The organism is Falsiroseomonas tokyonensis (assembly GCF_019024325.1).
Lineage (GTDB): Bacteria > Pseudomonadota > Alphaproteobacteria > Acetobacterales > Acetobacteraceae > Falsiroseomonas > Falsiroseomonas tokyonensis.
Map to the genome: position 1 here is coordinate 610311 of NZ_JAFNJS010000003.1, position 53500 is coordinate 663810.

At 68.9% G+C, this 53500-nt stretch carries 54 protein-coding genes and 1 pseudogene (1 of these 55 running past the window's edge); 27 read left to right on the top strand and 28 right to left on the bottom strand.

Features of this window, described 5'->3' with window-relative positions; all coding sequences use genetic code 11:
• Positions 1–666 carry the 5' portion of a dihydrodipicolinate synthase family protein gene (locus J3S20_RS13455; protein ID WP_216836978.1) on the bottom strand. Its footprint begins 288 nt before the window's first position, so 666 of the gene's 954 nt are visible here — the first part of the coding sequence; its start codon is at positions 664–666; the stop codon falls past the left edge of the window.
• 97 nt (positions 667–763) lie between these two features.
• Between J3S20_RS13455 and J3S20_RS13460 the strand changes: the two genes are divergently transcribed.
• The 6 genes from J3S20_RS13460 (at position 764) to J3S20_RS13485 (ending at position 4486) form a co-directional block, all read left to right on the top strand.
• Positions 764–1573: an IclR family transcriptional regulator gene (locus J3S20_RS13460; protein WP_216836979.1), complete on the top strand. Its 810-nt coding sequence runs from the start codon at positions 764–766 to the stop codon at positions 1571–1573.
• A gap of 86 nt (positions 1574–1659) precedes the next feature.
• The gene (locus tag J3S20_RS13465; RefSeq protein WP_216836980.1) at positions 1660–1941 is read left to right on the top strand and encodes a hypothetical protein; all 282 of its coding nucleotides are present in this window, start codon (positions 1660–1662) and stop codon (positions 1939–1941) included.
• Complete coding sequence (locus tag J3S20_RS13470; RefSeq protein WP_246602733.1) at positions 1938–2465, top strand: ribose-phosphate pyrophosphokinase-like domain-containing protein; 528 nt, start codon at positions 1938–1940, stop codon at positions 2463–2465. The genes J3S20_RS13465 and J3S20_RS13470 overlap by 4 nt, the downstream gene beginning before the upstream one ends.
• 170 nt (positions 2466–2635) lie before the next feature.
• Positions 2636–3148, top strand: coding sequence for a hypothetical protein (locus J3S20_RS13475; protein WP_216836981.1), 513 nt, complete (start codon positions 2636–2638; stop codon positions 3146–3148).
• Entirely contained in the window at positions 3148–4197 is a 1050-nt protein-coding gene (locus tag J3S20_RS13480) for a fatty acid desaturase family protein (RefSeq protein ID WP_216836982.1), read from the top strand. The genes J3S20_RS13475 and J3S20_RS13480 overlap by 1 nt, the downstream gene beginning before the upstream one ends.
• A gap of 61 nt (positions 4198–4258) precedes the next feature.
• On the top strand, positions 4259–4486 hold the full coding sequence (locus J3S20_RS13485) for a hypothetical protein (RefSeq protein ID WP_216836983.1): 228 nt from the start codon (positions 4259–4261) through the stop codon (positions 4484–4486).
• Positions 4487–4725: 239 nt separating this feature from the next.
• Here J3S20_RS13485 and J3S20_RS13490 read toward each other — a convergent pair whose 3' ends face one another.
• Positions 4726–6381 carry an ATP-binding protein gene (locus J3S20_RS13490; protein ID WP_216836984.1) on the bottom strand — a complete coding sequence of 552 codons (1656 nt, stop codon included), beginning with the start codon at positions 6379–6381 and terminating at the stop codon, positions 4726–4728.
• A 637-nt stretch (positions 6382–7018) separates the two neighbouring features.
• On the opposite strand from J3S20_RS13490, the gene J3S20_RS13495 reads away from it, so the two are divergent.
• Positions 7019–7783, top strand: coding sequence for a Crp/Fnr family transcriptional regulator (locus J3S20_RS13495; RefSeq protein WP_216836985.1), 765 nt, complete (start codon positions 7019–7021; stop codon positions 7781–7783).
• A 529-nt stretch (positions 7784–8312) separates the two neighbouring features.
• Here the strand turns inward: J3S20_RS13495 and J3S20_RS13500 are convergent.
• A complete protein-coding gene (locus J3S20_RS13500; RefSeq protein WP_246602735.1) occupies positions 8313–8795 on the bottom strand; it encodes a DUF4269 domain-containing protein in 483 nt (160 codons plus the stop codon).
• Between the two features lie 183 nt (positions 8796–8978).
• A complete protein-coding gene (locus tag J3S20_RS13505) occupies positions 8979–9929 on the bottom strand; it encodes an AraC family transcriptional regulator (protein WP_216836987.1) in 951 nt (316 codons plus the stop codon).
• 160 nt (positions 9930–10089) lie between these two features.
• Between J3S20_RS13505 and J3S20_RS13510 the strand changes: the two genes are divergently transcribed.
• Genes J3S20_RS13510 through J3S20_RS13520 form a run of 3 tightly spaced genes read left to right on the top strand, consistent with a single transcriptional unit; the run spans position 10090 to position 11576 of the window.
• Complete coding sequence (locus J3S20_RS13510; protein WP_216836988.1) at positions 10090–10809, top strand: SDR family oxidoreductase; 720 nt, start codon at positions 10090–10092, stop codon at positions 10807–10809.
• A gap of 37 nt (positions 10810–10846) precedes the next feature.
• Positions 10847–11146, top strand: a complete 300-nt coding sequence (locus J3S20_RS13515) for a hypothetical protein (RefSeq protein WP_216836989.1) — start codon at positions 10847–10849, stop codon at positions 11144–11146.
• Positions 11139–11576 carry a nuclear transport factor 2 family protein gene (locus J3S20_RS13520; protein ID WP_216836990.1) on the top strand — a complete coding sequence of 146 codons (438 nt, stop codon included), beginning with the start codon at positions 11139–11141 and terminating at the stop codon, positions 11574–11576. The genes J3S20_RS13515 and J3S20_RS13520 overlap by 8 nt, the downstream gene beginning before the upstream one ends.
• A 104-nt stretch (positions 11577–11680) precedes the next feature.
• Here the strand turns inward: J3S20_RS13520 and J3S20_RS13525 are convergent, their stop codons facing one another.
• Positions 11681–12583, bottom strand: coding sequence for a LysR family transcriptional regulator (locus J3S20_RS13525; RefSeq protein WP_216836991.1), 903 nt, complete (start codon positions 12581–12583; stop codon positions 11681–11683).
• A gap of 85 nt (positions 12584–12668) precedes the next feature.
• On the opposite strand from J3S20_RS13525, the gene J3S20_RS13530 reads away from it, so the two are divergent.
• The 7 genes and pseudogenes from J3S20_RS13530 to J3S20_RS13560 all read left to right on the top strand — a co-directional run bounded on the left by J3S20_RS13530 (position 12669) and on the right by J3S20_RS13560 (position 18583).
• Positions 12669–13259 (top strand): NAD(P)H-dependent oxidoreductase, encoded by a 591-nt coding sequence (locus tag J3S20_RS13530; protein ID WP_216836992.1) that lies wholly within the window; start codon positions 12669–12671, stop codon positions 13257–13259.
• A gap of 24 nt (positions 13260–13283) precedes the next feature.
• Entirely contained in the window at positions 13284–13673 is a 390-nt protein-coding gene (locus J3S20_RS13535; protein ID WP_216836993.1) for a DUF6220 domain-containing protein, read from the top strand.
• Positions 13674–13744: 71 nt separating this feature from the next.
• Positions 13745–13975, top strand: a complete 231-nt coding sequence (locus J3S20_RS13540; RefSeq protein ID WP_216836994.1) for a hypothetical protein — start codon at positions 13745–13747, stop codon at positions 13973–13975.
• 65 nt (positions 13976–14040) lie between these two features.
• Complete coding sequence (locus J3S20_RS13545; protein WP_216836995.1) at positions 14041–14439, top strand: RidA family protein; 399 nt, start codon at positions 14041–14043, stop codon at positions 14437–14439.
• Between the two features lie 47 nt (positions 14440–14486).
• Positions 14487–16613, top strand: a complete 2127-nt coding sequence (locus J3S20_RS13550; protein ID WP_216836996.1) for a prolyl oligopeptidase family serine peptidase — start codon at positions 14487–14489, stop codon at positions 16611–16613.
• 112 nt (positions 16614–16725) lie between these two features.
• Positions 16726–17608 (top strand): annotated as a pseudogene (gene bla, locus J3S20_RS13555) (class A beta-lactamase).
• 30 nt (positions 17609–17638) lie between these two features.
• Positions 17639–18583 carry an alpha/beta hydrolase family protein gene (locus tag J3S20_RS13560; protein ID WP_216836997.1) on the top strand — a complete coding sequence of 315 codons (945 nt, stop codon included), beginning with the start codon at positions 17639–17641 and terminating at the stop codon, positions 18581–18583.
• A 244-nt stretch (positions 18584–18827) separates the two neighbouring features.
• On the opposite strand, the gene J3S20_RS13565 is transcribed toward J3S20_RS13560, so the two are convergent.
• Positions 18828–19091, bottom strand: coding sequence for a hypothetical protein (locus J3S20_RS13565; RefSeq protein ID WP_216836998.1), 264 nt, complete (start codon positions 19089–19091; stop codon positions 18828–18830).
• A 247-nt stretch (positions 19092–19338) separates the two neighbouring features.
• Between J3S20_RS13565 and J3S20_RS31380 the strand changes: the two genes are divergently transcribed.
• A complete protein-coding gene (locus J3S20_RS31380) occupies positions 19339–21861 on the top strand; it encodes an alpha/beta fold hydrolase (RefSeq protein ID WP_216836999.1) in 2523 nt (840 codons plus the stop codon).
• 248 nt (positions 21862–22109) lie between these two features.
• On the opposite strand, the gene J3S20_RS30220 is transcribed toward J3S20_RS31380, so the two are convergent.
• The 5 genes from J3S20_RS30220 to J3S20_RS13590 all read right to left on the bottom strand — a co-directional run bounded on the left by J3S20_RS30220 (position 22110) and on the right by J3S20_RS13590 (position 27724).
• Positions 22110–22568: a hypothetical protein gene (locus J3S20_RS30220; protein WP_246602736.1), complete on the bottom strand. Its 459-nt coding sequence runs from the start codon at positions 22566–22568 to the stop codon at positions 22110–22112.
• A gap of 15 nt (positions 22569–22583) precedes the next feature.
• Positions 22584–23951 (bottom strand): glycoside hydrolase family 55 protein, encoded by a 1368-nt coding sequence (locus J3S20_RS13575; RefSeq protein WP_246602737.1) that lies wholly within the window; start codon positions 23949–23951, stop codon positions 22584–22586.
• A gap of 12 nt (positions 23952–23963) precedes the next feature.
• Positions 23964–25550 carry a phage tail protein gene (locus J3S20_RS30825; RefSeq protein WP_281419513.1) on the bottom strand — a complete coding sequence of 529 codons (1587 nt, stop codon included), beginning with the start codon at positions 25548–25550 and terminating at the stop codon, positions 23964–23966.
• 388 nt (positions 25551–25938) lie between these two features.
• On the bottom strand, positions 25939–26652 hold the full coding sequence (locus J3S20_RS13585; protein WP_216837000.1) for an FCD domain-containing protein: 714 nt from the start codon (positions 26650–26652) through the stop codon (positions 25939–25941).
• Positions 26653–26692: 40 nt separating this feature from the next.
• Positions 26693–27724 (bottom strand): Bug family tripartite tricarboxylate transporter substrate binding protein, encoded by a 1032-nt coding sequence (locus J3S20_RS13590; protein WP_216837001.1) that lies wholly within the window; start codon positions 27722–27724, stop codon positions 26693–26695.
• A gap of 82 nt (positions 27725–27806) precedes the next feature.
• Between J3S20_RS13590 and J3S20_RS13595 the strand changes: the two genes are divergently transcribed.
• From J3S20_RS13595 to J3S20_RS13615, 5 genes are read left to right on the top strand one after another with little or no spacing between them, the layout of a single operon-like run.
• Positions 27807–28583, top strand: coding sequence for an HpcH/HpaI aldolase family protein (locus J3S20_RS13595; RefSeq protein WP_216837002.1), 777 nt, complete (start codon positions 27807–27809; stop codon positions 28581–28583).
• A complete protein-coding gene (locus tag J3S20_RS13600; RefSeq protein ID WP_216837003.1) occupies positions 28580–29599 on the top strand; it encodes an NAD(P)-dependent oxidoreductase in 1020 nt (339 codons plus the stop codon). Before J3S20_RS13595 ends, J3S20_RS13600 begins: the two co-directional genes overlap by 4 nt.
• A 29-nt stretch (positions 29600–29628) precedes the next feature.
• Positions 29629–30909 carry an ABC transporter substrate-binding protein gene (locus tag J3S20_RS13605; protein WP_216837004.1) on the top strand — a complete coding sequence of 427 codons (1281 nt, stop codon included), beginning with the start codon at positions 29629–29631 and terminating at the stop codon, positions 30907–30909.
• Entirely contained in the window at positions 30906–31775 is an 870-nt protein-coding gene (locus tag J3S20_RS13610) for a carbohydrate ABC transporter permease (protein ID WP_216837005.1), read from the top strand. Before J3S20_RS13605 ends, J3S20_RS13610 begins: the two co-directional genes overlap by 4 nt.
• 2 nt (positions 31776–31777) lie before the next feature.
• A complete protein-coding gene (locus J3S20_RS13615; protein ID WP_216837006.1) occupies positions 31778–32668 on the top strand; it encodes a carbohydrate ABC transporter permease in 891 nt (296 codons plus the stop codon).
• Positions 32669–32797: 129 nt separating this feature from the next.
• Here J3S20_RS13615 and J3S20_RS13620 read toward each other — a convergent pair whose 3' ends face one another.
• On the bottom strand, positions 32798–33904 hold the full coding sequence (locus J3S20_RS13620; protein ID WP_216837007.1) for a HigA family addiction module antitoxin: 1107 nt from the start codon (positions 33902–33904) through the stop codon (positions 32798–32800).
• 1079 nt (positions 33905–34983) lie between these two features.
• Here J3S20_RS13620 and J3S20_RS13625 point away from each other — a divergent pair.
• The 4 genes from J3S20_RS13625 to J3S20_RS13640 all read left to right on the top strand — a co-directional run bounded on the left by J3S20_RS13625 (position 34984) and on the right by J3S20_RS13640 (position 38735).
• Positions 34984–36513 (top strand): recombinase family protein, encoded by a 1530-nt coding sequence (locus J3S20_RS13625; protein WP_343215221.1) that lies wholly within the window; start codon positions 34984–34986, stop codon positions 36511–36513.
• A complete protein-coding gene (locus J3S20_RS13630) occupies positions 36510–37409 on the top strand; it encodes a ParB/RepB/Spo0J family partition protein (RefSeq protein WP_216837009.1) in 900 nt (299 codons plus the stop codon). Before J3S20_RS13625 ends, J3S20_RS13630 begins: the two co-directional genes overlap by 4 nt.
• Positions 37410–37428: 19 nt before the next feature.
• On the top strand, positions 37429–38322 hold the full coding sequence (locus tag J3S20_RS13635; RefSeq protein ID WP_216837010.1) for a plasmid partitioning protein RepB C-terminal domain-containing protein: 894 nt from the start codon (positions 37429–37431) through the stop codon (positions 38320–38322).
• 275 nt (positions 38323–38597) lie between these two features.
• Positions 38598–38735 (top strand): hypothetical protein, encoded by a 138-nt coding sequence (locus tag J3S20_RS13640; protein ID WP_216837011.1) that lies wholly within the window; start codon positions 38598–38600, stop codon positions 38733–38735.
• A 35-nt stretch (positions 38736–38770) separates the two neighbouring features.
• On the opposite strand, the gene J3S20_RS13645 is transcribed toward J3S20_RS13640, so the two are convergent.
• From J3S20_RS13645 to J3S20_RS13715, 16 genes are all read right to left on the bottom strand, one after another.
• On the bottom strand, positions 38771–40603 hold the full coding sequence (locus J3S20_RS13645; protein WP_216837012.1) for a glycoside hydrolase family 55 protein: 1833 nt from the start codon (positions 40601–40603) through the stop codon (positions 38771–38773).
• A gap of 8 nt (positions 40604–40611) precedes the next feature.
• On the bottom strand, positions 40612–42612 hold the full coding sequence (locus tag J3S20_RS13650; protein ID WP_216837013.1) for a phage tail protein: 2001 nt from the start codon (positions 42610–42612) through the stop codon (positions 40612–40614).
• Position 42613: 1 nt separating this feature from the next.
• Entirely contained in the window at positions 42614–42967 is a 354-nt protein-coding gene (locus J3S20_RS13655; RefSeq protein WP_216837014.1) for a DUF6950 family protein, read from the bottom strand.
• Complete coding sequence (locus tag J3S20_RS13660) at positions 42964–43539, bottom strand: hypothetical protein (RefSeq protein WP_216837015.1); 576 nt, start codon at positions 43537–43539, stop codon at positions 42964–42966. Before J3S20_RS13660 ends, J3S20_RS13655 begins: the two co-directional genes overlap by 4 nt.
• A complete protein-coding gene (locus J3S20_RS13665; RefSeq protein ID WP_216837016.1) occupies positions 43539–44225 on the bottom strand; it encodes a hypothetical protein in 687 nt (228 codons plus the stop codon). The genes J3S20_RS13660 and J3S20_RS13665 overlap by 1 nt, the downstream gene beginning before the upstream one ends.
• Entirely contained in the window at positions 44222–46390 is a 2169-nt protein-coding gene (locus J3S20_RS13670) for a tape measure protein (protein ID WP_216837017.1), read from the bottom strand. Before J3S20_RS13670 ends, J3S20_RS13665 begins: the two co-directional genes overlap by 4 nt.
• Positions 46383–46541 (bottom strand): hypothetical protein, encoded by a 159-nt coding sequence (locus J3S20_RS13675; protein WP_216837018.1) that lies wholly within the window; start codon positions 46539–46541, stop codon positions 46383–46385. Before J3S20_RS13675 ends, J3S20_RS13670 begins: the two co-directional genes overlap by 8 nt.
• 164 nt (positions 46542–46705) lie before the next feature.
• Positions 46706–47083 carry a hypothetical protein gene (locus tag J3S20_RS13680; protein WP_216837019.1) on the bottom strand — a complete coding sequence of 126 codons (378 nt, stop codon included), beginning with the start codon at positions 47081–47083 and terminating at the stop codon, positions 46706–46708.
• 407 nt (positions 47084–47490) lie between these two features.
• Positions 47491–49023, bottom strand: a complete 1533-nt coding sequence (locus tag J3S20_RS30235; protein ID WP_246602738.1) for a tetratricopeptide repeat protein — start codon at positions 49021–49023, stop codon at positions 47491–47493.
• A 27-nt stretch (positions 49024–49050) separates the two neighbouring features.
• Entirely contained in the window at positions 49051–50019 is a 969-nt protein-coding gene (locus J3S20_RS30240; protein ID WP_246602739.1) for a TIR domain-containing protein, read from the bottom strand.
• 159 nt (positions 50020–50178) lie between these two features.
• Positions 50179–51135 (bottom strand): phage tail tube protein, encoded by a 957-nt coding sequence (locus tag J3S20_RS13690; RefSeq protein ID WP_216837020.1) that lies wholly within the window; start codon positions 51133–51135, stop codon positions 50179–50181.
• A gap of 21 nt (positions 51136–51156) precedes the next feature.
• Positions 51157–51585 (bottom strand): hypothetical protein, encoded by a 429-nt coding sequence (locus J3S20_RS13695; protein WP_216837021.1) that lies wholly within the window; start codon positions 51583–51585, stop codon positions 51157–51159.
• Positions 51582–52304, bottom strand: coding sequence for a DUF6441 family protein (locus J3S20_RS13700; RefSeq protein ID WP_216837022.1), 723 nt, complete (start codon positions 52302–52304; stop codon positions 51582–51584). The genes J3S20_RS13695 and J3S20_RS13700 overlap by 4 nt, the downstream gene beginning before the upstream one ends.
• 3 nt (positions 52305–52307) lie before the next feature.
• A complete protein-coding gene (locus tag J3S20_RS13705; RefSeq protein ID WP_216837023.1) occupies positions 52308–52616 on the bottom strand; it encodes a head-tail joining protein in 309 nt (102 codons plus the stop codon).
• Between the two features lie 6 nt (positions 52617–52622).
• The gene (locus J3S20_RS13710; RefSeq protein WP_007005774.1) at positions 52623–52898 is read right to left on the bottom strand and encodes a hypothetical protein; all 276 of its coding nucleotides are present in this window, start codon (positions 52896–52898) and stop codon (positions 52623–52625) included.
• A partial coding sequence (locus J3S20_RS13715; RefSeq protein ID WP_216837024.1) for a structural protein occupies positions 52895–53500 on the bottom strand: 606 nt, incomplete at its 5' end. The genes J3S20_RS13715 and J3S20_RS13710, both read right to left, overlap by 4 nt.

Genomic DNA, 53500 nt, shown 5'->3' on the forward strand with positions numbered 1-53500 from the left:
CCAGATCTCGACCTGCGCATCCACCAGCTCCGGCGCCGGAATCAGGCCCTGGCAGGAGCTGCGCAGATTGGTCGGCCATTCGATGCCGCCATGCCCGGCGAAGACGTCGCAGGTCTTCGCGGCCTCCCGCGCGAAGGCGCCGACGGAAACCGCCGGGCCTTCCGCCTTCATGAAGCGGATGTTCGGGTGGTTGCGATGCAGCGCGAGCAGCGCGTCGTTGGAGACGGAGACCTCCATATTCAGTGGATTGTTCTGCACGCCGACGGGCAGGGGCGATCGATCCGCCACCGCGCCCAGGAAGCGCAGGATCTCGCGCTCCGAAACGCCCTTCACCGGCGGCGGCTGCAGCACCACCCAGTCGGCGCCGCGGCGCTGCGCTTCGGCGATGAAGTCGAGCTGCCCATGGACCGAGACCTCGGCCACGGTCGCCATCAGCGGCACGCGCCCGCCGATGCGCGCCGCGGCCCAGCCGACCAGGTCGAGCCGTTCCTGGGTGGAAAGGCGGAAGACCTCCGTCACCAGTCCGAGCAGGGCAATGCCGTGGCAGCCGGCGGCCAGGCAGACATCGACCTGCCGCTCAAGCGCCGCACGGTCCAGCCGGCCGTCGGGACCGTAGAAGGCATAGAGAATGGGATGCACGCCTGACAGGCGAGGCAGCGGTGACACGCGACGTTCCTCCGATGGCGCGGTTCTTTGCGCCTAGAGCCTTTTGCTTCTTGACAGAAGTTCCATTGAATGGAACTTAGTTCTGATGAATGCGAGCATGCCGCCGAAGCCCCCGGCGCGTCAACGATCTTCCGCGCCCGAACCGCCCAAGGGGGTCTTCGCGCGCCATATCGAGGTGCTGGCCGCCATCGCGGGGGCCGGGGCGCCGCTGCGCTTTGCCGACCTCGCCGCCGCCACCGGCCATTCCAAGGCGACGCTGCACCGCATCCTGGCCGCATTGGCGGAGGAGCGTCTGGTGCGCGCCGATCCGCGCGGCGGCTGGCGGCTTGGCCTGCGGCTGGTGGAATTCGCCAACCACGCCTGGGCGGGGCTCGACCTGCCCAGCGCCGCGGAGGAGGAGATGGCGGCGCTGCGGGACGCGACCGGGGAGACAGTGCGGCTGGCCGTGCTGCAGGGGGCGGAGATGCTCTACCTGGCGCAGGTCGATAGCCGAGAACCGGTCAGCTTCCGCCTGCGCGTCGGCGCACGTGGCCCGGCCTATTGCAGCGGCACCGGCAAGGCCGTGCTGGCCTTCCTGCCAGCCACGCGGCTTCGCGCGGTGCTGGATGGCCTGGTGCTGGAGCGGCACACGCCCCGGACGCTGGTGGACCGCGCCGCGCTGGAGGCGCATCTGGAGGCCGTGCGCGCGCGCGGCTTCGCGCTGGATGATGGCGAGCAGGCGGCGGAAGTGCGGAGCCTCGGCGCGCCGATCCTGGATCGCGGCGGAGAGGCCCTGGGCGCCATCAGCCTCACCGTGCCGGCCTTCCGCCTCTCACGCCAGGCGCTGCTCGCCCTGGCGCCGCAGGTGATCGCCGCCGCACAGCGCATCGCGACACGACTGCCGCCGGCGATGCGCGAGCCCGGGTGAGGCGCGCGGTTCGATCAGGCTCTCCCTGTCGTCAAGCTGCAGCAGGACGCCCGCCTCGCTGCCAGGTGGAGGGATGGATCCTCGGTGTGGCAGGCGCCCTGGGCGCGATTCTCCGGCACGCGGTGGTCACGCCCCATGCCGGGCGTCTGACGAGCATCGACAACCGCCGCCTCGCGCGCGTCGCCAAGCTCGCCGGCGCGCCGGATGACAAGGCCGCGGGCCTCGAACTGCACGCGCGCCTCAACCAGCCAGTCGCCGCCGGTGAGCCGCTGTTCACCGTGCACGCTGACAATGCGGGGGAACTCGACTACGCGCTCGCCTATGTGGCGGCCAATCCCGGTATCGTCACCGTGCGCGAAGACACATGACCACCCAGCCCTTGCTCGTGCCGATGGAGACCGGTGATCCACTGGCGGCGCGCCTGGCCGCTGCGCTGTCGGCCGAACTCGGCACGCTGGAGACCCGGCGCTTTCCGGACGGTGAGACCTGGCTGCGCCACGCGAGCCGCCTCACCGGCCGGCGCGTGATCCTGCTTGCCGCGCTCGACCGGCCGGACGCGAAGGCGCTGCCGCTGCTATTCGCCGCCGATGCGGCGCGAGAGCTTGGCGCTATCGAGGTCGGGCTGGTCGCGCCCTATCTGCCCTACATGCGTCAGGATCGTCGCTTCCGCGACGGCGAGGCCGTGACCTCGACCAGCTTCGCGGCGTTCCTCTCGCGCTGCGCAGTGATGACCTCCATGGCGGGACATGCTCCTTCTGTCTGGGGGAAGATGACCATGCAGATCCACGCAGGACGTCCATACTTGGCGCCATTCACCGGCCTCGCATTGGCGCATCGCTTCCGCCTGCTCATGGCGCTGTGTTTCGTCGTGCTCGCGATCATGCTGGGCTGATCCACGTCACGATCGGCCTCGGCCCGATCTGGACCGTGCGAACGAGGTCGTAGGAGTTTGTCCACGGCAAAGGCCGCCGCCGGCACGAAGTCCATGTCGGTCAGGGGTGATGGAGGTCCAGGACTCCGACGGGTACCGCGATCCAACCCAGAAAAGGAGGAACGCAGTCGATGGGCACCAATGATCCGCGCGCCGCTGATGGGGGGCGGCAGGCAGAGCCGGCATCCGAAGGACCGCGGCCGGTTTTCTCGCTTTTCCTCGAAGACTTGCATGCAGAGCGGGTCGAGCGGGACCGCCGCAGCGAGGCCGCCGCGGTGGACGTCGCGCGACGCGAGCGTGACCAGCGGGCCGGCGACCGCGGACGCTTCGAGGCGCGCCGCCTGACCCACGCCGATCGCAACGCCATGCTCTCGAGGATCCAGGCGGCCTTCGAGAATGAGCAGCGGGAAGTGATGCTGGTCTCCTTCCCGTCCGAATTCTGCACGGATGGCAGGCGGAAGATGAACAACCGGCTTTCGGACTGGCTGGACACGCTGCCGGGCGGCGCACAAGTCTTCGTCGAATTCTGGCGTGACGCCTTGCAGCCTGGCGGCTCCGGTCTCGGCGCACGGATCCTGACATTCCCGGGTGGGATGCCCGGCGACGTCGGCATCGTCGTCACCTGGCCGCAAGGCAGAGGCTGATGCCGTCGGCCGCCGGCACCGACACTGACCAACCCGCGCCGGCGCGGGCCCGGTCCGATTGGCGCGATCTCAGAACGGTCGCCCTGCGCTTCCAGGAGGCATCGCCGCACGCCGCCGTGTTGCAGATCGCGACAACCTTCCCGCCGCTGCTTGCCCTGCTCGCGGGGATGCATGTCGGCCTCCGCCTGGGATGGTGGCCCGTTGTCGTCGTGCTTGCGCTCCCGGCGGCAGGTTTCGTGGTCCGGGTCTTCGCCCTCCAGCATGACTGCGGGCACGGTTCGTTGTTCCACTCCCGCCGCGTGAACGACGCGGTCGGCCGGCTCTGCTCCCTGTTCACCCTCACGCCGTACGGGAACTGGCGGCGGCAGCACGCAGCGCACCACGCGGTCTGGAACGACCTCGACCACCGGGACCGCGGAGCCGACATCTACTCGACCTGCACGACCGTCGCCGATTACCAGGCGTTGGGGCGGTGGCGGCGGCTGGGTTTCCGCACGGTGCGGCATCCGCTGGTTGCGCATTTGCTCCTGCCGCCGCTCGTTTTCCTCTTGCTCTACCGCATCCCCTTCGACACGCCGCCGGTCTGGCGCCGGGAACGGCTCGGCGTGCACCTGACGAACCTCGCGCTCGCCGCCAGCTATGGCGGCCTGTCTCTGATTCTGGGGTTCTGGCCGGTGATGACCGTGCTGCTCGCCGTGATGGTGCCGGCGAGTATCGCTGGCGTCTGGCTGTTCTCGGTGCAACATCGCTTCAAGGGCGTGCGTTGGCTCCGGCACGCGGCGTGGGACCCAGTCACGGCGTCGCTCGAGGGGAGCTCCTATCTGCGCCTGCCTCCGGTCCTGCGATGGTTCACCGGCCGGCTCGGCTTCCACCACGTGCACCACCTGGCGCCGCGCATTCCGAACTACCGGCTGGAGGACTGCCATAACGCGCACCCGGCCTTCGCAGACGTGCACGTCCTCACACTGCGCGATGCTCTCTCCGCGCCGCGCTACGTGCTGTGGGACGAAGCCGCCGGACGCATGGTGACCTTCGCGGAGGTCGACTAGGCGGCACGGCTTCGCCGCGCCGGTCCGGGTCGAGCTGCAGTGTCGCACGCGGCGGCAGGCGATGTTCGCGCAGTTCGGCCGCTTCGCCCTGCGGGAGAACGATATTGCGGCTTTGATGCAGGAGGCGGACGACCTCGGCGCGGCGTTCGCCAGGGCGCTTGAGCACGAGCTCGCCGGAGACAAGCTGGTAGTGCGCGCCGGCATCGGCTGGCGCCCTGGCGTCGTCGGGCATGCCCGCCGCCCGCGAGGCGCATCTCGTGAAGCCATCCCCGATGGCGCGCGTGGCTGAGAAGGTCCGGCAGATGATCCGGTAACTCGACGAGCGTCGCGCAAGGCAGACAGCAGCAGTCCAGAGCATTTCCTTCCTGCGTGGCTACCTCTGCGATAAAGGGATTCGAATGATCGGCCCCAACGCGCCCGCTAAGCGTAAGATTTGGTGGCGGCATTTTTGAAAGTGCTGCCGCTCCCAATGGGCAGCCGTCGGCGACAACTCCGGCGCAATGGCCACAAAGCGAATCCCGGTCAAGCCTAGGAAGCCGCTCCCGCCGCTCCGCTCCGATGCGCCAACAAGCGCGCCTCCACCCGCCGCGCCAGGGTGTCGAGATCGAACGGCTTGTCGATCACCTCCATCCCTGGCGGCAGTGCCGTGCCGGCGTTGCCGGAGATGAACAGCACCGGCAGTCCCGGGACGCGTTCGCGCGCGGCCTCAGCCACCTGCTGCCCGTTCATGCCGTTCGGCAAGCCGACGTCGGTGACCATCAAGTCCGGGCGGGCACTTGCCAGGATGCGCAGCGCCTCCGGCCCATCCCGCGCCTCCAGCACCGTGTGGCCAAGCTCGCGCAGCCGGTCAGCTGCCGGCCCGCGGATTGCGTCCTGGTCTTCCACCAGCAGCACGGTCCCACCCGCGCCGGTCGGAGGGGGAGGCGCCGGCCCCGGCTGTATGTCCTCTGGCGTCGCGCCTTCATGCAGCGGCAGCAGGAGGCGGACCGTGGTGCCCCGCCCGGGCACGCTCTCGATCCGGGCCACTCCACCCAACTGCCGCGCGAAGCCCCAGACCTGGCTCAGCCCCAGCCCGGTGCCCTCGCCATGCGGCTTGGTGGTGAAGAACGGCTCGAACACCCGCGCCCGCACGTCCGAAGCCATACCGATCCCAGTGTCCGCGACCGTTACCACCACGTAGGGTCCCGCCCCAGCCTCACCGTCCGGGACGTCCGCCGCCGAGAGCCAAACGTCCTCCGTGCCAACCGTGAGCCGCCCGCCTTCCGGCATGGCGTCGCGCGCATTTATGCAGAGGTTCAGCAGAGCGCTTTCCAGCTCGCCCGCGTCGCACAGCACTCTCCCGGCGCCATCGCGCAGCCTCAGGTCCAGCATGATCCCGGGGCCGACTGTGCGGCGGATCAGGTCTGCCATCCCCGTGATCGATGCGTCCGCGTCGACCAACCTCGGGTCAAGCGGGCGGCGCCGCGCGAAGGCCAGCAGCCGCTGCGTCAGTCCGGCGGCTCGCGCGGCAGCGTCGCGCCCAGCGTCGATATAACGCGCCGCATCGTCCAGCCGTCCGGCCTGCATGCGTCGTCGCGCCATATCCAGCGCGCCGGTGACGCCCTGGAGCATGTTGTTGAAGTCGTGCGCGATGCCCCCGGTAAGTTGGCCAACCGCCTCCATCTTCTGCGCCTGCCGAAAACCATCCTCGGCCGTCATCATCTGGAACGTCCGCTCGGTGAACCTTGACTCCATCTCCTCACGGCCGCGCGTCAGCACCTCCTGGGTTCGGCGTTCCTCGGAAACGTCGCGTAACAGCACAACGCCACCTGAAATTCGGCCCGCCTCATCACGAATCGGGCTGGCGGCAAACCAGCAGAAGAACCGGCGCCCGCTGGTCTGCACGATTTCAAGGACTTCATCCTCGACCACTTCGCCCTTCAGCACGGCACGCGCGCCAGGCCACTCCTCCGACGCGACCGGCCGGCCGTCGAGATGATATCGCTGATCGTCATCGCTATAGATGCGGGTCGCCTTGTTGTGCGCCTGGTGGCCCCAAAGCTTGTCGAACATGGCGTTGCGAAACAGGATTTCGCCAGCGGTGCCAATGAACACGATGGCAAGCGGCGCTTGCTCGAGCACGGCGCGAAGCGGCGCGTCGCTGCCACCGGTCGGCCAGAGGTGACGATCCGCGAAGTCGTTCACTGCCAGAAGCCCGCAGAGCGGCGGCCCCATGTACGGATGTCGTGGACCGTGTGCCGAAGGTCGCAGTGGCCGGGGTTGTCCTGGGTCGGTTGCAAGTGGTGGCTTCTGTCGGCGAGCGCGAAGCCGCAGCAATGGCGCAGCGTGCGGGGTTGGACAGCGGCCAGACCAACGCCCACCACGGCGTCCGCAACGAGGTGGTTCACCATCTGTCGGGTCAGCAGTTGGCCCCGCTCGTCGGCAGGGTAGGACACTAGCCGGAGCTCCAGCGACAGCGGCGCCTCGGCTCCTGGGCGCCGGTCGGATGCTTCCGGCACTCCAACACATCGACCGACAATTGTACTCAGCATCATCTGGCAGAAGGCCTGCATTAATTGGGCCCACACGGAAGCGTGTTTTGCCGCTGCTGTCTGTTGTTTCTCCAACGGACGGGCGCAACCGATCACGCAACCGCAGCGTTTGCTCGTTGGCCAGCCACAGGCTGGCGGAGAATTCTGCTCGGGGGCGGGGCAGCCGCTGCTGAAGCCGATGCCATCGGCTGGAGTGGCAAAGCCACGACCTCTGATATCAACGCTTTCCAGAATGCTGGCGCGAGAAATCATCTCTAAAGAGATTCATTTACGGCAAGGAATTAAATCTTATGAAGGCGCCGCAGGTCGACAAGCTTTTACACAAAAATCAGCTTCTTGGCGCTTTCGAGCCTGATGTTCGGGCCAGGATCATGCGCCGCATGGAGCCCGTGGAGATGAAGCTCGGAACAACGGTTTGCGAGGCGGGGGGTATATTAAGGCATGCGTATTTTCCAGAAGGGTGCGTTTTGTCGCTCCTGACCGTTTTGGAAAATGGGTCTGAAATCGAGTGCGCGAACATTGGGCGAGAGGGCGCATTTGGGATATTTGCAGCAATGTACAGCCGCGTTTCATTCAATAGATGCACTGTCCAGCTTCAAGGGCCGATGGTGCGATGCGAGATTGAATTGCTGCGGGATGAATTCCAAAAAAGCAAACATTTGCAAGATCTTTTTGTAAGTTTTTCGGAGACGCTATTGTCGCAAGTGATGCAAACTGTGGCGTGCAACTCTCTCCACACCGTGGAGGAGCGACTGTGTCGGTGGCTCCTGATGATGCATGATCGTGCAGAAGGAACCAAGCTGACCTACACGCATGAGTTTCTTGCGCGCATAATGGGAGCGAACCGGACATCGGTCACGCTGGCTGCTCAATCTTTGCAAAATCAAGGTTTCATCAACTATCGGCGCGGTTTGATGCAGGTGGTGAATCGACCCGGCTTGGAGGCGGCGTCCTGCGAATGTTATGCGGTAGTGAAGAAACGGTTCGACGCGTTTCTGACGCCGCCATCAAGTGCTGCTCAGGAAACCAAGACTGGACGAGGCGGTACGCGGTAATCCTCGTATCTCACTCGGCATTGAGTGGCGAACCGTCAATTCCGCGGTGATTTAAAATTTAGGTTCTGGTTGCCTGGCGTATCCGGCTCTGCCAGGCCGAATGGCGGCGCTGTATTCCGGCCCTTCGATCCAGCAACCTGAGGGCCGCCTACCCGTCGCTTGTTCGCCCAGGTTCGCCCCAAACCGCCCACAGCTGCTGAAAAACGGCACCCTAACCCGGCCCCCAGGAACGAGTGTTCCGGGTAGGCGGCCCGGTGAGGGGGGTCATAAATGCCTGAGTTGGCTGGGGAAATTGGAGCAGCGGTGGGAACCCGATTCCAACCTTCTCTGGGCGGTGGGCGCTCAAGCGCCGTTGCCCTGAGGCTGCGCAAGCGCCGGGTCATGACGCGCTGGGCAGAAAGAGAGGCAGGTCTCGATCGCTCGGCTGCGAGCCAAGATGTTGTCCGATCAGCCCGCCTGCCTTGGCGTCCGACCGCCGGCATGATTCGTATCGGGTGCGTCATCGCCGGCCTGGTGCCTGCCCCGCACTTTAGACCAGCCGCCGCAGCGCGTCGTCGTCGAAAGCCTCGCATGCGAGCTGCGCGCGATACGGGTCCCCCTCAAGCCCCAGCACCGCCGCGAAGGCAGGCTCGGTCTTCATACCCTGCCGCCGCCGATCCCTCACGCGGTCTCGAAGCGCCGTGCCGCCAATTCGCAGCAGCCCGGCCTCGATGCGAGCGTGCCGCCAGGCCATCTGCTGTTCGACCGGTTCGCCGGCGGCGAAGATCACGACCTCCCAGCCGCCGGCCTGGAAGCGCGCCACCAGCGGGCGGTACGCGCCGCGCCATTGCCACAACGCGAAGCCCGGCCAGCCGCAGCAGAGCGGCCAGAACACGGCGAGAAACGCATTGGGATCCGGCGCGTGGCAGGGGATGTCGAGGTCGCTGCCGGGCAGGTCGAGCCCGAGCGCCGGCGTGCCGGCGACCCGCGGATCGAAGGGATCGAGCCGCCGCGCCGGATCCAGGTGCCGCAAGACCTCCTGCCATGGCAGTCGCGCGACCATCCGCGCTTGCCTCAGCCGAGCCTCACCTCGCGTCGCATGAGGACGATATACACCCCCTCGAAGGTTTCGCGGTGCGCCGCGACCCAGGCCTAGATGGCCTCCGTCGCGACATCGCGCAAACGGGCAGTGCCACCGCTGACGGCGACCACAGCACTATGCGTCCAAGTGGATGGGTTTCTTGCTCCAGCCGGACGCCAACTCCTGCGATTCGGGCCGGGTTTCTACGATGTTGCGCAGTCGGTCAGCATGTCTGGCCGGAGGCATGCCAAAGATGCGGGTGTAGTCGCGACTGAATTGCGAAGGGCTGCCGTATCCGACGCTGAAGCCCGCGCCTGCGGCGTCCACGGCATCGCCGACCATGAGCCGCTGCGCCTCATGCATGCGGAGATGCGTGCGGAACTCGAGCGGACTCATCGACGTGATCGCCTTGAAATGGGCGTGGAAGGTGGAGCGGCTCATGCCCGCCATCTCGGCCAATTCCCCGATCGGACAGGCCTCCCGAAAATGCGTTTTCAGCCAGACGATCGCGCGGGCAATCTGGTTGAGGCGGCTGTCGGCGCGCGCCATCTGCCGGATCGTGGCGCTGCTGTCCCCGGTCAGAAGGCGATAGAGGATTTCGCGGATAAACAGCGGCGCAAGCGCCTCGATGTCGTCCGGCGTGTCCAGCAGGCCCGCGAGCCGGGTCGCGGCGTCGAGCAGCGCCGGCGTTGTCCGGTTCAGCGCGATCCCAGCAGCAAGGCCCTCAGCCTCGGTGCGGGTTGCGGGATAGCGGATCGCGAACTCTCCGAGCGCCGTCATATCGAGGTCGAGACGCAGGCAGAGATAGGGCCGCTCTGCGCTCGCCTCGATCACCGATCCCATGACCGGCAGGTCCACCGACGCGATCAAATAGCTTGCCGCGTCATAGATGAAGGTGGTCGCACCCAGCACGGCGCGCTTGCGCCCCTGCGCGACGATGCACAGCGTCGGCTCGTAGACGACGGGCATCGGCATCGTCGGCGTCGACGAACGCAACAGGGATACGCCCGGCAATGCGCATGGATAGGTGCCGTCCGCAGGGGCGTGACGGGTCAGTGTCTCCGTGAGCACCGCGAGCTGGTTCATGGCCCCGTATCCCATGAGAGCAGGGCAGGGGAAAGAAGCAATCGGCCTCATTCGGACAATCGTGCAGGGACTCCGGACAATTGGTCTACCGCAGCCGAGCGCCAATCGGCCAAGAACTCCGCGTCGGACGAGCAAGGGAGTTCAGGCCGTGACGGATAGAATGGACAAAGTCGTTCTCATCACTGGCGCCAGCAGCGGCATCGGCGAGAGGACGGCGATCACGATGGCCGCCGCCGGCGCCAGGGTTGTGATCGGCGCGCGCCGCCTCGATCGCTTAGAACGCCTTGCCTCCGAGATCGAGGCCGCGGGCGGCAAGGTGCTGGCACGCGGCCTCGACGTCACGTCGCGCGGGAGTGTGCAAGGCTTTGCGGACGCCGCCGTCGAAGCGTTCGGCCGCATCGACGTCATCATCAACAATGCCGGCATCATGCCGCTGTCGCCCATGGCCTCGCTCAAGGTCGAGGAATGGGACCGCATGGTCGATGTCAATATCAAGGGAGTCCTCTACGGGATCGCCGCGGTCCTGCCGGTGATGAACCGACAGGGTGCCGGGCAGATCATCAACGTCTCTTCGATCGGTGGGCTCTGCGTGGCGCCGACCGCTTCCGTCTACTGCGCAACGAAATACGCCGTGCGGGCGATCTCGGACGGGCTCCGGCAGGAGAACGACAGGATCCGTGTCACCTGCGTCTATCCGGGCGTCGTTGAGTCGGAACTGGCGAACACGATCACCGATCCCGTCGCGGCGGAGGCGATGGTCGCCTACCGCCGGATCGCTCTCAGGCCCGAAGCGATCGCCGACGCCATCGCCCACGTGATCGCCCAGCCGCCCGAGGTCGATACGAGCGAGATCGTCGTCCGGCCCACCGCCAGCGCCTGATCGTAGATCCTGTGTTCACGGTCGAGGCGCCCGCGCGATGCGCACCATCGAGCCTGCTGGTCGTGGCGGGCTGCGACAGGCCGAGCCGGTCCGCCGCGCGGGAGACAAGGGCCTCCTGCAACAGGGCGCCGAGAATGACGCGCAGGTTCAGGTCTTGGTCGCGAAGCTCCACGACATGGATAATGGGATATACAAATCATCTGTTGGAAGGATTTCACCTGGCCTTCCAGTGTCCGATCCGAACAGACGAGGCCGCACTGACCAGAACCTGGTCCAGAGCGCTTCTTTATCGTCGATACGAGATCGTTTCATCCATGCGAGGTTCCACCATGGCTGACAAGTTCGATAGCTTCTCCGACCTCCTTCGTGCCGCACTGGGTGGCCGGCTCGCCTCTTCGGGCAGCTTGCTCGGCCTGTTCACGCACGATGTCATCTTCGAGTTTCCGTATGCGCCGGATGGGCTGCCCAAGCGGCTGGAAGGGAAGGCTGCCCTTGCCGCCCACCTGGAAAGGCTTGGCCCGTTGCTCACCTTCGGGCCCATGGAACTGGGGAAGGTTTATGCCGTAAAAGAAACGGTCGTCTTCGAGTTCTCCTGCACTGGCGAGGGCGTGGCTACGCGTGCTCCCTACGATCAGCTTTACATTTCGGTGGTCACATTGCGGGAAGGGCGGATTGCGCACTACCGCGACTACTGGAACCCGCTCGTCGTACTGACCGCCTTGGGAGGCACCGAGGCCGCGGCCGCTGCGTATGCAGGGGCAGCCTGATGACGGTTGCGCGGGTCCTCATCGCCGGAGGCAGGGGCAAAACAGGCCGTCGCGTGGCGTCCCGCTCGATTGCCAATGGCGAAGTCGCGAACGGCAACGGTTGTTCACGTGGCAGCCCGCGCCACTGCTTGCAGCGTCGCCGCCACGTGGCGCACCGCCGGATCGCCCTCCCGCCGGCGATGCCAGGCCAGGTGGACTGGAAACCCTTCGACAGCGACGGGCGGCTCCAGGACCGCAAGCCCCTCGCGCATCGCGCCCAGAATGGACCCGCCCGGTAGCAGGGCGATGAGGTCCGAGCCCAGCAGCAGCGGCGGCACCAGCAGAAAGTGCGGGACGACGCAGCCCACCCGCCGCGTGCGTCCATGCCGCGCCAGCGCCTCGTCCAGCGCGCCGCGCATATCGCCGCGGGTGGAGACGAGCACATGGGGGTAGGCGAGCCATCGCTCCAGGTCGAAGCCTTCCAGGGCCGGGTGGCCGCGGCGCATGGCCACGACATACTCCTCGCGCAGCAATTCCACGCGGCGCAGATCGGGCCCGGCCGGGGGGATCAGCGAGACAGCGAGGTCGAGCGTGCCCCGCGCCAGCCCATCCAGCGCGGCACCCCCGCCCTGCCAGGGCTGCACGACCACATCAAGGCCGGGTGCGCTGCGCGCCAGCTCCGCCACCAGCGGGCCGAGAAGCAGGGCGGCGAGGCTGTCGGCCATGAGCAGCCGCACCGTTTGGCGCAGCTCCGCCAGTGGCACCTGCGGCAGGTCGAGCACGTCTCCGAGCCCGGCCAGCGCCTCCCGCAGCCTCGGCCGCAGCGCCTCGGCCAGGGGCGTGCGGCGCATGCCCCCGGCCGCACGCTCCAGCAGCCGGTCGCCGAAAAGCTGGCGGCAGCGCTCAAGCGCGCTTGAGGTGGCGGGCTGCGACAGGCCGAGCCGGTCCGCCGCGCGGGAGACATGCGCCTCCTCCAGCAAGGCGTCGAGGATGACGAGCAGGTTCAGGTCTACGCCGCGAAGCTTCATGGAATGGATAATGACATATACAGATTATCTGTTGGAGGGATTTCGCACGGCCTTCCAGTTTCCGGCCCGCACACCGGAGGCCGCGATGACCCGAACCCTGATCCTGTTCTTCCACCCCGATCCTGCGGGCTCCAAGGCGAATGCCGCGCTGCTCGCCGCGGCCCGGCCCTTGCCCGGCGTCGAGGTCGCCGACATGGCCCGCCTCGCGCCCACGGGCGTGTTCGACACGGACGCAGAGGTCCGGCGCCTCCACCGGGCTGACCGGCTGGTCCTGCAATTCCCTGTGCAGTGGTATTCCACGCCGCCGCTACTGAAGGCTTGGCAGGACGCGGTGCTGAGCCGGATGTTTTATGCCCGTCCCGAGGAAGGCGAGCGGCTTCGCGACCTGCCCGTGCTGGTGGCCGCGACGGCGGGCAATGTCCCGGAGGCCTATGGGCCGGCGGGCGTGAACCTCTACCCGCTCGAGGACTTGCTGCGGCCGCTGGAGGCGACTGCCCATCGCTGCGGCCTCGCCTGGTCCCGGCCCCATCTGCTGTTCCGGGCGAACCGGCTTTCCCCCGCGGAGCTTGATGCGGCAGGCGAGGCCTATGCCGCACGGCTGCGCCGCTGGATCGCGGCGACGGCGCAGGCCGTCGCGGCCCACGCGCGCCTGCTGCCGCTTTCGGCGGAGGCCTGAGCGGTGCGGTCCATTCCAGGCGCCTTGCCCCCGCCTGCGCCCTTCGTGCTGGCGGTCCGCGCGCTGCCGCTCGGGCTGCTGGCGCAGTTCCTCATCGCGGGCCAGGCCTTGTTTCGCGAGGGCGGGCTCTGGGGCGCCCATGCCGCGCTTGGCGTTGCGCTGGCTCTGCCGGTGGCCGGGTTGCTGGGCGGGGCGCTGCTGGTGCGGCGGCTGCGCGGCTTCGCGGCACCGGCCTGCCTCGTCGCGGGCCTCTACGCGGCGCAGGTTGCCCTGGGTGCGGCGGACGCCGCGCTGCCCCTCTCGCTCCATCCGCTCAACGGCGCGCTTCTGCTCGCGGCAAGCCTTGTGCTGCTCGCGCGGGTGGAGCGGGGGCGGGATGCCATGGCCGCGGCGCCGGCCGGCGCGACGCCATGAGCGCCCGCCCACCCCGGCCGGACCGCGCCCCAACCGCCCGGACACCGTCAATCCACGAAAGGTCGAACACCATGTCTTCCCATCGCCCCGCCCCTGCCTCCCGCACCTCCCGCCGCGCAGGCCTCGCCCTGCTGATGGGCCTCTTCGTCGCGGGGTGCGGCTCGGCTGGCGGCTCCCTGGAGAACGCCTACCGGGCGAACCTCGCCAGCGAGACCGCCCTCAACGCGCAGATCATCAGCGACCGTGCCCGCGCCCAGCGCTGCGAACGCGATCCGAGCCGCCGGGAATGCGGCCCTCGGTGATGGCCGATGACGCAGCCCGGCCCGCGCGGGCGGGTTCCAACACCAGCATCGAGGGAGCCACCGGCATGACCAGGCCCGAGCCCGTCTTCCCGCCCGGCCGCCACGCCCTCTACGAAACCCACCGCTACTCCGCCGCCATCCGCTCCGGCGACCTGCTCTTCGTCTCGGGCCAGGTCGGCAGCCGCGCGGATGGCAGACCCGAGCCCGGCTTCGAGGCCCAGGTGGAACGGGCCTTCGAGAACCTCGCGGCGACGCTGGCGGCGGCCGGCTGCGGCTTCGCGGACGTCCTCGACGTTACAACCTTCCACACCGATCCGCAGGCCCAGTTCGAGACCGTGCTGAAGTTGAAGGACCGCGTCTTCCCCGCGTCGCCCTACCCGGCCTGGACCGCGGTGGGCGTGACGTGGCTCGCGGGCTTCGACTTCGAGATCAAGGTCGTCGCGCGCGTCCCGGTGCATCCGTGACGATGCGAGAACTGCCCTCGTCGCGCCGCCGTGTCTTGCTGTCCGGCATGCTCGGCACCGCACTCGCCACCGCGCTGTCGCGCCTTTTTCCCATTCGCATGGCCCAAGGCCAAACAACAGAGGCCGCCATGCCCGCAATCACCTATCCGGAAACGCGGCGCAGCGATGTCGTGGAGGAGCGTTTCGGCCACCGGATCGCCGACCCCTACCGCTGGCTGGAGAACGATGCGCGCCGCGACCGCGAGGTCGCTGCCTGGATGGCCGCCCAGGACCGCACCGCGCGTGCCTATCTCGCTTCCTTGCCGGCGCGGGAGTCGTTCCACGCGCGGCTGACAACCTTGTTCGACCACGAGCGGCTCACCGCGCCGCAGCAGCGGGGCGGACGCTATTTCTTCACGCGCAATGCCGGCCTCGCCAACCAGGCCATGCTCATCATGCGTGAGGGGGCGGACGGACCTGATCGCGTGCTCATCGACCCGAATGCGTGGTCAAGCGATGGCACGCGCGCACTTGCGGAATGGTCAGCCTCCGAGGACGGCAGGCTTGTCGCCTTCGGGGTGCAGGAATCCGGCGGCGACTGGCGCACGATCCGCGTCCTCGACGTCGCGCGCGGCGCCTTTCTGGAGGACGAGGTTCGCTGGGCGCGATTCACGACCCTCGCCTGGGCCAAGGATGGCTCCGGCTTCTTCTATTCGGGTTTTCCCGCGCCGGCCGACGACACGCGATCCGCGGCGCCGGTGGGCGGTCATGCCGTGCATTTCCATGCGCTCGGAACCGCGCAGGCGCAGGACCGAGTCGTCCATGCGACGCCCGACCAGCCGCATCTGGTGCATGTCGCGACCGTGACCGACGATGGCCGCTACGCGGCGATCTTCTCGTCCCCCGGGTCGGGTGGCAGCACACCCACGATCGTCGATCTCTCGCGCCCTGGCTGGCCGTCGCGTACGCTCGTGTCGAACTTCGATCACTTCTGGGCTGTGATCGGGTGCGTCGGCACGAATGTCATCCTGGCCACGCAGCAGGGTGCCGCGCGCAGCAGGATTGTCAGCTTTGATCTGGCTGCCGCCGATGCGGACTTCGTGGAGCTAGTCCCCGAGCAGGACGGCACGCTGAGCGATGCGGTCCTGCTCGGCGGCCGGCTCGTGGCCTCATACATGGTCGATGTAAAAACCGAAGTGAGACGGTATCGGCTCGACGGCACGCCAGACGGTGCGGTGGCGCTGCCCGGCATAGGCACGGCCGGCGCTTTTCGCGGCCGCCTCGCCGACAACGAGGCATTCTTCACCTTCACCAGCTTCAATGCACCGACCACGATCCACCGCTATGACGTCTCCGCAAATGTCAGCACGATATGGGCGAAGGCTGACGTGACGATCGACCCACGCATCGTCGTGAAGCAGCGCTTCTACGCCTCGAAGGACGGCACGCAGGTGCCGATGTTCCTCCTCCGACGCGCCGACATCACCGGCCCGGCGCCGACCATGCTGCATGTCTATGGCGGCTATGGGATCAGCGTCGTCCCGATGTACTCGCCCGCGCTCCTGGCATGGGTCGAGCGGGGCGGTGTCGTCGCGGTCGCCAACATTCGCGGCGGCGGGGAATACGGAAAGGCGTGGCACGATGCCGGCCGTCTTCTCGCCAAGCAGAACAGTTTCGACGATGTCATCGCAGCGGGGGAATACCTGAAAGCCGAAGGCATCGCGGCGCCGAATGGTCTCGCGATCCAGGGCTCGTCCAATGGCGGAATGATCGTGGGTGCCGCGGTCAACCAGCGGCCCGACGTCTTCTCCGCGGCGCTGCCCGGCGTCGGCGTGATGGATATGCTGCGCTTCGACCGGTTCACCGGCGGTCGACTGTGGGTCAACGAGTTTGGCGATCCCGCCGATGAAGCGGACTTCCGTAATCTGCTGGGCTACTCGCCCTACCACAGTGTCCGGTCCGGTGCGGCCTATCCGGCGATCCTCGTCACGACCGCCGAGGCGGATGACCGCGTCGTGCCCGCCCACAGCTTCAAATACGTTGCCGCGCTGCAGGCGGCCGATCTTGGCGACCGCCCTCGTTTGCTGCGGATCGATACGCGCGCCGGCCACGGCACCGGCAAGCCGATCCCGCAATTGATCGAGGAACTCACCGACATGTTGGCCTTCGCCGCACGATGGACGGGGCTGGTGTGACGATGGTGAACGACGCCGATCGTGTTCAGGCAAGGAGACTGCGCATGCCCCAGTCCGTCCACGCATCGGCTTGGCACACCGAGGCCGCACGATGATCAGGCGCAGGACACTGATGGCCGGGACTTCAGCAGCAGCGGCCGGCGTGCCCTTCACGGCGCTCGCAATGAAGGGTGGTGGTGCCGAGCGGCTCGAGGCCGCCCTGCGCGAGATCGATTCGGCGCGCGGCGGTCGGCTCGGTGTCGCCGTGCTCGACAGTGCCAGCGGTGAGGCGGCGGGCCATCGAGCGACGGAGCGCTTTCCCTTGACCAGCACCTTCAAGCTGCTCGCCGCCGGCGCTGTGCTCGCGCAGGTCGATGCTGGCCGCGTTCGTCTCGATGACCGCATCCACTACGGACGTGAGGAGCTGGTGACCTATTCGCCGGTCACGGAGCGCCATGTGGGGGCGAACGGAATGACGATAGGCCAGCTTTGCGAGGCGGCGATGACGCTCAGCGACAACACCGCCGCCAACCTTCTGCTGCGCGGCCTCGGCGGCCCGGAGGGCCTGACAGCCTGGTTGCGCGGCATCGGTGACGATGTCACGCGCCCTTGACCGATGGGAGACCGCGCTGAACGAGGCGCGGCCGGGCGACCCGCGTGATACCACGACCCCCACCGCGATGCTGGCGACGATGCAGCGCCTGACACTTGGCGACGTGCTCTCGCCTGGTAGCCGCGCGCAACTCCTGGCCTGGCTAAGGGCAAACCGCACGGGGGATGCACGGTTGCGCGCCGGCCTGCCGCCCGGTTGGCAAGCCGGGGAACGCACCGGGACGGGGCCGAACGGCACAAGCAACGATGTCGGCCTGTTGTGGCCACCGGGCGGTAGCCCGCTGCTGGTGGCTGCCTACCTCACCGAGGGTGCCGCCGACATGGCGATGCGTGACGCGGCGCTTGCCGCTGTTGGCGCGGCTGTCGCGGCTGTCGCGGCGGCATGGCGCGGTGGCACTCGATGACGCTACCAGCTTGGGGTAAGGAACATACGCATGTCTGAAAAAGCCATCCACATTGGCGGAGATCATGTGGCTGGCATCGCGCGGCCCGTCTTCTCGGTAGCGCCCGTCAGCATGCCCGTGGAGGGGCGCGGAGCCCTGCTGCGGTTGCGCATCTCTGCACCGCTCGAAGGGTCGGAGCTCCCGATCATCCTGTTCTCCCACGGCAATGGACAGTCGCTGTACGCCTACGGGCCGCTGGTCAATCACTGGGCAGCGCAGGGCTTCGTCGTCATCCAGCCTACGCACCTGGACTCGCGCATGGTCGGCCTCGCGCAGGATGACCCGCGTCGGCCCCAACTGTGGCGGCATCGTGAGAACGACCTGGTCAGAATCCTGGATGCGTTGCCTGTGCTTCTTGCCGCCACGCCGGGACTTACTGGCCGCGTCGATGCCGATCGGATCGCGGTGGCCGGGCATTCCTGGGGCGCGCAGACCGCGAGCATGCTGCTCGGCGCGCGCCATCCGGATCCTGACGACGGATCGGTCGTCGACATCCGCGACGACCGTGTCAAGGCAGGGGTTCTGCTGACCATACCGGGCACCGGGGGCGCCAATCTGAGCCCGTTTGCGGCCCAACGGTTCCCCTTAATGCACCCGGACTTCTCGGGCATGACGGCTCCGGCCCTCATTATCGCAGGTGACGCCGACAGGGGCGCCATGACACTCCGCGGGCCGGAGTGGTGGCGCGAGGCATACGACTGCAGCCCTGCGCCGAAGGCGCTGTTCACGCTTCATGGCGGCGAGCACTCGCTTGGCGGCATCCCGAACTACGAGGCGCGCGAGACAACGGATGAGCGGCCAGCACGCGTCGCGGTGATCCAGCGTGTCTCGACCGCCTTCCTGTGGAGCGTCTTCCGACCCGGCGATGAGAGCTGGCACAGCGTGGTTGCCGAATTGGCGGGCGGGACAGCCGAGGGGCGCGTCGAAGCCAAATGACCACCGTCGAGCCAAGTCACCATCTGCTGGCCAAAAGCATCGCGCTTCTTGCGTTGCCTTGGCCGAAGAGGCCGAGAGGCGAGAAGGTACTGTCGCGGGCATGTGCAGCTTGCATGACGCCCCAGGGCCCTTTGATCGCGCGTTACGCTGCTTCGCCGTCGCGATCATCGAGGCAGGACAACGACATTGACCGAGGGTCGGTGGTTCAGCCGCGTCGACGGACGCAATCGGGTAATTCGCCTCACTACGACAATGGTTGCGATGCGCCCCCATTCACCCATCGGGAGCGAGCATGAGCATTCACCAGGAAGTCGCCGACTTCTTCGTCGATTACGTCGATGCGTTCAACCGCGACGATGCCGCTGCACTCGGCGAACTCTGGGAGACGGTCGGGTTGTTCCCCTCGCCGACCGGCAACTTCGCCATGGAGCGCCACGCTTTCCTCGCACACTGTACGGGGCTGATGAAGTTCTACCGCCGACAGGGCGTCGTGCGGGCCGAAGCCCATGTGCTTTCGGCATCCGTGTTGTTCCCGAATGTTGCCGCATCTCTCTCTTCCTGTTCTGCTGCCGCGATCGAGCGGGCGCCGCTGCGGGCCGCAATACAGCCAAGCCGTTCGTGGTGGCTCGACCGGAAGACGAGGCCCACCGCAGCGCGCGTCAGAGCACCGCTCCTTTTGCCGCCCACGCCGCCATCTCGCCATCGGCGATGGTCAGTGACACGCGCCAGCGGTCGCTGCGGCGTAAGATGTAGACATGCTCCCCCTCGACGGTTTCATAGCCCCAGCCTCGCCGGCCAACCTGCCGGACGCCTATGCGTTCGGCCGTTTCCTGCTGCGCATGCGCGAACGCGTCCTGCTCGACGAAGGCGTTCCCGTCGAGCTCGGCAGTCGCGCATTGGACGTGCTTTGCGAATTGCTGGCCGCTAGCGGGCAATTGCTGACCAAGGACGCGCTGCTTGCGAGCGTGTGGCCCGACGTCATCGTCGAGGAGAACAACCTCCAGGTTCAGATCTCGGCCGTGCGTCGTGCGCTGGGGCCATTCCGTGACTGGATCGCCACTGTCCCAGGGCGCGGCTACAGGTTCACGGCGCCGGTCACGATCCTCGCTGCCGAGGCGGCAGTGACCCATCCGGCCTATGCAGCCGCAGAGGCGCCGGCTCTGTCCGTGCTCGTGTTGCCGTTTGCCGGACGCGGCGAGGGCACGGCGCCTGAATGGTTTGCCGATGCGCTGACAGACAGCATCACCACCGACCTGGCGCGCGCCCTCCCGCGCAGCGGCGCTGTCGCCGCGCAGGTGACGGCGGACACCTATCGCCTGCACGCGGCCGACGCGCGCGCAATCGGCCGCGCGCAGCGGGTACGCTACGTGGTCGAGGGCAGCGTGTTGGTGGTGAATGCCACCGTGCGCGTGAACCTTCAGCTCATCTGTGCCGATACCGGCGCGCATCTCTGGGCGGATCGCTTCGATCTCCCTTGTGCGAACGACTTTCTGGCGCTTCAGTATGTGATCGTGGGGCGCATTGTCCGCTCTATCACGCCGCGCATCATCAATGCCGATGCCGACCGGGCGGAGCGCGCTGAACGTGAGCGTCCGGGTGGCGGTACGGCCGAGGACTACATGCTGCTCGGCTGGTCCGTCTTCTATCGAGCTGCTCCGCTGCAGGAGCATCTGGATCTCGCGCACGCGTATTTCACCCGCGCATTGGCACGCGATCCTGGACACGCCGACGCGCTGGCAGGGATCGGCATGCTAGCCGTGAAAGCGGTCGTGGAGGGGATTTCCTCCGAGGCCGCCGCCGCGCGTGACGCGAAGCTTGCCGAGGCGGAGGACATGTTTCGACGAGCGGTGAAGTTCGCCCCGGGCCACTATCTTGCCTTGAAGGGCCGCCTCGGGCTGCTGCGGGCGCGCGGCGCTTTCGACGATGCCATCATTGCCGCAAACGCGATGCTGGCGCGCAACCCCGCTGAGGTATTCGTCCATCGCGAGCTGGGCCTCAATCTGCTGCATCTGAACCGCGCCGAGGAGGCGCTCGACTGGTTCCGCCGCGCCGACGCCTTCGGCGCCAGCGAGCCGATGCGCTGGATCTGGCTGCAGGGCGAAGGCCGCGCCCTGCTGGAGCTCGGCCGCGACATCGAGGCGGTGGAGGCGTTTCGCCGGGATGCGATCACCCTGTGCAGCGAGGGCGACAGCGGTCGGCTCGATCTCTCTGAAAGATTTTGGCCGCCACCCGACGACGCGCCCCGCCGCCCCAGGACGCGGCGGGGGCGGCCCGCGAGCAGCGGAACAGGCCAGGGAATCACGAATATGGACGTGGCACTCGATCGGACACGGCGCCAGGCAATCGAGCTGGGGGCGGCCGTAATGATCGCGCTCGCCGGCTTGCCGCGCTCGGCCGGAGCACAGAGCAACAACAACCGACAAGGAACAACCAGCATGCCCAATCTAACGACCCGCGACGGTGTGGAGATCTTCTTCAAGGACTGGGGCCCGCGCGACGCGCAGCCCATCGTGTTCCATCACGGATGGCCGCTGTCCTCCGACGACTGGGATGCGCAGATGCTGTTCTTCCTGCAGCACGGCTACCGTGTTGTCGCGCATGACCGGCGCGGTCATGGCCGCTCGGCCCAAATCTCCAACGGGCACGACATGGACCACTACGCGGCGGATGCCTTCGCCGTGGCCGAGCATCTCGACCTGCGCAACGCGGTCCATATCGGCCACTCTACGGGTGGCGGTGAGGTCGCCCGCTACGTGGCGAAGTACGGCGAGCCCGCCGGTCGCGTCGCCAAGGCCGTGCTGGTGGCGGCCATCCCGCCGATCATGCTCAGGACCGAAGCCTATCCGGGTGGGCTGCCGATCGCGGTGTTCGACGGCTTCCGCAATGCGCTGGCGGCCAATCGGGCACAGTTCTTCCGCGATGTGCCGGCGGGGCCGTTTTACGGCTTCAACCGCCATGGCGCCACGGCGCATGAAGGCGTGATCCAGAACTGGTGGCGTCAGGGCATGATGGGCAGCGCGAAGGCCCATTACGAGGGCATCAAGGCCTTCTCCGAGACCGACCAGACCGGGGATCTGAAGGCCATCACCGTGCCAACGCTGGTAATGCACGGCGAAGACGACCAGGTCGTGCCGATCGACAGCTCGGCCAGGATCGCGGTCCGGCTGCTGAGGAACGGCACGCTGAAGACCTATCCGGGCTTCTCGCACGGCATGCTGACGGTGAACGCCGACGTGCTGAACCGTGATCTGCTGGCTTTCGCGCGCGGGCCAGCCTAACCGGACTGGTTCCAGGTCCAGCAGCGCCGCGACGAAGCCGCGGCGCCGCAGCCTTCTTCCCGGGGAGGCGCTGCACGAAGGGCAGATCGAGGGCGCTGGTCGGGATGGCGGCGAAGCCGCTGGTGCCACCAGACCGGCCGCCATAGGGCCGGCCAGACGTTGCCCGGCTTGCCGGGAAAAGAGGCGGAGGGGGTGCGCTGTCGCGCGGCGCGCTCCCTCCCTGTGTGGATGTCCATCGATGAAGGAAGTCACGGCACTCGTCGCTTCGCCACTGCCACCGACAGCGTCACCGCCGCCAGATCGAACGTCGCGCCAGAGATGTTCCGCGCCATCACGCGCACCGTGTTATTTGACCACACCGCGGCGTCGAGCTCGATGAACCGGGTCGACGACACCAGCGACGCCTGCGCCAGATCGCCCGCCCTTGCCCCATTCAACGTCACGTCGAGCCGCGCGGTTGCCCCCGGCGCCAAGCTCGGCAGATCCCACGACACCTCCGCCGCGAACTCTCGCCGCCCTGAGTCGAATAGCGCCCCCGTCAGCAACGGCGTGCCGTTCAACACCGCGGGCGCTGCCTCCGGCAGCCCGTAGAGCCGCAGCGCTTGCAGGTCGATCGGCCCATCGAAGCCGATCACCCCCACCTGCGCATAGGGCACGGAAGCGCCGACACGGATCGTCTGCCGCCGATTGAGGTTTGCGTCGTCCATCGGCGCGCCGGCGTTTCAACCCTTGGCCGGCCCGTTCCACTGCATGGTGGTGATCGAGGCCAGGACATCACCCGCGATGTCTTCGCGGACGTTCCCTGCGCCGTCGAACACCCGCACGAACAACCGCCCGCCCGAGGCGTCGCTCGTCAGCCGATGCGCCAGTGCGAACTCCTTCGCCTGGGAGGTGTCGAGCATCCACCCCAGCCCGCGGTTCGCCGCCAGCGTCACCGCGCGATCGGTCGGCGTGAGTTCCGTCAGTCCGTTGAAGCAGAAATCCGCGATGAAGGTCGCGGTGGTGGTAGAGGCGGCGATAGTGATCAGCCCCTCCACGCCCACCTCGGTCGCCGACTGTCGAAAGGCGGCGGCCCGGGTGTTCGGCACGCCGGCCAGGAAGCGCTGGAACCGGGACGCCGGCGCGCGATGCCGGTTGATCACCGCATTGCCGCAGCGGTTCGCCGTGGCGGTGTAGTCGATGCCGACCAGGTAGGTGTTGGTCCACGCGATGTCGTACTCGCAATCCTGCGCCCCGGCGGTGTGCCGCGCCGCCAAAGGCGAGCAGGCCTCCATGCGCATGTTGCGCGCGATGATGGCACTGCCCGAGGTCTGGTTCAGGAAGGGGATGGCGATGTTGCTGCCGGCCTGGCGCAGCTCGAAGTTGGGCACATCGAAGACGTGGCGGTTGTGGTTGGAATAGGCGCCCGCCTCATTGCCGAAGCGCACGCCCAACCGGTCCTGCGCGGCATTCACCCCCGTCGCCTGGGCGAAGTGGCCGCCATAGTAGCGCACGGAGGTGTTCCAGGCCGTGACCGTCGCGCACCAGATGTCGAGGCCGATGCGGTTGTTGACGATGCGCCCGAGCGTGAAGGTGCTGTCCTCGACGCCGCGGCCGTCGTCCAGGGTCCGCATGCCGATGGTGAAGCCTTCCACGCGGCGCAGCTCGATCTGGCTGGCATCGACGTTACGCACCGTGATGCCGATATCCGCCTCGGAGAACCAATCAGACAGCGTCTGCCGGATGACGTTCAGCCCGGTGTAGAGCTTCTCGGCGTTGCGGATGGTGCCACCATCGCCGAGTACCAGCACGGAGGTGGGCGCGGTGCCTGTGTAGCGGATGGTCCCCTGCATGATCAGCCCGCGCGCTCCGCCCGGCAGCGTGACGGTGCCGGAGACGTTCCAGGTGCCGGGCGGGATCATTGCGAATTTCTGGTCGGCGCCGGCGCGATCGAAGGCCGCCTGGATGGCGATGCGATCATCGGCCACGCCGTCGCACAGCCCGCCGAAATCACTCGGCAGCACCGCCTCGCGGTCGCGCAGGTACTTGGCGAAGTCGGTCTTGTTGAAATTGGCGTTGAGGACCAGCAAGTAATCGATGCGCGCTGGCATGGCGTTCTCCGATCAGAGGGCGGTGGCGGTGACCGGGCCGGCGAAGGCGGAGACGTTGCCCTTGGTCGAGACTGCGCGGAGCCAGTACCAACGGGTCTGGCCGGAGGTGAGGCCGGTGCGATTCCAAGGCAGCGCGGTCGGCCCGCTGGCCAGTTTAGACGCCGCGGCGAGGCTGGCGCTGTTGGCCTCGAAGACCTGCAGCCGCACGGCATCGGCGGGAAAGCCGCCCGACAGGCGCACGCCACCGGCAATGCCAGTCGCGGCGATCCTCGACGCGGCGGCCGGCACCAGCGCGTCCCGCCACCCCGACACCGCGCCGCTGCGCGCCTGCGCCCATACCCGGAATGCCGTCGGCTCCGCGGTCGGGATGGCGACGGCCGTGGCGCCGACGCGGCCGGCATAGCCCGGCCGAATGGCGACAGAGGCCGGGCGGAACTCGATTTCGTAACCGGCCAGATAGGCGGAGCCGACCGCCGACCACGAGACGGCGATCGCCGTGAAGGCCACTGCCAGCGGCGTCTCCACCAGGATGGCGGCCGGCGCGGCGATCGCGCCGGGGTTGGGCAGCACCACTGACGGGCTCTGCCCCGTCGCGCGCTCATCTGTCGCCGGGTTCCAGGCCCAGACGGCCGGATCCTCCTCGGCCAGTTGCAGGTTCACCCCGCCATCAGGCGCCAGCGCCCAGCCCGTCACCCGCGCCGGGAAAGGCGTCAGGCGTTCCAGCGCCACCGTCACACCATCCCAGGGGCGCAGCCGCAGCGCCGAGAGGTTCGCCTGCAGCGCCACCTCGCGCTGGCGGCGGTTGCGCTCCAGCTCGATTTTCATCAGGCGCTGGACGGTGGCGGCCGAGGTGGTGAAGGGGAACTCCATGTCCCGGTAGATCGCCTCGCCGCCATCCTCGGTGACGTAGTTGCTGGCGAGCAGAGGCGGTGCATCGGTCGGCTGCCAGGCGGCAGCCGGCTCGACATAGACGGTACGCACCCCGTTGAAGAGATCGCGCCGCGGGCGCGAGCCGATGATGGTGACATCGCCGCGCAGATCATCCGAGGTGAGTGTCGCGGCCGGCAGCGCCGGCGCCCCGGCATGGATGTAGAAGCGACCGTCCGAGACCACGAGCGCGCCTGCCATTGCAGCGACCAGCTTGCGGGTGATGGCGATCTTGCCCTCACCCAGGGTGAAGGCACCGTTGACGGTATAGCGCGGCTCGGCGGTGCCATTGGCCAGCCGGTGCACCAGCATGAGCGCGCGTGCCCTCTCGACCAGTTGGCCGCGCCTCTCATCGAGCCGGAGCTTGCGCTCCTGCGCTTTGAGCATCTCGTTGGCGGTGCGCGCATTGTGGAAGCTGCTGCCGCCGGCTGAGGGCGTGGGCAGCGGCTCCGGCAGGGGCGGAGCGACGAATGCCGGTCGCGCCGGCGGCGGCGGTGGCGAGGGCTGTACCGGTAACGGCGCCACGATGGCAGCCGTCTTGCGCGCCGGATCGCTGCTCGGGGCCAGCCGCGCGCGGACCTTCTCGACGTCCCATCCGCCGCCGGGCCCTTCGACATAGCGGCCCAGAGTAGTTCTCGCCCAGTTGCCATTGGCCAGCAGTCGAACCGCCAACTTAAGGCTACCAATTTCTGGGAAGCTAGCCGATTCCATACGGTTAAGGCTTGTGGGTTAAATCGGGCTACCCCCAAGCTCTCGGAGAGAGAATGGCCTGTGGAGCGACGTAAACGCCGTTCGTCACATTCTCCAACCCCCAAGCCAAGGCAGCAAAACCCCAGAAAACCTGCGGTTGTCGGCGCCACAGCGGAAGGGGAAATATGAGGTTGGGGAACCGACTGGAGCAGCGATAGGAACCGGGATCCAACCTTCGCTGGGTGCCGTGAGACGTGTCTCGCCGGCTGCTCAGCTTGGCGCACGACCTCTCCTGCCACGGCCGCGCAGGCGGCTCTTCAGAGGCCAGCGCCGGCGACAGCGGGGCCCGGCTTGGTGCTCGCGCTATCTTTCAGCCGAACGTCCGGCCGAAAAGGCGGGCGGATCGCAGGAGGTGGGAGCGCATGGACGCCACGGCACCGTCGACGTCGCGGGCCACAATGCGATCGAAGATCGCGCGATGCTCCGACATGGCAACGGGCTCCATGCCGGGCGTGCGGACCGCCGAGCCGTGGAAGGCGCTCACCCAGTCCAGCATCGCCTTGAGGAAGACAGGGAATAGCGGGTTCCCCGAGCCCTCGGCGATCGCGACATGGAAATCCATGTCCGCGGCGAGAAATCCCTCGCCGCGCTCCGCCGCCTCCGCCTGCCGGCGCAGGCTCTGCTCGATCCGGGCCAGCGATGCCTCCGTCGCTCGCTCAGTTGCGCGACGCACCAGGCCTTCCTCAACGGCGAGGCGGGCGTCCTTCAGGTGCTCGAGGCTGGTCGCGTCCACCCCCAGCAGGTGGATGATGCTCTCGTTCAGCTGGCTGAGGATGTGGGAAGCGGATGGCTCGACGACCCGCGCCCGCTCGCCATGGGAGATGGTGATGACCCCCGCCGCCTCGAGCCGGAGCAGCGCCTCCCGCACGGTGGGTCGTCCGACCCCGAAGCGGGCCATCAGCTCCTGCTCAGAAGGCAGGGCGCGGCCGGGTGGCGGGTCGCCTGAACGGATCCCGGCGAGCAGGCGCTCGGCCAGGATCTCGTGCAGGCGGCGGCGCTGGATGGGCTCGGGGCTATTCGTCATGTCCTTCCTGTGATGTGGCCCCGCCGATAGCGCAAGCTACTCAGTCCTGTCGCGGCACCCCGGCGGCTCGGACGATCTCGCCGACGGCCTGGTGGTCGCGCCGGAGCTTCTCTGCATAGGCCGCACCCTCCATGAACATGGGCAGCACGGCCATGCGGCGGAAGGCATCGCGCGTTTCCGGCGCCTCAACTGCGGTGCGGCAGGCCGCCTGCCAGCGGGCGAAGACCGGCTCCGGGACGCCGCGCGGCACGAAGATCCCGCCATGAATCGAGAATTCGAAATCATAGCCGAATTCACGTATGAGCGGCAGCTCGGGCGCGAGCGGCAGCGGCTCGCGACGGAACACGGCGAGCGGCCGCAGGTCCAGCTGCGACCCGATGTTGAAGGCATCGGTGAACACCTGCACCTGCCCGGCCCGCATCGCCAGGGCGATGTCGGCCGAGCCGCGGAAGGGCACGTGCTCCATCTCTATCCCGACCGCCCGCGTGAATCCCGCCATGACGACGTGCGCCGGCGAGCCTGGCCCCGGTGAGCCATAGTTCAGCGCGCCCGGCCGCTCGCGCGCCATGCTGATCAGGTCGTGCACGCTGCGGATCGGGCTGTCGGGCGCCACCATCAGCGTGCCCGGGCCGTCATAGACGCCGCAGACCGGCCGCAGCGCCTCCAGGTCATACGGGATGGTGCGCACATGCGGCAGGAACACGCCGCCGGCGCCGAGCGGAGCGAGAATGGCGAGGTGGCCGTCCGTGTTGCCGGTCACGACCTGCTGCCCGGCGATGGTGCCGCCGGCGCCGGTGACGTTGCGCACGACGATCTGTTGCCCGAGCGCCGCTCCGAGCTGCGTCTGAATGGCGCGGGCGATCAGGTCCGCACCGCCGCCTGCGGGGAAGCCGACCAGCACCTGCACAGGCCGGTTCGGAAACGGTGCCTGCTGGGGCCCCTGGGCCGCCGCGTAGCCGGCGCCCCCCCCGAGAAGGACAGCTGCAGCCGCCCCCAGAACGCCCGCACGCCGGCGGAGCGATCGCCAAACTGACATTCCTGCTTCCTCCCTATGGCCCTTGACGGCACTCATCAACATGTCGGACGATCCGATGAGCGGTCAAGCCTGGAGTCAGTGCAGACACCGCGCGCCATCAGGGAGAGAAACGGCCGCCATGCCGCACCAGCGACTGCGCCCCATGCTTGCCGCGCCGGGTCTGAAGCTCGGTCTGTTCGCGATGGAGTTCGCCACGCCCGGATTGCCCCTGCTGGTGAAGCATGGCGGCGCCGACTTCCTGGTGCTCGACCTGGAGCATTCGGGCTTCGGCTTCGAGACGATGCGGGTGGTGACCATCGGCGGGAGGGCGGCCGACCTGCCGGTGATCGTCCGCGTCCCGCACCGTCACCCGAACGAGGTTTCCCGCGCCCTCGATGGCGGGGCGGACGGCATCATGGCACCGCTGGTCTCCACAGCGCAGCAGGCGGCGGACGTTGTCGCCTGGGCGACCTATCCGCCCTCGGGCGGGATGCGCGGCGTCGGCATGATGCTCCCGCACGACAACTACCGGCCCGGCGCGCCCGCGGCGAAGATGGCCGAGGCGGACGCGACGCGCGCCATCGTCATCCAGATCGAGACGCGCGAGGGGGCCGAGAACGCCGAGGCAATCGCCGCCGTGCCCGGCGTGGACTGCCTGTGGCTGGGCCACATGGATCTTTCCTGCTCGCTCGGCATCCCAGGACGCTTCGACCATCCCGACTTCGCCGAGGCCTGCGGCCGCGTCATCGCCGCGGCGAAGCGGCATGGCAAGGCGCTCGGGCGCATGGCCGGCAGCATCGCAGAGGCGAAGCGACTGGCGGAGGAAGGCTACGACACCATTGCGCTGTTCAGCGACACCGCCGCGCTGCAGGGGCGCATCGCCGAGGGCGTGGCCGCGCTGCGCGGGAGCGCATGATGTCCTTCGCCGTCGGACTCTCGGCCGGGTTCCTGCGGGCGGATGGCAGGCCCGCCTTCCCCGACTTCGACCTCTTGCCACTGGAGCGGGACCCCGAGATCGCGCTGCGGCGCTTGCCCCCGCGCGGCGGGCTGATCGCCGCCGAGGACACCGCGGGGCTCGACGCCCTGATCCTGCTCGGCGAGGCCTTCACGGCGGCAAGCATCGCGGCGGATGGTCGCCTGAAACTCGTCGCGCGCTTCGGCGTCGGCTTCGACAAGGTGGATACGGCGGCCTGCAGCGCGGCAGGCATTCCGGTCTCCATCACCCCCGACGCGGTCCGTCGGCCGGTGGCGGTCGCCATCATCGCCCTCATGCTCGCCCTGGCCTGCCGCCTGCCCGAGAAGGACAAGCTCGCCCGGCTCGGCGCGCCGGGCTTCGCGCGCCGCTCGGAAGCGATGGGGGTCGGTCTCGAGGGTCGGGTGCTCGGCTCGCTCGGGCTGGGCAACATTGCCTCGGAGATGTTCCGGCTCGCGGCGCCGTTCGGCATGCGCTTCGTCGCGCACGACCCCTACGCCGATCCCGCGCGCGCCGTGGCGCTCGGCGTGGAGATGGTCGGCCTGGATGCGCTGTTCGAGTCGAGCGACGTGCTGGCGGTGAATGCCCCCCTCGCGCCCGGGACGCACGGCATCGTCTCAGCCGGGCGCATCGGGCGCATGAAGCGGAGCGCCTTCCTGATCAACACGGCGCGCGGCGCGCTGGTAGATCAGGCGGCCCTTGCCGCGGCGCTCGTGCAAGGGCGGATCGCAGGCGCAGGCCTGGATGTGTTCGAGCCTGAACCGCCGGCGCCGGACGATCCGATCTTCGCCGCCCCAAACGTCATCGCGGCGCCGCACGGCCTATCCTGGACCGACCAGGGCTTCGCCGCCATCGGCGCCGCCTGCATCGCAGCCGTGCAGGCCATACGAGCGGGGCGCTCGCCGGCGCATCTCGCGAACCCCGAGGTACTGACGGCGAAGCCACGCTTCACCCGCTGAAGCGCGGGATGGAAGGGGAGGAGAGGAAAATGACCATCCGCACATCACGTCGCGGGCTGCTGGCCACGGCCGGCGCGCTCGCGCTGCCGCTCGGGGCAGGGGCGCAATCCGCGCCAGCCCGCATCACCTTCGCCTGGCCTTTCGCGGGCGGCGAGCGCGGTATGCAGATCCTCGTGAACCGCTTCAACGAAGGTCAGCGCGCGGTCCAGGTGGAGATGCAGGTCGTGCCGCAGGTGCAGGCAATCCCACGCCTGACCACCGCCTTCGCCGGCGGCGCCGGCCCGGACTGCCTGGCCATGTCCGATGCGTGGATTTCGCAGTTCGCCGGCGGCGGCTGGCTGGAGAACCTCGACCCGCTGCTCGCCGGCACGAGCATCGAGCAGGAGATCGTGCCGGGCTCCATGCAGATTGCACGGATGATGGGTGGCCGGGCCTTCTATGTCGGCTACATGGTCGAGGCCTACTCGCTCTACTACAATCGCCGCTTGTTCCAGGAAGCAGGCATCGGCGAGGCGCCGGGCACCATCGAGGCCTTCCGCGGCGCCGCGATCAAGCTGACGGACGCGCGCCGGAATCGCTACGGCTACTTCGTGCTCGGCGGCACCGGATGGCAGTTCCAGCAATGGAGTACCTGGATGCTGAACCATGGCGGCACCGGGGTGGACCGCAGCTTCTTCGATGCCGCGGGCCGCTGCGTGCTTGCCGGGCCGCGCCATGTGGAAGGGCTGGAGAAGTGGATCGCGCTTTATCAACGTGACCGCGTGTCACCGCCGGCCTCGGCCACCGGCACCTTCCAAGATCAGACGAACGCCTTCGCCGCCGGGCAGGTGGCCATGGTCATGGGCTGGGGCATCGGCCTGTCCACTCTGGCAGAGGGCGTCGGAGAGGCGAATTTGGGTGTCGCGGCCATGCCGGCCGGCCCCGCGGGGCAGTACTTCTACTACGCAGGGAACGGCTTCTCGGTAAACGCCGCCTCGCGGCAGAAGGACGCCGCCTGGGAGTTCCTGCGCTGGGTGCTGCGACGCGAGAACATGGAGTTCTGGAACCGCGAGTTTGGCGCGATCCCGGCCAACATGGCGGTGTGGGATGCGGAGTGGCTGCGCGCGCCGAAGTACCAGGCGCCGATCGCGATGATCCGTGCGACCGACCAGCTGCTGCGCCATCCGCGGCACCTGCCCGGCTATGCCAGCTTCCAGGCGCAGTTCGCCCCCGAGCAGGTGCAGCGCACGCTGCTCGGGCGGCAGACGCCGGCGCAGCAGGCGCAGGCGATCGCGACCGCGCTGAACGACCTGCGAGCCCGTGCTGCATGAGGCGCCACGCCCTCCCCTGGGCGCTGATCGCCCCGGCTGTCGTGCTGGTCGGCGCCGGGGCGATCTATCCGATCGCCTATGTGATCTGGCTTTCGGGCTACGACTACCAGCCCTATCGCGGCGGACTGATGGTATGGGTCGGCGCGGGGAACCTCGCCCGCGTCATCGCGGACGAGACCTTCTGGCACTCGCTCAGGGTCTCGGCGATCTGGGTCGGGGGCAGCGTGATCCCGCAGTTCCTGCTCGGCCTCGGCATGGCCCTGGTGCTCAACGAGAGCTTCCGCGGGCGTGGCCTCGTGCGAACCGTTATCCTCGCACCCTGGGCTGTGTCGGGGGTGGTCACAGGCATCATCTGGCTGTGGATCTTCGATGGCACGATCGGCGTGGTGAACGACTTGCTGCTGCGCGCCGGCGCCGTGGACTTCCCGGTCGCCTGGGGTATCCACGAGGAGACGACGTGGCTGATGCTGCTGCTGGCCAACGCCTGGCGCGGCGCGCCCTTCTTCGCGATCGTGCTGCTCGCGGCCCTGCAGTCCATCGAGCCTGAGCTCTACGAGGCCGCGCACATAGACGGCGCCAGCGCCGTCCAGCGCTTCCGGTACGTGACGCTGCCGCTGATCCTGGACGCGGTGGTGGTTTCCACGCTGCTGCGCGCCCTGTGGACCTTCAACTTCATCGACTTGATCCTGACGATGACACGCGGAGGACCGATCGACGCGACCAAGACGCTGCCGATCTACATCTTCGACGTGGCCTATCAACGCGGCGAGTTCGGCTACGCCGCCGCGCTCTCCGTGGCGCTCTGCTTGGTCCTGGTGGCGTTCAGCGCCGCCTGGTGGCAGCTGCGCCGTCTCGGAGGGCGTTGAGCATGGCCAGGGGCACCGCCGTCCTCGTGAGCCGGGAAGCAGCGGCGCAGCCTCGCGCGGCCCTGCGGATCCGATGGGGCCGGCTCTTCACCATCTGGCTGCCCGTCGCCGGCTTCCTGGCGTTCACGCTGCTGCCGATCTACTGGCTTGTCGTCTCCTCGCTGAAGGGGCCCGGCGAGCTGTTCGCCTTCCCGATCGCCTACTGGCCGGACAATCCGACCTTCGAGAACTACACACGGGCGCTGACGGAGACGCGCCTCGGGCAGCTCTACCTCAACAGTCTCTTCGCCGCGGGGGGTACGTGCCTGGTGCTGATCGCGCTCATGGTGGTCGGCGGCTACGCCATGGCGCGGTTCGACTTTACCGGCCGCTCCCTCGTGCTGATGCTCTTCCTGGCCGCCCAGCTCCTGCCGCCGGTGGTCATGCTGGTTCCCGTCTTCACCATGTTCGCAGCACTCGGCCTGCTGAACACCCGCGGGGCGCTGGTGGTGATCTACGTCATCATGCTCCTACCGTTCAGCGTGATGACGATGCGCAGCTTCTACGCCGCCATTCCGGAGCAGCTTGAGGAAGCGGCCATGATCGATGGCTGCACGCGCCTCGGCGCACTCTTCCGGGTGGTGCTGCCGGTGGCGCTGCCGGGCCTGGTCGCGACGACAATCTACGGCTTCATCAACTCCTGGAACGAGTTGCTCTTCGCCGTGATGCTCGTCTCCAGCCCCAACCTCCAGACGATCCCGGTCGGCCTGATGAGCATGACGGACGAGGCACGCACCGAATACGGGATGATGCTGGCCATAGCCGTTCTCGCGCTCGCACCGAGCCTCATCCTGTTTGGGTCGATCCAGCGCTGGCTGACCGCGGGCCTCTCGGCCGGCGCGGTGAAGGGCTGAGAGCACGACGTTCTCGGTGCCAGCGGGAGGGAGTGCACCCGGATTCGAACCGTCGCCGACCTGTTGCCTTGGAGAGGGCGGGCGTAGACGAACGCCGCGGCGGGGCGACGACAGAAGAGGTGGCCCCGCCTACTTCTCAGCCGAAGGCTTTGCCCAGGTGTACGATACCTTCAGCTTGTTGAGGTGCGTCCAAGGCAGCCAACCCTCGTTCTGCATACGACCGACGACAATGCCGGCAGCCACTCCAATCTCGTTGGCTATGGCTTGAACTCCAGCCGCAGAGACTGCGCCGCGGTCCGCGAGCGCCTTCAGCTTTCGGGCGGACGCCGGGGGTATGAGGAGGTCCCGCGCGAAGGCATCCGCTTGGCGTTCGCTGGCCTCGTCCAGCGCCTCCATTCCCTCGACGAACTGGGTCTTCTTGCCGTGGAGGAGGATGTGCCCGGCCTCGTGGAAGAACGTGAACCACAGGTGGTCGTTGGTCCGGTAGCGCAGACTAAGCATCAGAAGCGCGCGGTCAGGGGACAGCCACCGGGTCGCCCCGCTGGCCGGGCACCCCTTCGGCGCAGGCGCAAAGACCACGGCGACTCCGTGCTGGGCTGAGCGCCGGACTAGCGCATCGGTGAAGCGCGCCGGCGACGTCTCCGTCGTGAGAGCCCGGAAGTCCTGCAAGGCCGCACGAAAACCGGCCTCGTCAAAAGGCTGGCACGGCAGCCCCTCGGCGGCCCGCTCACCTTGGCGAAGCCACGCGGCGACCGCACCGACCTCCATCGACCGGCCCTTCGCCGCACGGAAAGCAGCGACGGGGGCTTCGTATCGCTGCCTCCACGCGTGCACAGACGCGACCCCGAAGAACCGGAGGCAGTGGTTCACCTGCTCGGCGCGGTCCTTATCCTTCTCCAGCCAGCCGAAGGCAGTCATGTCTCGGAGCGGCAGTTCATCGAGCCACGCCGTCTGCTCCAGACGCTCCTGGCGGGTCCGCTGCGCTTCCAACGCCGCCCGGAACTGAGCCTCGCGTCGCAGCCAAAACCCGGCGGTCGAGCCAAGAACCGTGGCAAGCCTGACGGCAGCGTCAGGCGTCAGGGTCGTCCGCCCCTGGACGAGATCGTTGACGTGCTTGCGCGTGAAGCCGAGCCGCTCGGCGAGCTCGGCCTGCGTCCACCCGCGCTCCTCCAACACGTCAGCGATGGTCTCGCCGGGCGAGGAGACCCAGTCCGGGGCGAAGGAGGATTCAGTCATGGTAGTCCCCGATGAATATGATCTCGACGGCTGTAACGCGCTTCCAGTCCGGCGTGGTGGGCGCCTTCGCAGCCCCGGCTCGCTTCGGCTGGAAGACCAACCTCTGACCTCCGGCCAGGTCGAGCGCGAACTGCCCGGCGCGGTTCCCGGTCAGCGGATGCGGGCGACCCGCCACGAGCTCGGACACCGTGTCTGCAGCCTGAAGATCGGCAAGCCGCCCGCGGAGTTTTCGCGCACTATCAGCCCCGAGGACCTTCACGGCCTCCCGACTGTCAGAGCACAGCTTCTCGAGCTTCTTCGAAGCGAAATATATGTCCACGACTCGGGGAGGTCAAGGATGATGCACCTATTGGGTGCATCAAACTGACCGGCCTGGTCAAGTGGCCGAGAGCTCAGCACTGACAGCGGTCAGCAACCGACCGCATGTCGAAGCGGCCGCCGCAGCCCGCTGACCGGCATCAAGGGCCGCTCAGAAAGCTGCGGCATCGCGTCACCCGGATCCCTTGCGGCTCCGCCCTGACACGTCCCGCTTCTCCCTCCTGTCGAGCGTCACCAAGGCGGTCGCGATCAAGCGGCGCGCGGTATCGACCACGTCCTCTCCGCTCTCACCGGGTTGAAAGACCAATGCCATGAGGGCTTCGAGCACCGCGTCTGACCGGCGAGCAAGAAGGACGAGGTGTTCGCCGCTGGGCCCACGGGCACCCGACAGCCAGCCGCGGACTGTCCGATTGCTGGCGCCTGTCCAGCGTTCGAGTTGCTTCGCGGCGCCGCCCCCGCTTCCCACGCCCTGACGCAGCGCGCGTGCGATGGTCGCTGTGTAATCTGGGGCACGACAAGCGCCCAGCGTTTCCTCTGGCAACTTCTTGCCGCTTTTCGGCCCGCCGCCCTCGTTCCTTGGCAACATCCTGCCATGCCCTTCCTGCTAGGTTCAGGGCATCGAGGGTGTGAGGGCGCGAGGGTCTGCAGCGCCTCCGATGCGCATGCCGGCACGGAGGTAGGCGATGCGGGCTACCGCCCACTTGTGAAGGGTGGAACGAGTGCGACCGCGGCACGACAACGGGCTGCCGGGCGAGGAAAACGTGAACTGCACGGTCCGCGCTGCGCAGTACGTGCGCATGTCGACCGAGCATCAGCAGTACTCGACCGAGAACCAGGCCGACCGGATCCGCGATTACGCGGAGCGCCGCGGCATCGCTATCGTCCGTACCTATGCCGACGAGGGCAAGAGCGGGCTGAACATCGGCGGACGTGAGGGGCTGCAGCGGCTCCTCGACGATGTCCGCAGCGGCCGTGTCGATTTTGAGCTCATCCTCGTCTACGACGTCAGCCGCTGGGGCCGCTTCCAGGACGCCGACGAGAGCGCCTACTACGAATTCCTCTGCAAGCAGGCCGGCCTGAAGGTCGTCTACTGCGCCGAGCAATTCGACAATGACGGCTCGCCTGTCGCCACCATCGTCAAGGGCGTCAAGCGTGCCATGGCGGGCGAGTACAGCCGCGAGCTCTCCACGAAGGTCTTCGCGGGGCAATGCCGCTTGATCGAGCTCGGCTTCCGGCAGGGCGGGGCGGCTGGCTTCGGCCTGCGCCGCGTCCTGCTCGACCAGTCCGGCGCGCCCAAGGGCGAGCTGCGCCGCGGCGAGCAAAAGAGTCTGCAGACCGACCGCGTGGTGCTCCGCCCCGGGCCCACCGACGAGGTCGCCATCGTCGAGGGCATCTACCGCGCCTTCGTCGAGCAGGGCCAAAGCGAGGCGACGATCGCGCGCCGGCTTAACGAGGAGGGCGTTCGCACCGACCTCGGCCGCCCCTGGACCCGCGGCACGGTCCACCAGATCCTGACGAACGAGAAGTACATCGGCAGCAACGTGTACAACCGCGTCTCGTTCAAGCTGAAGCAGCGGCGCGTCCGGAACCCGCCGGAGGCCTGGGTGCGACGCTCCGGCGCCTTCGAGGCGGTCGTACCGGCGGAGATGTTCTTTACCGCGCAGGGGATCATCCGCGAGCGGTCGCGTCGCTTCACCGACGCTGAGATGCTCGACCGCCTCGGCCAGCTCTATCAGGCGCGTGGCTTCCTGTCGGCCATCCTGATCGACGAGGTGGAGGGGATGCCGTCGTCGAGCGCCTTCGGCCAGCGCTTCGGCAGCCTGATGCGGGCCTACCAGCTGGTGGGCTTCACGCCGGACCGGGACTACCGCTACCTGGAGACCAACCGCTTCCTGCGCCGGCTTCACCCCGAGGTCGTCCAACGCACCGAGGCGGCGATGCTCGCGCTAGGTGCGCAGATCGAGCGGGATCCGGCGACGGACCTGCTGTGGGTGAACGGCGAGTTCAGTGTTTCGTTGATCCTGGCCCGCTGCACGGTGACGCACGGCGGTGCGCTGCGCTGGAAGCTGCGGCTGGATACCGGCCTGTGTCCCGACATCACCGTCGCGGTGCGCCTGGATGCCGCCAACACGGCGGAGCTCGACTACTACCTGCTGCCCTGGATGGACCTGGCGGTGGAACAGATGAGGCTCGGGGAGCGCAACGGGACGCATCTCGACGGCTACCGGGTGGACGACCTGGCGCCGCTCTACCGCCTCGCCGAGCGCGCGCCAGTTAGGCGGGCAGCATGAGCGCGGCCTCCTTCTCCGCGCCGGGCCCCGACGCTGAGCGCGTGCAGGACGTGCCAGTCGATCTGATCGACGTCCTCAACCCGCGCGAGCGCAAGCAGAAGGTCTTCCAGGAGCTCGTTGCGTCGATCAGGCTACTTGGCCTCAAGAAGCCGATCACGGTGACGCAGCGCGGGGACCGCTATCTCTTGATCTGCGGTCAGGGTCGGGTCGAGGCATTCCGGACGCTTGGGCAGCGCACCATCCCGGCGATCATCGTCGCGTCCTCCGACGAAGACGCCTTCGTCCGTAGCCTCGTGGAGAACATCGCGAGGCGGGCGCCACGAACGATGGAACAGCTCGAGGCGATCCGCGCCCTGCAACAACGCGGCCACGAACCGCAAGCGATCGCGCGGAAGACCGGCCTCGATGTCAGCTGGATAAAGGGAGTGCTGACCCTGCTGGATCGGGGCGAGGAGCGCCTGCTGATCGCGGTGGAGGACCACAGGATTCCCATCACCACGGCAATCGCCATCGCGGGCGCGGGCAGCGAGGAGGTGCAGCAGGTGCTCCAGGCGGCCTACGAGAGCGGCGACCTGCGCGGCCGCAAGCTGCTCGCTGCGCGCCGCCTCATTGAGGTGCGCGGTCTCTACGGCAAGGCGACCGGCCGCGCCGGCGCGGCCAGGCCAAAGGGCGCGAGGTTCAGCTCGGCGGTCCTCGTCCGTGCCTACAACAAGGAGGTCGAGCGGCAGAAGCAGCTGATCCGGAAGGCCGACCTGGTCGAGCAGCGCCTGGCCTTCCTGGCGGCCGCGCTCGGGGGGCTGCTGCGGGACGAGCACTTCGTTGACTTGCTACGGGCGGAGGGCCTGCCGACGCTGCCCAAGGCGATCGACGAGCTGGTGCGCGGCAGGTCCGGGTGACGGCCGGGCGGAGACGACGATGACGAACCTGACCGAGGCCTTCGACCGCGACATCCTCCACCTCACCCTCGACCGGCTGCTGCCGTCGCGCCTCCTGGGCAAGGACGTTCCGAGGTCGCGGAAGTTCGAGCAGATCCGGGTGTCGATGCAGGAGATCGGCCTGATTGAGCCGTTGTCGGTCACGCAGCCGGACGCGCGGAGCGGGCTGTGCGCGGTGCTCGACGGCCACCTCCGCCTGGCCGCCGCGCGAGCGCTCGGCTGGCCCAAGATTGCCTGCCTCCTGTCGCGCGACGACGAGGGGTATACGTACAACAAGCGGGTGAACCGGCTTGCGACGGTGCAGGAGCATTTCATGATCCTGCGCGCGCTGGAGCGCGGCGTGTCGGAAGAGCGGCTGGCTCGCGCGCTTGACCTCGACATCGACACCATCCGCCGGAAGCGCGACCTGCTGGCCGGTATCTGCCCAGAGGCGGTGGAGCTGCTGAAGGAGGCACACTTCCACCAGGACGTCACGCGGCACCTGCGCAAGATGAAGCCCGCCCGCCAGATCGAGTGCGCCGAGCTGATGCTGAGCGTCAACAACTTCTCTGCGACCTACGCCGAGGCGCTGCTAGCCGCGACGCCAGCGGCCCATCTGGTCGATCCCGCCCAGCCGAAGAAGGTACGCGGCCTGTCCATGGATCAGATCGCGCGCATGGAGCAGGAAATGTCGCTCGTCCAGTCGCGCTTCAAGGCGATCGAGCAGACCTACAACCGGAACGTGATGCAGCTCGTGCTGGCGCGGGGCTACGTGGCGAAGCTGCTCGGCAATGACGCCGTCGCGCGCTGGCTCGGCCGGCACCAGCCGGAGGTGCGGGACGAGTTCCGCGCCATCGTGTCGGCGGCGACGTTGGACGAGGAGACGCCGCGATAATCGACGCTCGATCGCGCTCGCACGTCGGATTTGCGATGGACCGACACTGACTTAGCCGGCCACCTTGCTGGCGACGGGGACCCGGACCCTTCAAGCGCGGGGACCGCCGGAGACGCCGCACGAGGGGCGGATCAATGGCGGTGGTGGGGATGGCGGCGAACCCGCTGGTGCCCACCAGGCTGGCCGCCATAGGGCCGGCCGAGAAGGATGGGGCGTGCCCGGTTGGCTCTGCTGCCGGGCACGCCCATCCACCTAGCATCCTGCGTAGCACCGCGATGACGCTACCCTCGCCGACCAGCAGCAGCAGCACGATGGCCGCCAGCACGACCTCGATCCGCCCGAGCCGTTCGTTGGCCTGCTTCCACCGCTCGGCGCAGACCGCCTCGCGCACGGCGAGCTTCGTCGCCACGTAGTCCTTGCCCCTGGCCTGCACGACGTTCTCTCAAGCTCACGAGATCCGCCGCTTCGTCACCTGCACCGCCAACGGCGCCGCGGCCAAGTCCACCGTCGACGCGCTGACGTTCCGCGCCGTCACGCGCACGCTGTTGTTCGACCACACATGGCAGTCCAGCACGAAGGCGATGCTGCTCGTGTCGAGCGACGCGTCGGCGAAGTCGCCCCGGCGGGCGCCCGGGACCGTGACGTCGACGTTGGCCGTCGCGCCGGGGCCAAGGCTCGGCAGGTCCCAGTTGGTCTCCAGCGCCAGCGTCCGTGTCCCCGCCGGCACTGAGGGGCAGCCGTAGAGCACCGCCGGCGCGTCCTCCGGCAGGCCGTAGAGCCGCAGCGCCTCGAGCTCGATCTGCCCGTCGAAGCCGATGATGCCGATCTGCGCGAAGGCGACGCCTGCGCCGAGCCGCACCGTCTGCCGCCGGTTGAGCGAACTGTCCTGCATCACCGCACCCGCCTGCCAGCTCTTCGAGGGGGTGTCCCACTGCACCGTGGTGCCGGAGGCCAGCACGTCCTGCGGCTGGTTCTCCCGCACCGTGCCAGCGCCGTCGAAGCAGCGGACGCAGAGCCGCCCGCCATCGGCGCCGCCGACCAGCCAGTGCGCCAGCGCGAATTCCTTCGCGTGCGTGGTCTGCACCACGAAGGCGACGCCACGGTTGGCGTTGAGCAACAGCCCCCGCCCGGTCGCGGCGATACCGTCGAGCCCGTTCCAGGACAGCGCCGCCATGGTGGTCTCGGTGGTGGTGGAGGTCGCGATGATGCAGGCGCCCTCCACGCCGATCTCGGTGTTGCTTTGGCGGAAGGCCGCGGCGCGCAGGTTCGGGAGGTTCGCCAGCAGCCGCGTCAGCCGCGACGCCGGCGCGCGGTGGCGGTTGTAGACCGCGTTGCCGGCGCGGGTTGCGGTCGCGGTGTAGTCGATGCCGATGGCGTAGGTCTGCGCCCAGGCGATCTCGTACTCGCAGTCGGTCGCTGCCCCGGTGTGCCGCGCCGCGATCGGCGAGCAGGCCTCCATGCGCATCCCCCGCGCGATGATCGCGGTGCCGCCCGTCTCGTTCAGGAAGGGGATGGCGACGTTCGGGTCGAGCTGACGGAGCTCGAAATTCGGCCCGTCGAAGATGTGGCGGTTGTGGTTGTTGTAGGCCCCGGCCTGGCGCGAGAAGCGCACCCCGAAGCGGTCGAGGGTCGGGTTGATTCCGGTCGCGCAGGCGAAATGGCCGCCATAGTAGCGGATCGAGGTGTTCCAGGCCGTGGCGGTGGCACAGTGGGCGTCGAGCCCGTAGCGGTTGTTCAGGATGCGGCCGAGGATCAGCGTCGTGTCCTCGAAGCCGCGCCCATCGCCCAGCGTCCGCAGTCCGATCGTGAAGCCCGAGACCAGGCGGAGGTCGAGCAGCGAGGAGTCGAGGTTGCGCGCGAGGATGCCGATGTCGGCCTCGCTCGCCCAGTCTGACTGGATCTGCCGGGTGACCTGCAGGTTGAGATAGAGCTTCTCGCCGTTGCGGGTGGTGCCGCCGTCGCCCAGCGTCAGCACGGTGGCCGGCGCGTTGGTGGCGCCGGTGTACTGGATCACCCCCTGCATGATCAGCCCACGCGCACCACCGCCGAGCGTGACGCCGGCATCGACGTTCCAGGTGCCGGGCGGGATGACGGCGAACTTCCCGTCCGCTGCGGCGCGGTCGAAGCAGGCCTGGATGGCGACGCGGTCGTTGGCGGCGCCATCGCCGAGGCCGCCGAAGTCGCGCGGCAGCACCGCCTCGCGGTCGCGCAGGTACTTCGCGAGGTCGGTCTTGGAGATGTTCTGACCGAGGACCATCAGGTCGTCGATGCGGGCGGCCATGTCGCCTCCTACAGCGCGGTCGCAGTGACGGGCCCGACGAGGGCCGAGACGTTCCCCTCGGCGGAGACGGCGCGGAGCCAGTACCAGCGGGTCTGGCCGGCGGTGAGGCCGGTGCGGTCCCAGGGCAGCGCGGTGGGCTCGGTGGCCAGCTTCACGGCCGCAGCCAGGCTGTTGCTGCTGGCCTCGAACACCTGCAGGCGCACCGCCTCGGCGGGGAACCCGCCGGACAGCCGCACCCCGCCGGTGATGCCGAGCGCGGCGGGCGCGGTGACGGCGCCAGAGATGGCCGCCTCCCGCCAGCCCGACACCGCCCCGCTGCGGGCCACCGCGCGCGCCCGGAAGGCGGTCGGCTCGGTGGTGGGGATCGAGGCCGCAGTCGCGCCCAGGGCGCCACCGTAGCCCTGCCAGGTGGCGACGGAGGCGGGGCGGAACTCCAGTTCGTAGCCGGCGAGATACGCGCTGCCGACCGCGGACCACGACACGCCGAGAGCGGCGAAGGTGCTGCCGGTGGGCGTCTCCACCGCAATCGAGGCCGTGGCGGCGATGACCCCGGGGTTCGGCAGCACCACGGAGGGGCTGTCGCCGGCGGCGCGCTCGTCCACCGCCGGGTTCCAGTCCCAAACGGCGGGGTCCTCCTCCGAGAGGGTGAGGTCCACGCCGCCGTCCGGCGACAGCCGCCAGCCGGTCACGCGCGCCGGGAAGGGTCCAACCCGGTCGAGGGCGACGGTCACGCCGTCCCAGGGCCGCAGCCGCAGGGCCGAGAGGTTGGCCGGGAAGGCCACCTCACGCTGGCGGCGGATCCGTTCGAGCTCGGCCTTCATCAGGCGCTGGACGGTCGCGACCGAGGTGGTCAGCGGGTACTCGAGGTCGCGGTAGATCGCCTCGCCGCCGTCCTCGGCCACGTAGTTCGAGGCCAGCAGCGGCGGGGCATCGGTCGGCTGCCAGTTCTTCGCCGGGTCGACGTAGACCGCGCGCACCCCGTTGAAGAGATCCCGCCGCGGCCGGCTGCCCTGGATGGTCACGTCGCCCCGGAGATCATCCGAGGTGAGCGTCGCCGCGGGCAGCGCCGGCCCACCGGCATGGATGAAGAACCGCCCGCCCGAGACGACCAGCGCGCCGGCCATAGCGGCGACGAGCTTGCGGGTGATGGCGATCTTGCCCTCGCCGAGCGAGACGCGGCCGTTCACCGTGTAGCGGCGCTCGGTGACGCCGGCCCGGGTGCCGATCAGCTCGTCGCAGATGTTGGCCGCGGCGATGAGGGCGGGGATGTCGATGTCGTCCCAGGACGCCTTCCAGCCGAAGGGCGCGGTCAGGTACCAGGCGAGGCACAGCGCCGGGTTGTCCGACCAGCCCGTCGCGCCCGTGCGCGGGTCGAGGATCGTGTCGGCGCCTTCGACCAGCGCGGCGATGTTGGGCGGGCCGGAGGGGAAGGCCTCCGCCGTGATCTTGAGCCGCACGGCGACATAGGCGCGGCCGCGTCCGCGGTGCTCGGCGGTCCACTTGCCGCTGGTCTCGGCGATCAGGTTGGCGTTCGCGGCCTGGTCGGGGTCGCCGAGGTGGCGATCGACGCGCACCAGGCCGGCGAACTTCGAATCGGTGGCCAGTGTGTCACCGAGCCAGAGGTCGCCGATGGCGCGGACGCGGTGCGCGGCGAGGACGATGACGGCGTAGAACCAGCCATCGGCGCGGCCGGCGTCGTCGGTCGCCGAGTGGATGAAGACGATCGGCCCGCCGACCTTGCAGCGGCCGAAGACGATCTGGTGCTCGGTGATCGGCTGGCGGAAGGACTGCGTGCGGCCGGCGCCGGGCGCACTCGGATCGTCGCCCGGGCGCAGCGCGGTGGAGGACGTCGGCGCGGTCGGGCGCTTGGCCGGAAAGACCGAGGCGCCGATGGTCGAGACGACGAAGGCAGCGCCGGCGCCGACAATCGCGCCGATGATGCCGCCGCCGACCGCGGCGGAGGCGACCCCGCCGGCGACGACGGCGATCAGCGGAACGGCGGCGGGCATGTCAGCCGATCCTCCAGGCGATGGTGCAGAGGATGATCGGCGCGCGGACCAGGCTGCGCGGTCCGACGAAGGCGACGCGACCGGCGTCGAGCACCACGCCGAGGCGGTCGGGATCGGGCGCGAGGACGATGTCGCCCATGCGAGCCAGCAGCGGCGGCATGCGCGGAAAGCCAGCGCTGTCGGCGGTGGCCACGAGGTCGGGCTGCACCTGGAAGGCGGGCCGCTCTCCCGTCATCGCCTCCACCGCGGCCAGCGCGAAGCGACCGCAGTTCCAGCGATGGGCGTCGAAGGGGCGCGTCTCCACCGCCGACAGCAGCGCTGCCAGCCGCACCGCCCAGTCCGGCCGCCGCGTCACTGGGCCGGCAGCCGGATCTCCGCCTCCTGCAGGGCGGGGACGTACTCAAAGAAACGGTCGCCGGGATACTCGGCCTGCTGGTCGGCGTCGGTGTAGCGGCGCACCTCGGCGCGCTCGAGGTCGACGAGCCGGCTCTCGCAGGTGAGCGCGACGCGGGGCTCGGCGCCGTCGGTCACCTCCATCGTGTCCATCAGCCCGGCCCAGAGCGGGAACGGGTCGGCGACGAAGGTGCCCTCCGCGTCAAGTAGCGCGCCCCACAGCCGGGCCGGGCGCAGCCGAAAGCTCCGCTCGGCGAGGGCGATGTCCACCACCTCCTGCGGCACCGGGGACAGGGCAAGGGTCAGCCGCACGGCGCGGAGCTCGACCGTCTCCTCGACCTCGCCGACCGCGCCGATCGAGCCCACGCCCTCGAACACCTTCCCCGCCCAGTGCAGCTGGCCGAGCCCGGTCCAGGCGCGGAAGGGGCCGGAGGCGAAGTCGAGCTCGACCAGCACCACCGGTGCCGCGACCGGCGAGGTGGCGGAGGCGGCCGCGTGCGGCGACAGCCGCGGTGTGCCGTGCGTGTCGGGCATCACAGCGCCTCCTCGAGGCGGATGGTGATGGCGGTGAAGCGCCCCGGCCGGGTCGAGTTGGCGGCCTCGTCGTCGGAGACCAGGCGCATGGCGACGGTGGGCCTGGTCAGCACTAGCGGCTGGTTGATCAGCAGCGCCTCGCGCAGCGGCGGTGCGATCGGGATGGTGGCGGTGCCGGCGCCGGAGGCGGTCACCGTCTCGGTCGCGATGTAGAGCCGCCCGGCCAAGCCGATGAGGTCGCCCGCGCCGACCGCGACAGCGTTCGGCCACCAGCCCTGGGTCTGGATCGCGAGCGCCCCACGCGGCGCGCCTGCCGCCAGCGCCGGGTTCCCCGAGCCGACCACGAAGCCGGTGCCGTCGGTGAAGATGGTGGCGTCGGAGTAGGAGAACGGCCCGCTCGGCACGTCGCCCTGCACCCGCGGATCGCCGGTGCGGAACTCGCGCCGCCAGTCCCAGATGCGAACAGTGTTCACCGAGCCGGCCAGCGCGGCGAGCAGTCCTTCGAGCAGGCCCGCGCGCACACGGTCGAGCGGATCGAACGTCGCCTGCGCCACCCAGCGCGCGCCCTCGCGGCGGAGCACCTGGGTGGCGCGGGTGACCGGCGAGACGAAGCGGGTGGTGTTGTGCTGCAGGTAGAAGGTCAGCCGCGTCGGGCGCAGCGCCTCCGGCCAGGCGTATTCGGTCATCCCCGCACCGTCTCGTAGGCGCTGCCGCCGCGGCGGATCGCGTCGAGCGTCATGGCGGAGGCCTGCCGCGCGATCTGCCCGGCGAGCAGCCGCAGCCGCGCCTCGACCCCGGCATCGGCCCCGCGGGCGTCGATGTTGATGGTCTGCTGGATGACCGGCCCGCCCGGCGCGACGCCGTTCGGCAGCACGGTGCCGCCGCGGTCGGGGACGAACCACTCCGGCCCACGCTCGCCGACGATGTAGGGTTGACCGGCCGCGACCGGCCCGCCCTCCGCGCGGAACAGGCCGCCGAGCCAGGAGCCGATGCCGTCGAACCAGCTGCCGGCGCCGAGGCTGGTGAGGCCGGCCGAGACGGCGTTCCCCAGCGGCTCGGTGATGGTGCGGCGGGCGATGATGCGCGTGATGTCCTGCAGCAGACCCTGCATGACCTTCGAGAGCTTGTCGCCGCGCACGATCGCGTCCTCGAAGGCGGAGGAGAACGCGAAGCCCAACTCCCGCGCTGCCTCCCGCGTGCCCTCGGTGCTGCGCAGCAGCCGGCGCTCGGCCTCCTCCAGATCCTCCAGCGCACGCTGTGCCTCCCGCCCGACCGTCTCGTCCGGGATCGGCCGGCCAGCGCGCTCGGCGCGCTGCACCAGGTCGGCGAGCCGTTCCAGCCGGCGCTGGTAGCGCTCATAGGCTGTCTCGTTGTCCTGGATCAGCCGCTCGCGCTCGCGCAGCAGGTCGTTGAGCTGCCGCTCGGCGTCGCGCGCCTCCCGCGCCCCCTCGGTGCTGGCGCGGCGCACGGCGGCGATGCGCGGCTCCAGCCGGCGCAGCGCCTCGTCGCGCTCCTGCAGCGCGAGCGTCACGAGGCGGGTGCGCTCGGCGGCGGTGACCGCGCCGGCTGCCTCGGCCTCACGCAGCCGGCGGACGCGCTCCTCGTACTCCCGGTTGATCCGGAAGCGGTCGTCGAGGTCGCGGGTGAGGTCCTGGACGTCCTGCGTGGCGCGGCGCCGGCGGGCGTCGGCCGCGGCCTGGCCGGCACGCTCCTGCTCCTCGAGGCGCCGGTTCAGCGACTCCCGCTCGGCGGTGTCGATCTCGGCCAGCGTGGCGAAGTAGTCGCGGCGCAGCTCCTCCAGCCGCGCCCGGCTGTCGACGCCGGCCTGCTGCTCGGCGGTGCCGACCAGGCCGGGGCGGATGCTGCCGCGGCGGACCGGGGCGCGCAGGCTGTCGCGGCCGTCGCCCTCGCTCTCCAGGCGGCCGATCTGCGCCGACAGCGCCTCGGCCTGGCGGCGGAGGCCGGCGAGGCGCTCCTCCTCGCTGCGCAGGCCGGCGCCCTGGCGGACGCTGTCCACGGCGCGGGCGGCGGCCGAGAGCGCCCGGGCGAGCGCGTTGGACAGGCCGATGGCGCGGTCGAGCTGGCCGAGGAAGTTCTCGGTGGCGGCGCTCAGCTGCCCGAAGGCGCGGCCGAGCGAGAGCGGCGCCCGATCGAGTTCGGCGCCGAGCCGCTCGGTGGCGCGCAGCAGCGCGGGGAAGACCCGCTCGGCGGTGAGCTTGCCCTCGCTGCCGAGCTTGCGGAGCTCGCCGATCGAAACGCCGAGCTCGCGGGCCAGGCCCTCGGCCAGCAGCGGCATGGCCTCGAGGATGGAGCGCAGCTCGTCGCCCTGCAGGACGCCCGAGGCCAGCGCCTGGGCCAGCTGGAGGGTCGCGCTGCTGATCTCCTGGGTCGACGCGCCGGAGACGATGGCAACGCGCTGCAAGCCGCCGACGAGGCGGACCACCTGGTCGGAGGTGGCGCCGATCTCGCGGGCGGCGATCGAGAAGCGCTGGAAGGCGTCGACGCTCTCGGAGACCGCAACGCCGGTGGAGAGCGCGTTGCGGTACAGCGCTTCGTAGACCTGTCCGGCGCGCTCGACCGAGCCGGTGGCGTTCTGCAGGCGGGAGAGGCCCTGGGTCAGCGCGTCGCCGGCCTGGACCAGGGCCCGCGCGGCGACCGCCACGCCGGCGATCTGGATGCCGCGGGTGGCGACGTCCAGCAGTTCGAGGGACCGGGAGGCGCGCTCGGCGCCGCCCTTGATCTGGTCGAGGGAGCGCTGGCCGGTCTCGCCCACCTCACGCAGCCCGGCCTTGACCCGGGCAGCGTCGTCCAGCGAGAGGCGGACCGAGACGCGGCGGGTTGCATCAGCCATTCGGCTTTCCCTCCCCGTCACGGCGGGCGGCGCTGCCCTCGGCCATGCCGATGCGGATGGCGAGCAGCAGCTCGGCGGCGGCCCATCCGGACGCACCGAGATCGCGCGCCGCGGCGAGCGCGCCGGCGGTGTCGAGCGTCAGGCCGGCCATGGTGACCTCGGCGCAGGCCGTGCCAGCGGCCCAGCAGGCGTGGCCCTCAAGGCTGGTGGGGGCGTGCGCGGCATAGGGGCAGGCATCGGCGCAGTCGCGGCCGAGGGCGGCGCAGCCCCGGCAGTATTCGGGCCCGCGGCCGAAGTGCCAGGCGGCGCGGGCCCTCAGCCGTTTCCCTCGGCGGCCACCGCGGCGACGGGGGCGGTGGCGCGGTCCCAGAAGGCGGCGGCGATGTCGTCGAGGTCCATCAAGCGCTCAACCGCCTCGGGCGAGAGCGGCAGCGGCTTGCCGGCGGAATCGCCGACGCCCTGCCAGGCGGTGACGGCATGCCGGGCGAGCGCCTTGACCAGGAAGGCGAAGGACAGGCCGCGCGACATGTCGGGGTCGAGATCCGGATCGGCGATGCGGATCGCGGCGAGACGGCGCGCGGCGGCTGCCTGGGCGGCCGCCATGACCGCGGTCGTCACGGGTCGGATCTCCACGCGGACGCCGCGTGGCAGGTCGAGCCAATACGGCTCGGCCGGGAGGTCGAGGGTGAGCATGCGATTCTCCGTTCAAGAAGGCAGGCAATGCGGATCAGCAGAGCCCGGTGCAGCGGGCGCAGAACAGCGGTCAGCCTCAACAGCAAGGCTTGCGCGATAAACCGGCGCGTCGCGGTGGCAGACTGGGCGTCGAGCGCTACAGCCGTACTCGATACGTAGATGGCCCGTGGGTATTCAGCCGGGATGTCGGGTAACGCTGGGCGTGCAGACATCCTGGGCAGACGTTCAAGATCGTCGGCTCTGCGCGAGGTGCGGTCCTACATTTCGAGCGAAGGCCGCCGCGAAGGCAGCAACTTGCCTGCCTAGATCACCCGAAGCGATGGTGGACGTCAGTATGGATGCGCGATGTTCGTTCGTGGGCGCAAGGCCGCGTTGCTCGCGGAGGGGATACCTCGGCCCGGCCGCACCTATTCTGACCTGGAGAGAACCGAGCCCAGCATCCGCTCGTTGCGTTCGAGCTCAGCGATAGACTGCTTCGCAATAAGCTCTTGGCGCTCCGCCTCTTCCCTAGTGCTCAGGCCCGCTTCGGCGGCTTTTCGATTGAGAATCGATAGCCGCAGCCCGGTATGCACGGGCGTGCCTGGGTTGCGAAGCGTGTTCCATAACCCCTCTGCTGCCTGCACGCTCCCGAAACGGATCTCGTATTTGCAGCGGAGTCCTGTTTGAGCGTCGTGGTTCGCGCCACCGAATTTCTGCTGGATGTCGGTCAAGGTCGACATGGCTGATGTCGATTTGCCCGCTTCTATCTCGCAGTTTGCGAGGTTAGCCATTACCTCGAAGGTGGGATGCGCAATCTTCCGATTGGCGGACTCGGCGAATGCCAACGCCGCTTCCGGTGCACCTCGTGCTTGTTCGAACGTCGAACGGCGATGGTCGGCAAATCCACTGGGATCGACGCGCTCCAGGATAGCGAGCGTGCGTCCAGCCGTTTCCAAATCGCCGAGGCGAAGCGCTATCGTGCAGCGTAGATCGACGACGTAGCGATTGTGAGGCGATCTCTCCTCCGCCTGCCGGATATGGTGTTCAGCCTTTGGCATGTCGCCCAACTCGAAGTAGCTGCTGGCGAGTTCGCGGTGGATTGCGACGCCTCCGCGCCCATATGCAAGACTCTTCTCGTATGCCTCGATCGCGTCGCGGTACTCACGCTTGCGGCGCGCCGCAAAGCCACGAACGTAGAAGGCCTCCTTCAGCTCTCCCAGCCCAACCAAGGCGTCGATGTGCGTCTCCGCCTCCTGGAAGCGCTCCCGCCGGATCAAGGCCTGCGCCACATAACGTCTGACGTCGACGTTGTCGGGCCGTGCCGCAAGCGCCGATGCCCCATAGCGGATAGCTAGATCATAGTCTTGATCGTGATAGCTCTGCGTTGCTACCTGAATCAGGTCAGACGCGAACCCAACGGCGAAGCGAGATTCCGACCCAGAGCCCGACAGCAGGCTTGCCCTAAAGATTGTCTGCCCGAGGTTCAGTCGCGCGTCATCATCGGGTTCGGCACGGAGATAAGCGTCCAGCAGGTCGGCAACTCGGGCGCTATCGATCGTCAGACCGTCGAAAGCCCGGTACGCAGCGTCCCGCAGCGGCTCGCTGATGCGGAGGTGGAGCCCGTCCGGGAGCACAAAGGCGAGGTCAAGCAAGTGGTCGATGTTCTCGCTCGCCTCCGCGCCAGATACCCCGCAGTAGTCCGCGATGACGCTCAGCGGCAGAGGGCTGAAGGCAGAAAGCACCCTCAGAATTGTCTCCATGGTAGCGTTGATTGAGCTTGTCTCTTTCAGCTGACGAAGGAACAGCTCGGCGCTGAAGTTAACGATTGCTCGCTGGTTCGCCACCACCTGAGCGATGCCCCTGGCTCGTACCTCGTCCAGGGCGAACCGAACCGCGGGCGGATATCCACGCGAATAGGTGGCTATCGATGCTAGACCAGCACGGTCGAAGACGATGCCCATGTCCCGCCCTGCGATCCGAAGAAGATTCTACGTTGAGGACTGGTCCAACTCTGGCACCCGTAACGCCGGCAAGCTCGCGCCACCGCTGCCGTAGAGCCGCCTTCCTGCGACAATCATCGCGTCCGCCTCGCGATCGGCCTCGACTGCACGATATAGCGCCTCGAATTCTGGGCGGAGCACGCCATTTTGCTGCGCCAAGGCGCCATCATCCACCAAGACCGGCAGTGTGCCCGATGCGCACGCGACCTTTATCAGGTGAACGATGTCAGCCAGGAGGACCTCCTGCGCTTTCGCCTCCTGCTCGGCGAGAAGGTCAGCGAAGTTCTTCACACCCCCTGGCGACAGAGCGTCCGAAAGGCGAATGAACGTCTCTGGCAAGAGATCACCAGCCTTGAGCGCGATGTGGACGTTTGTTGCATAAGACAAGTTGTCCCGCGCGATGGCCTGGACAAGTGACCGTCGCCCGATGCCCTTCAAACCGTAGACGAGCAGAGGTGGCCGCTGGTCAGGATCTGTGAAGCCAGAAATTAGTTCGAGCGCCTGCTCGATCTCGTTTCGCCGCCCCACGAAATAGGACGGAAGTGCGTCCTTCAACCGCTGGCCAATTATCCGGCGGATCTCGACCGCGATCAGACCCGCATGCTCCTGGCGTACGATCAGCGTCGACTTCATCCACTCGGGAATACTGCCGAGGTCAAGATCAGGGTCAATGATGAAGGTAAGGACTCGGCTCAGCGCTTGCCTCGTCAAAGCCTCTTTCGCCGTGAGGATTTCGAACTTAACCCAATCACGCTGTAGTGCGCGGCGGCTGGCGAAAAGCACAAATATGTCAGATTTTGAAAGTCCTGCCAGTATGGCGTCTCTGAACTCATCGCCAACATTGAATTCAAAAGCGTCGTAAACGACGGCCGCTCTGCCCAATGATTTAGCGACTTCACCCACAAGCTCTTTGTCTGTTGAGCTATGGGACAGGAATGCGCGCGGAAGTCTGATCATCGGGACGGCTCTTCGGGGCTTAATTTGGCTGACCGTCGCTGCGGCTCCCCCGATAAATCGCCTAGTTGGTCAAGCGAAGCAAGCGTCGCGGCCGGCTACACGATGGCCTTGGCGCCCTCAAGCCACTCAATCCACCCATCGTTACGGTGCGCCGCATGCTCAGGCGTATTCCGTCCCCGCCTGCTGGTTCTTCAGCACCGCCGTCATCATCCGGGTCGCCGTGGCGTTGAAGGCCGCCCGGAACTCGAAGCTCGCCTCGACGCCCGCGGGCCCTTCGATCGGCGTCTTGGCGAGCGCCAGGTAGACCTCGTGCAGCGTGAAGGTGAGGCTGCGGTTCGCGTCGATGGTGAACGCGAAGGCGAACTCCGCCGCGGTGCCGTTCTGCGCCTGAATGAGCAGCGTGGTGTCGGCGAAGCGCGCGGTGATCTGGCCGGTGGCGCGCGCGATGCCGGGATCCGCGCCCTCGATCTTGCGGTCGGCGCGGATGGTGCGCACCGCCTCGACGCTGTTCGAGTAGGCGAGCCGCGCGCCGGTGACCTGCGCCAGCGCAGAGCCGCCGCGGGAGATGGAGCCCTGCGCCTTGTTGAAGGCGGTGTAGGCGGCCGAGACCGGCGTGCCGCCCGAGGACGATCCGGAGCGCGTCGAGCCCTGGGCGATCAGCTTGATCGTCGCGGTGGCGGGGCCGGTCGGCGAGAAATCGATCTCCAGCGCGTCCGCACGCACGCCGGCGCAAACATCGTAGCTCGGCACGTCGGGATAGCCGATCTCGATCGCCTGCGAGGGCAGCGTCGCCGCACCCGAACCGAAGGTGTGGGTGAAGTTGGGGTTGGTGCCGGTCGTGGTCGGCGCGCCGAGCAGCAGGCGCAGCCAGTGGCCGATGTTGATCAGGTCCACCGGCACGACGACGTCGCCCTCGACCGTGACCGTGTCGAAGAACGGCGCGGCGGGATCGCGATTGCCGCCGAGGCCGATGACGTCGGCGTCCAGCAGCGGCTGCTCGGCGCCGAGGTTGCAGGAGAGGAAGGGCACGCGCCGCCAGTTGCCACCGGGGGCGGTGCCATAAGTGACCTCGGGGATCATGAGCAGGCGCGAGTTCGCGCCGATGGCACGGGGCATGGGGCGTCTCCGGGAGCGGGGTCAGGCCAGCGGCGAGCCGGCGACGGTGAAGGACAGCGTGACGGGGACCGAGGCGGCGCGCGCCGCGGCGGCGCCCTCGGCCTCGACGTCGTCGAACGAAGGCGCGCCGGGCTGCGCCCACTCGACCGCCCCGCCGAGGGTGCGGTCGCCGGCGATCGCGGCCGCGATGTCGACCAGCAGCGTGTCGAGCAGCGCCCCCGTCGCGGCGACGACCTCGACCTCGGCGCGGTGCTCGACCGCCCAGGCGAGTGGCGAGAGGATCGCGGTCTCCTCCACCGTCTCGCCATCGCGGACCACCACTAGCCCGCCGGTGGGCAGGCGCTGCCGCACGGTCTCGTTGCGGAGGACCTTTGGGGCGGGGTTCCGCGCGGCCAGGGCGGCGCCCAGGCGGGTGTACAGGGCGGCTAGGGCTGTCTCGCGGACACTCACCCGGACCTCCCAGCTTCGGCTTCCCAGGCCGCCACGAAGCGCCGCGGCAGACGCCGCAAGGCGCGGAGCGAGGCCCCGCGCACGTCGAGCCGCTTGGCCAGCTTCACCTGCGGCAGCAGCAGGAACATCGGCACCATCCCCTGTTCGAGCAGGCCGCGCGCCCAGGCCTCGCGGCCCTTGCGGTTGGCGGTGCCGACCTCGGCGACGCCGCCGGCGATGAGGCGGGTGCGCCGCCGTCGGCCCGTTGCCGCGCCCTGGCGAAGCGGCAGGCACCAGACGAAGCCGCGGCCGGAGCGGAAGGGCCGCAAGAAACCTTGGCCAGAGGCGACCATCTGCGCCGGCGTGACGCGGAGCCCCTTATCGCCGCGGCCGCGCCAGCCGCGGGCGGCGTTGAAGCTGGTGGCGATCGCCAGGAACCGCCCGCCGCCCTTCGGCCGGACCAGCGCGCCGCGCTCGAAGGCATCGATCACCAACGGCGTCTTGCTCCAGACGAGGCCGGCAGCGCGCATCGACACGCCGGTCCGCGGAAAGATCTGGGAGCGCCAGGCATTGGCGATGCCGCGCGCCTTGCCGCCGAGCGAGGCGGTGACCTGGCCGCGGAGCTCAGTCTTCAGGGCGTCCGTCTCGGCGCGCACGGCGCGAGAGGCGGCGCGCTCGCCGGCGCGAACCTCCTCGGCCAGGGCCTTGCGCAGGTCGCCGACGACAGCGGTGAGGCGCACGGCCTACCGCCGACAGAGCACGCGCCAGGCGACCCCGGCGGCATCCCGCTCCGCGCTGTCTACCGTCAACAGGTCCGCGCCAAGGGTAAAGGTGTCGCCCGCCTCGATGGCCGGCAGCAGGGCGATGCTGACGGTCAGCACGTCGGTCGCGCGCAGCAGCGGCGTGTCGAAGGCGTCCACCACACGATCAGGGCTGGAACGCAAGACGCGAAGCGACACGGCCGCGCTGGTCCCCGCGGCGCGGTAGGTCGCCTCGACGCCGAGGTTGGGGTCGGCGGCGAGCACCGCCAGCGCATCGTCGAACACGCCCATGGCCGGTCAGCCGAGGCCGAGCCAGGAGGCGAGCTTCGCGCCGACCGCCGCGCCGACGATGCCGCCGGCCGCCGCCGCACCCGTCGCCGGGATGGCAGGCGATGCGCCCGGCACGCCGCCGGCCGCCAGCGATAGCCGCGCCGTCAGCCCGGCCATCGCCTTGACCAGCTCCGTGACGGTGCGGGTGAGCTCGCGCATGTCCTTGTCGCCCTCGGCCAGGCGCCGCTCGATCTCGGTCAGGCGGGTGACGATGGTGCCGAGTTCGCGGTCGTGGTCCGTCATCGGGTGACCTCCCGCTGCCGCTGCAGCCGCTGGTGGATGGTCCAGGCCGCGACGCCGATCACCGCGGCGGCGACGCCCCAGGGGCCGAGCGCCCGCAGCACCGACGCCAGGCCGTCCGCGTGCGGCGCGAGCGTGGTGACCGCATCGACCACCGCCGCCGCCGTGACGCCGGCGACCACCGAGCCCGCGGCCGCGCGCACGGTGCCGCTGTGGGCGAGGCCGGGCTGCACCAGGCCGGCCATGCGCAGGCCCTCGGCGATGGTGTCCGGCGCGTAGGGCATGCCGCCGAGCTCGTGGCCGATGATCGCCTCGACCAGCCCGCGCATGGTCGCCGCCTCGTGCAGGTCGATCGGATCGTCGAGCCCGACCCCGAGGCGCGCGGCGACCGCCGCCTGGTAGGCGCGGGTGTCGTTCTCGCTGCTCGGTGCCCAGCGCGCGACGATGCCGCGCACCGTGCGCAGCCCATGCCGGTCCTGGTAGCTCTGCAGCAGCAGAGCCAGGGCGCGAATGCCGTGCTGGTGCGACCGGAAGCGGCAGAAGCGCCCGTCCGAGGGCGGCGTCTCGAGGCCGAGCCACTTGTTCGTGGCGACGTGCTCGATGTT

What these genes read in the sequence shown, in the direction of transcription:
- J3S20_RS13705 (WP_216837023.1), bottom strand. Translation starts at nt 52,616, where the DNA reads ATGGGCGTGTTCGACGATGCGCTGGCGGTGCTCGCCGCCGACCCCAAC.
- J3S20_RS13640 (WP_216837011.1), top strand. Translation starts at nt 38,598, where the DNA reads ATGACGCTACCCTCGCCGACCAGCAGCAGCAGCACGATGGCCGCCAGC.
- J3S20_RS13550 (WP_216836996.1), top strand. Translation starts at nt 14,487, where the DNA reads ATGCTCGGCACCGCACTCGCCACCGCGCTGTCGCGCCTTTTTCCCATT.
- J3S20_RS13475 (WP_216836981.1), top strand. Translation starts at nt 2,636, where the DNA reads ATGGGCACCAATGATCCGCGCGCCGCTGATGGGGGGCGGCAGGCAGAG.
- J3S20_RS13595 (WP_216837002.1), top strand. Translation starts at nt 27,807, where the DNA reads ATGCCGCACCAGCGACTGCGCCCCATGCTTGCCGCGCCGGGTCTGAAG.
- J3S20_RS13650 (WP_216837013.1), bottom strand. Translation starts at nt 42,612, where the DNA reads ATGCCCGCCGCCGTTCCGCTGATCGCCGTCGTCGCCGGCGGGGTCGCC.
- J3S20_RS13630 (WP_216837009.1), top strand. Translation starts at nt 36,510, where the DNA reads ATGAGCGCGGCCTCCTTCTCCGCGCCGGGCCCCGACGCTGAGCGCGTG.
- J3S20_RS13600 (WP_216837003.1), top strand. Translation starts at nt 28,580, where the DNA reads ATGATGTCCTTCGCCGTCGGACTCTCGGCCGGGTTCCTGCGGGCGGAT.
- J3S20_RS13665 (WP_216837016.1), bottom strand. Translation starts at nt 44,225, where the DNA reads ATGACCGAATACGCCTGGCCGGAGGCGCTGCGCCCGACGCGGCTGACC.
- J3S20_RS13530 (WP_216836992.1), top strand. Translation starts at nt 12,669, where the DNA reads ATGACCCGAACCCTGATCCTGTTCTTCCACCCCGATCCTGCGGGCTCC.
- J3S20_RS13495 (WP_216836985.1), top strand. Translation starts at nt 7,019, where the DNA reads ATGAAGGCGCCGCAGGTCGACAAGCTTTTACACAAAAATCAGCTTCTT.
- J3S20_RS13460 (WP_216836979.1), top strand. Translation starts at nt 764, where the DNA reads ATGCCGCCGAAGCCCCCGGCGCGTCAACGATCTTCCGCGCCCGAACCG.
- J3S20_RS13590 (WP_216837001.1), bottom strand. Translation starts at nt 27,724, where the DNA reads ATGAGTGCCGTCAAGGGCCATAGGGAGGAAGCAGGAATGTCAGTTTGG.
- J3S20_RS13605 (WP_216837004.1), top strand. Translation starts at nt 29,629, where the DNA reads ATGACCATCCGCACATCACGTCGCGGGCTGCTGGCCACGGCCGGCGCG.
- J3S20_RS13515 (WP_216836989.1), top strand. Translation starts at nt 10,847, where the DNA reads ATGCGCACCATCGAGCCTGCTGGTCGTGGCGGGCTGCGACAGGCCGAG.
- J3S20_RS13645 (WP_216837012.1), bottom strand. Translation starts at nt 40,603, where the DNA reads ATGGCCGCCCGCATCGACGACCTGATGGTCCTCGGTCAGAACATCTCC.
- J3S20_RS30235 (WP_246602738.1), bottom strand. Translation starts at nt 49,023, where the DNA reads ATGGGCATCGTCTTCGACCGTGCTGGTCTAGCATCGATAGCCACCTAT.
- J3S20_RS13505 (WP_216836987.1), bottom strand. Translation starts at nt 9,929, where the DNA reads ATGAACCAGCTCGCGGTGCTCACGGAGACACTGACCCGTCACGCCCCT.
- J3S20_RS13680 (WP_216837019.1), bottom strand. Translation starts at nt 47,083, where the DNA reads ATGCTCACCCTCGACCTCCCGGCCGAGCCGTATTGGCTCGACCTGCCA.
- J3S20_RS13675 (WP_216837018.1), bottom strand. Translation starts at nt 46,541, where the DNA reads ATGGCCGGCCTGACGCTCGACACCGCCGGCGCGCTCGCCGCGGCGCGC.
- J3S20_RS13525 (WP_216836991.1), bottom strand. Translation starts at nt 12,583, where the DNA reads ATGAAGCTTCGCGGCGTAGACCTGAACCTGCTCGTCATCCTCGACGCC.
- J3S20_RS13690 (WP_216837020.1), bottom strand. Translation starts at nt 51,135, where the DNA reads ATGCCCCGTGCCATCGGCGCGAACTCGCGCCTGCTCATGATCCCCGAG.
- J3S20_RS30240 (WP_246602739.1), bottom strand. Translation starts at nt 50,019, where the DNA reads ATGATCAGACTTCCGCGCGCATTCCTGTCCCATAGCTCAACAGACAAA.
- J3S20_RS13485 (WP_216836983.1), top strand. Translation starts at nt 4,259, where the DNA reads ATGTTCGCGCAGTTCGGCCGCTTCGCCCTGCGGGAGAACGATATTGCG.
- J3S20_RS13470 (WP_246602733.1), top strand. Translation starts at nt 1,938, where the DNA reads ATGACCACCCAGCCCTTGCTCGTGCCGATGGAGACCGGTGATCCACTG.
- J3S20_RS13520 (WP_216836990.1), top strand. Translation starts at nt 11,139, where the DNA reads ATGGCTGACAAGTTCGATAGCTTCTCCGACCTCCTTCGTGCCGCACTG.
- J3S20_RS13670 (WP_216837017.1), bottom strand. Translation starts at nt 46,390, where the DNA reads ATGGCTGATGCAACCCGCCGCGTCTCGGTCCGCCTCTCGCTGGACGAC.
- J3S20_RS13480 (WP_216836982.1), top strand. Translation starts at nt 3,148, where the DNA reads ATGCCGTCGGCCGCCGGCACCGACACTGACCAACCCGCGCCGGCGCGG.
- J3S20_RS30220 (WP_246602736.1), bottom strand. Translation starts at nt 22,568, where the DNA reads ATGGACGACGCAAACCTCAATCGGCGGCAGACGATCCGTGTCGGCGCT.
- J3S20_RS13560 (WP_216836997.1), top strand. Translation starts at nt 17,639, where the DNA reads ATGTCTGAAAAAGCCATCCACATTGGCGGAGATCATGTGGCTGGCATC.
- J3S20_RS13635 (WP_216837010.1), top strand. Translation starts at nt 37,429, where the DNA reads ATGACGAACCTGACCGAGGCCTTCGACCGCGACATCCTCCACCTCACC.
- J3S20_RS13510 (WP_216836988.1), top strand. Translation starts at nt 10,090, where the DNA reads ATGGACAAAGTCGTTCTCATCACTGGCGCCAGCAGCGGCATCGGCGAG.
- J3S20_RS13660 (WP_216837015.1), bottom strand. Translation starts at nt 43,539, where the DNA reads ATGCCCGACACGCACGGCACACCGCGGCTGTCGCCGCACGCGGCCGCC.
- J3S20_RS13540 (WP_216836994.1), top strand. Translation starts at nt 13,745, where the DNA reads ATGTCTTCCCATCGCCCCGCCCCTGCCTCCCGCACCTCCCGCCGCGCA.
- J3S20_RS13545 (WP_216836995.1), top strand. Translation starts at nt 14,041, where the DNA reads ATGACCAGGCCCGAGCCCGTCTTCCCGCCCGGCCGCCACGCCCTCTAC.
- J3S20_RS31380 (WP_216836999.1), top strand. Translation starts at nt 19,339, where the DNA reads ATGCTCCCCCTCGACGGTTTCATAGCCCCAGCCTCGCCGGCCAACCTG.
- J3S20_RS13615 (WP_216837006.1), top strand. Translation starts at nt 31,778, where the DNA reads ATGGCCAGGGGCACCGCCGTCCTCGTGAGCCGGGAAGCAGCGGCGCAG.
- J3S20_RS13620 (WP_216837007.1), bottom strand. Translation starts at nt 33,904, where the DNA reads ATGACTGAATCCTCCTTCGCCCCGGACTGGGTCTCCTCGCCCGGCGAG.
- J3S20_RS13710 (WP_007005774.1), bottom strand. Translation starts at nt 52,898, where the DNA reads ATGACGGACCACGACCGCGAACTCGGCACCATCGTCACCCGCCTGACC.
- J3S20_RS13610 (WP_216837005.1), top strand. Translation starts at nt 30,906, where the DNA reads ATGAGGCGCCACGCCCTCCCCTGGGCGCTGATCGCCCCGGCTGTCGTG.
- J3S20_RS13565 (WP_216836998.1), bottom strand. Translation starts at nt 19,091, where the DNA reads ATGGGCTTCGGCCCGCACGACGCCCTGTCGGCGGTAGAACTTCATCAG.
- J3S20_RS13585 (WP_216837000.1), bottom strand. Translation starts at nt 26,652, where the DNA reads ATGACGAATAGCCCCGAGCCCATCCAGCGCCGCCGCCTGCACGAGATC.
- J3S20_RS13575 (WP_246602737.1), bottom strand. Translation starts at nt 23,951, where the DNA reads ATGCCAGCGCGCATCGATTACTTGCTGGTCCTCAACGCCAATTTCAAC.